Raw genomic sequence first — 57671 nt, 5'->3', positions numbered from 1 at the left:
GATGACATCGCTGGCGTTTACCTTGGGTGTTGTACCGCTGATGCTGGCCACAGGGGCCAGCGCGACAACGCAAAAGGCGATTGGAACGGGCGTGTTTGGTGGCATGATCAGCGGCACGTTACTGGCCATCTTCTTTGTTCCGCTGTTCTATTTCTCGGTCATGAAGGTCGTGGAGAAACTGACGCGCAAGCGGTCTTAACAGTGTGCAGGGCCGCGTGGGCAAAAGGCCGCCTCTTAGCGTGAAAAGCACAGTGGAGAAGACCAACGCCTTCTGCATTGTCGTCGGGAGGCGGACAGAGCGTAAATAACGGACGTGCCTGTTTCGTTCGTGGATCTGGATTGTGAACGGGCCGCCCCACCAAAGATGCTGTCCGGTCAGTGCCGTGAGCGCCACTTGTGAAACCGCAGAGCGATAAAAGCCGCACCATAAAAAAAGCCAGCGCAGAAAGCGCTGGCTTGATACGCGTACACCGGAATCAGAACTGGTAAGTCAGACCCACGGCCAGGATATTGTCGGTTGAAATACCGGCTGCCTGAGTAAAGTCGGTTTCATCAAGCAGGTTGATCTTGTAATCGATGATGGCTGACATGTTTTTATTGAAGTAATAAGCCGCGCCCACGTCGATGTATTTCACTAAATCCCGATCGCCATAGCTTTCAAGATCTTTCCCTTTTGACTGCAGATACGCGATGCTGGGGCGCAGACCGAAGTCAAACTGGTATTGTGCAACGAGTTCAACGTTCTGGGCTTTATTGGCGTAGCCTGGATTGCCATTACCAATGCGGGTAGCATTGTATGTCTGTGTATATTGGGCTGCCAGGTAAATAGCATTGGCATCGTATTTCAGGGCGCCTGAATACGTTTCAGCATTATCGCCTTCGCCCAATGCCAGGCCGTTCTGGTCCAGCGTACGCTTAGAATGCGAATAGGCGACACCGAAATTCACACCTTCTGGCAGAGCATACGTTACAGCCGCGCCATAGCCATCGCCATTCTGTTTCACTGCATTTCGGTTGTTATTGGTGAGACTGCCGCCTTCAGCGTTGGAGCCCCCATTTCTGCCCTGGTACTGCAAGGCAAAATTAAGGCCGGAGACCAGGCCGAAGAAATCGGTGTTACGATAGGTTGCCAGGCCATTGGCACGTTGCTGCATAAAGTTATCCGAGCCGTAGCTGTCACCGCCGAACTCTGGCAGGACGTCGGTCCAGGAGGTGACATCGTAAACGACGCCGTAGTTGCGGCCATAGTTGACCGAACCATACTCACCGAATTTGAGCCCGGCGAAGCCTAAACGTGTCCAGGACTGGTTTTCAGACCTTTCATCACGGTTCGCCTGCATATTGTATTCCCACTGACCAAATCCAGTCAGTTGGTTAGTAATCTGTGTTTCACCTTTTACTCCGAGACGGGCATAGGAGTTATCCCCACGTCCGTCGTTATCACTGGTGAAATAGTGCAGCCCCTGCATTTTACCGTAAAGATCAATTTTATTACCGTCTTTGTTATAAACTTCCGCAGCATTTGTTACGCCTGCGGCGAATAAGGTGGTAACGGCCACTGCAACTAAGTTAAGTTTCATTAAGAAATCCTTTTAATTATGTTTTATCTCGACCAGAGCAATTGAAAAGTATGGTGCGCTTAAATAGCGCGTTATTTTTAAAATAGAATGCAGTGTGAATTCAATAATAAGTTTCCGTAAGATCTTGTTTGTTTTTGTTTATATGATCCCGATCCAGTAATCAGTGATTATTTGTTATCACTTTATTATGCTGTTTGATTTTATTGTGATATTTATTTTGAATGTTTTTGTATATATTTTTACCTTGGCGGTGTTTGTTGTTACTGCTTCTTATTTTTACTTTTTGTTTGAATTTTTATGGGTGTCGCTGTGATGGTTTATGTCATTTTTTGTATCGATCAGAATTCGTAACTAGCATGTTAATTACAGAGGCATATCTTAAGTAATAGTTAAAGCTGTATCGAATTATATTATTAAAATTTGAGTGAAAGGCAGCGTGAATAGTGTCAAGAGAGAGGTATTTTGCAGATGACACTAACGCTGTAATAAAGATTCCTTAAAAATGCCCATCAAGCCTCCTGACGCTGTTGCAGCATCGGTTAAAACATCGGGCCTGATCGTTTTCTGTATTAGCCTGCCAGCACAAAAATGGAGCAGGTTGCTAAGCGTATTCATTTTTTTAGGTGACGCCTTAGAAAGGCACGCGTAATTAAAGCGCGTTTTTATCATACCTGTACGGATTGCAGTAATAATAAGTCTGCGTCGATGCATCAGATGTTCATAGATGATGCGGTGTTGATGTTTAATTCGCTGTTAACGCATTCACATCTCGCATTTCAAAATGAACTCACTATCCGAAATGGGTTTTCTTTTTGAAATTCTCATTTTTTATTTCGTGACGCATTTCACTTTTACCCCTTCACCTTCTTTTACGGCAAAATAAATTAAATCCTTTCTTCTCAGGCGATTGCATTATTTCTTCTGTTTTTTTATCGGGTCTGGCACGGCGTCTGCAAACAATAACGTTGTCGCGTATAACACTGGAGATAATGGCATGGCTTATAAAATTTTACTCCCACAGGAAATTATGGCGGAAGGGAGAGCGTATCTGGAGAGTCGGGGCTATGAATTAATTACGGGCTCTGGCATGGAAGAGGACGACATTATTCGTGATATTCCCGACTGTGATGGCATCATCGTCCGGCTTTCAAAAATGTCTGAACGTGTATTCAACGCCGCGAAAAAACTCAAAGTCGTCGCACGACACGGCGCGGGCTACGATACTGTCGATCTTGAGGCCGCGAAACGTCACGGTGTTGTGGTACTGAATGCGCCGGTAGCGAACAGCATGTCCGTGGCCGAACTGGCTATTTTCTACATGCTGCACTGTTCCCGCAATTTCAGGTTGGTTGAAGAGAAAATGCTTGAGGATTACTACTGGGCAAAATTGCGCACGCCCAAAGTGGAACTGGATGGCAAAACGCTGGGATTAATTGGTGTAGGCAATATTGGCTCGCGCGTCGCTGTTAAAGCCTTACGGGGTTTTAATATGAAAGTGATTGCATACGATCCCTATAAGACGCAGGAACAAATGCCAGACGGCGTTGAACGTACAGATGATATTGACCGCATTTTCAGCGAAAGCGACGTTGTCTCTTTGCATTGCCCGACAACGGCAGAGACCCAGAATTTCGTCGGAGAAAAGCAATTTGCCATGATGAAACCGACGTCTTACTTCATTAATACTGCGCGCGGCAAACTCGTCGATGAAAAAGCGCTGTATCACGCCCTCAGTCACCACCTTATTGCCGGCGCAGGTCTGGACGTTTTAAAGAAAGAGCCCTTCGACGCCAGCGATCCGATTTTTTCACTCAGCAATGTTGTTATTGGCCCTCATATCGGCGCCGCAACGAAAGAAGCCACCGACAGAGCCTCACTTCATACCGCCATAGGGATTGATGAGGTGCTGTCGGGTAAAAAACCAACCTGGCCCGTTCCTGGCTTTGGAGAATAATAAAATGACTATTGGAAATCGTATTTATTTAAAACGTCCTGCAGGTAAGCCTGATTTACTCAAGGAATACGCGCAACTTCCCGCTGCGAATATCGCCGATACCATGAATCGTATTGCGGTGTTGGGCAACGGTATCAGGCGGATTTCTTCCCCTCAAAAACCGGTTATGGCGGGATATGCCATTACGGTGAAAGCGCGCGCGGGCGACAACCTGATGTTGCATGCCGCACTGGATATGGCGACGGAGAATGACGTTATTGTCGTATCTAATGAAGGTGACCGTTCGCGAGCCCTGATGGGCGAAATCATGGTGGCTTACGCGCATCACTGCAAGAAGATCGCTGGCATCGTGCTGGATGGTCCCATCCGCGATATTGATGCTTTGTCACAGTTGGATTTTCCCCTTTTTGCCACAGGGGCAAATCCGGCCGGTCCGTTTAAAGAAGGTCCTGGCGAAGTGAATACACCTGTTGCGGTGGGTGGCGTAGCCGTGTGCCCTGGCGATCTCATTATTGGTGATGCGGATGGCGTAATTGTTGTTCCTTTGCATGATGCAGAACCCTTACTCGAAAAAGCTAAAGCGTATGCAGCATTCGATGCGAGCAAAGTTGAAGCCGCAAAAAACGGCACGGCAAATCGTGAATGGGTCACCAAATCACTGGAAGAAAAGGGCGTTGAATTTATTAACGACGTATTTCGTTAGTCGACCAATATAATATCCATTCGCTCAAACCACGGGAGTCATGCTCTCGTGGTGATAAGCAAAGGTAAAAATATATGTTCTCTTTAAAAATCTTATTGATCGTGTTTTTCCCGGTTTTATTCTGGATCTTGCCTAACCCTGACGAGATTTCCGCCACGACCTGGCATATGGTCGGTATTTATCTGGCGATGTTATGCGGGCTGGTATTTCGGCCTTTTACGGATGCGATTATTATGCTCATTATCCTCGGCATCGCATCTGTTTTTATCGATCCCCATATTCTGTTTGCAGGTTATGGCACGGCCATGGTCTGGTTTATTATCAGCGCCTTTATTATTTGTAAGGCATTCGTTATTACCGGACTGGGTAAACGTATCGCCTACATCTTACTGAAACGCTACGGCAGAAATACTCTGACACTGGGTTATCTGATGATGGTTACGGACACCGTGCTGGCTCCGGCCACCGGCTCGAATATGTCGCGCTCTGGCGGTATCGTCTATCCCATTTTCCGCAACATTGCTGAAGCGTTGGGCTCTAAACCTGACGAAGGTAGCCGCCGGATTGGTTCCTACCTGACGATTCTGATGTATGTCGTATCAATGGGAACATCCAGCTTGTTTTTAACCGGTATGGCCACCAACGCTATCACCGTGTCACTGGCTAACGAAATTATGAAGGTCGATCTGGACTGGATGACCTGGTTTAAGGCGGCCATTATTCCGGCCGGATTAGTTCTGCTGCTGTGTCCCTGGATACTTTATAAAGTTTATGCGCCTGAACTGAAAAAAATTGATAACGTCAATGAGATCGCTGAACAGGGACTGCGTGAACTCGGGCCGGTGAAGCGCGAAGAGAAACTGCTGATCGTGTTTTTTATTCTGGGCGTTTTGGGATGGATGACCGGCTCAGTAACGGGTATTCCTTTTATTCCGGTTGGCTTTGCATTCCTTGCCTGCTTGTTGTTATTTAAAGTGCTGAGCTGGGAACATGTAGTCAGTGAAAAAGCGGCCTGGCAAACGTTTGTCTGGTACGGCGCGTTCTATGGATGTGCTGTCGCGCTGTCAAAAGGCGGGTTCTACGTTTTCCTGGTGGGGGTGATTAAAAACTACCTGGATCTTTCTCATCTCAATGAATTTAGCGCAATTGGTGTGCTGATTTTTATCAGTCTTGCCGTACGTTATTTCTTTGTCTCAAACAGTGCGTTTGTCGTCTCTTTTTATCCCGTGTTGTTTACCCTCGGCATGACGACGCAGGCCAATCCAATGTACGTTGCATTGTCGTTGGCGTTTTCAGCAGGCTACGGTGCTCTCCTCACGCATTACGGTAACGGAGCGGGGGTTTTTACCTTCTCCAGTGGCTATGTGCCGCAAAAAACCTTCTGGCTGTTGGGCACAATGATGGTGCTGTTTAACGTCATTGTTTATTTCCTGCTCGGCATTCCTTACTGGAAATTCATCGGTATCTGATCGGAGGATAAACATGAAACTGGATCTTCGTATCAAAAATGGCCTGACGATAGACGGCCAGGGCCAGAATTATATTCAGCGGGATGTGGGCATTATGGGGGATGTTATCGTTGATCTTACCCAGGTTGACGGCATTGAAGCTGAAACTGAAATTGATGCCGCAGGCTGTATTGTCCTTCCTGGTTTAATTGACTTTCATACTCATGTTTTTCATGGCGGAACGGCTATCAGCGTGAATCCAGACATCATTTGTTTGCCCAATGGCGTAACCAGCGTGGTTGACGCTGGCAGTAGCGGTTGGGTCAATTATGGATTGTTCCGTAACAGTGTGATCAACACGGCTACGGTAAGGATAAAAAGTTACTTAAATGTAGTAAATGTAGGCCTGTCTACGCTGGGTGGTGGGCCGACGGGATATCTGGAAAACACGAATCCGGCCAATTTTAATCGGGAAAAAATAAAGCAGGTTGTCAGCAAAAATGCAGACAATATTCTGGGCCTGAAGCTGCGCTACAGTCAGGATATTGCGAAAGGCAAACCCTACAGCAGCGATCCTTTTCTGACCACCGTTGCGCTGGCACGTGAGCTGAATACCTCGTTATGCGTGCACGTCACGGATTCCCAACGCCAGGCGGACGAACTCATCCCGCATTTCAACCCGGGTGATATATACGCGCACTGCTTTCACGGAACGGGTCACACCATCCTTAATGAGCAGGGCGAAGTGTACCCGTCGATTCAGGCAGCCCAGCGGAAAGGCGTCATCTTTGACTGTTCAAATGGCGTGGCGCATTTTGATTTTAATATTGCCCGTCATGCGATGGCGCAGGGATTTTATCCCGATATTATCAGCACGGACTTAACGCAGCGTAACAGCCTGCGTACGAATAAGGTCTACAGTCTGCTTCATGTCATGTCAAAATACCTGAATATGGGTATGTCACTGTTTGATATCGTAAAAGCGGTCACCAGCACCCCTGCCAGGCTAATGAAAATGCAGGGCCAGATCGGAACGCTCACACCGGGGGCATTTGCCGACATCGCCGTGGTTAAAATACGTCAGGAAAAAACCATTTTCGAAGACACGAGGGGCAATCAGTTACAAGGCGATCGCTATATTGATAACTGCTTAACCATCAGTCGTGGGCAGATCTGCTATCGCCGTCTGCATGTTTAATCACGCCTTATCCGTTCGCTCAGTTTTGGAATATTAACGCCAGGTGGCTTTTACGTGCCTGCACATGACGTCTGTCAATATAGGGGCAGACGTTATCTTTATACTTGTTCAGCGCGTTATCGATATAATCGGACTGTTAATGAAGTTCAATGAAATTGTCATTTTCTCTGTTTCAAAAACCATTACTCAGCGTATCTCTAATGTGCTGTTTGAAAAACAGCTAGAATTACCCGTCTACGAAATAGGTTATTCAGATGTGCTGGATAAAGCGAATGAAATGATTCGCGCCGGCACCAGAATCATCATCAGTCGTGGCGGTACCGCTGCCTTACTGCGCAGCAGCCTGGCCATCCCGGTGGTCGAAATTGCACATGATTTTCAAGGCGTGAACCGTATTCTGCAGGAAGCAAAAATCAAGTCACAGAAGATTGCTGCGGTGGGCTTTCCCCAGTTTTGCCACGCGCTTAAGCATTATCAACATATGACTCATGATAATTTCAAGATCTGTCAGGTCTATAATCATTACGATATCGATAATGTCGTCAAAAGCCTTGCGGAAAATAATTATCAGGTCGTGATTGGCGGTCTGACCGTTGCTGAAATGGCCAAAAAATATGGTCTGAAGGTTGTAATGGGGGATACCGATAATATCTCTATTGAACAGGCCATCAACGAGGCCTTCAGCCTGTTAAAATATATTAACCAGGAAAATCTGAAGCTGGAGATAAGTCAGTCCGCGATAAATCAGTCACGGGAAGGCATTATGTGTCTCGACCCGATGGGGACTGTCGTCACAATAAACAGCAAAGGAAAAGCGCTTTTTCAGTGCCGCGTCGGGGAGAAAATATACAAAAAAGAAGGATTCAAAGACGTATACAACGCCATTATTGACGAGTCTGACGTCAGCGATATGACCCTTGAACTTGACGGTGAACGCATTTCTGTCGCGATAAAGCATTACTGTAAGCGGCAGGAGAGCTATTCAATCGTGACCGGCTGTCTGCAATCGCAAGCTCCGTGGCGAAACATGGTCAGTAAAAAGCGAAAACAGCGTGCTTTTTATACCCGTTACACCTTTGATGACATTGTTGGTGAGTCAGCCAGTATTAAGTCAGCGATCGAAAAAGCAAAGCGTTGTGCCAGCCATGATGCACCTGTCCATATTTTAGGTGATACCGGTACGGGTAAAGAATTGTTCGCTCAAAGCATTCACCAGCACAGCACCCGAAGCCACAGCCCGTTCATTGCGATTAACTGCGCGGCGATTCCTGAAAGTCTGCTTGAAAGTGAACTGTTTGGTTATGCTGACGGGGCATTTACCCAGGCCCGGAAAGGGGGCAAGCCCGGTATCTTTGAGATGGCGATGAAGGGCACCGTATTTATTGATGAAATCAGCGAGGCCCCACTCAACGTACAGGTCAAATTACTGCGTGTGCTACAGGAAAAACAGTTTGTTCGCGTGGGCGGTGATGGGCTGATTGCGGCGGATTTTCGACTCATAACAGCAAGTAATAAAGATTTGAAGGCGCAGATAACCATGGGCGCTTTTCGTCAGGATCTTTATTACCGTATCAATATCCTCACACTCCGGCTTCCCGCGCTGACTGAGCGTAAAGGTGACGTTGAACCTCTTATCCGGCATTTACTTCATCAGCAGGGAAAAGACAGGGTCTTTTCGCCGGATGCGCTGGCGTATTTAAACCGTTATCACTGGCCGGGTAATATACGAGAACTGCAATCGGTCGTTTGCAGACTGGCGGTATTTCATCAGGGCGGTACGGTCGATAAATCGACCGTGATCTCGTTGCTTGAGGATGAGCAGGTACTCAATAACGTGGTGTATGAATCATCCTCTTTGGCGTGCATAGACGCTGAAACCGATCTTCTGAAAAAACAGGAGCGCCGGCTAATTATTGACGTGATGGCAAAATGCCAGGGTGATAAAACCCAGGCGGCGGCAATGCTGGGGATCAGTGCGACCACCCTGTGGCGTAAGCTAAAAGCGTATGAGATCAGCGGCTGAATGTCGACAACGGTGCCGCTTTGATATAGTCAATAAACGTCCGCAATGCCGAAGACATATACTGGCGATTAGGGTAATAAAACTGCAGGCTGGGCCGTTCCGGTAACCAGTCCTCCAGTACCGAGATCAGACTGCCGTTTGCCAGATGATCTTTCACCTGCTCGTAATAGAGATAGCCGAGCCCCGCACCCTGCAGTACGGCATCCAACTGTGAATCCATGTCGTCAAGGATAATATTTCCGCCGGGAAGAAGCGCAAACTGGCCGTCCGGTCCGTTGAATTCCCACTGATAAATCCGGCCACTGCGATGACGAAACATGACGCACGGGTGCACGTCGATTTCGCGTGGATGCGTGGGACGAGGATGACGGGCAAAATAATCGGGACTGGCCGCGACCACCAGTTTGACTTTTGGCCCTACCGGCAGGGCAATCATGTCTTTTTCCAGCGTACTGCTCAGGCGAATGCCCGCATCAAAACCCTCTTTCACAATATCGACCAGCCTGTCTTCTGTCGTGATTTCCACACGAATATCCGGATAGCGCTGGCTAAACCCGGTGACCAGCGGAATCAGCACCAGACGTGAGGCAAGGCGCGAGGCATTGATTTTCAGCACGCCCATCGGCGTCTGGCGATAGCAGTTGGCTTCATCCAGCACCATGTTGATTTCATCGAAAGCGGGGCGTAAACGTTCAAACATACGAGCGCCGGCTTCGGTGAGTGACACGCTGCGCGTGGTACGGTTAAACAGGCGAATTTTCAGCCGCTGCTCCAGTTGCTTAATCGCGTGGCTGACTGCCGATGGCGACAGTCCGAGTTCATCTCCCGCGGCGCGAAAACTGTTGTGCCGGGCAACGGCAATAAAAGTCGCGAAGTCATAGACGTTCAGTTTCATTGATGAAAATCCCTCATTAACCCGTCTCAAATCATACGATTCCCACAGCAATGTCGCGAGCGTAAGGTGCTTTCGTCAGCACAAAAATGAGGTGAACGATGAAACAACATGTCTATATCGTCTGGTCGCATCCGCGCAGGAATTCGTTAACCGCGCAGATGGTCCACAGCCTGCGCCAGCGCGCAGAGGCGCGCGGCGCCCATGTTACTGAACTGGATTTGTATCGCAGCGATTTTGATCCGGTGTTACGTGTCGAGGATGAACCGGAGTGGGGCAACCCGGATAAGCGCTATTCGCCAGAGGTCCACCGCCTGTTTGCTGAACTGGACAATCAGGACATTATCTTCTTTGTCTTCCCGGTGTGGTGGTACAGCTTTCCGGCCATGTTGAAAGGCTATCTTGAGCGCGTATGGAATTATGGCCTGGCCTATGGTGAGCAAAACCGGTTAACGGCAAAAACGGTGCGCTGGCTGGCGCTGGCGGGCGGCTCCCATCGGTCATTTATTAAATATGGCTGGGAGAAAAACATCACCGATCATCTTTTGGGCGTTTCGGCTTATCTGGCGATCCGCGATGTGGACGTCCATTTCCTCTACAACACGTTAGGGGTTGAGGAGGCCATTGAGGATGACGTCAGCCACTATGCACAACTCTTTGAGCAGATGTATGCGGTGGTAGACAGCACGGTTTAACGCGAGGCAGGGCGCCAACAGGCGCCCTTTAACATGCTCACCCGTACAATGAACGACGCGCGGGGTGCTCTGCTTCGCAGTACCCGTTTTGCAAGGCGCGAGCATGCCCTTTACGGCCGTTTAGCGGGAAACGGAGGCGCGCGTTGACAGAGCTGCGACGTTAACCACGGTGATGATGGTCACGCCTTTAGCCCGGTCACCGTACCATCGCGCAGGCCTGAGCGTATTCTGTTTGCCGCGATCCGCTTCCTGATGACGACATTTTACAAAATCTCCCTGTGGACTATGTTAAGCAACATGTCTTAAGAAAACACATCAGGCAACGGAGAACGTAATGAAAGCAATGACCCTGAAAGCCCCTGGCGGACTGCAGAACATCCACCTGTCAGACCGAGCCGATCCGGGACAGCCGGGAAAAGGCGAAATCCGGGTCGCCATCAAGGCCAGCTCACTGAATTTCCATGACCTGGTCGTCGCGACCGGGCAATTTCCCACCGAAGATGGCCGCATACTGCTGTCCGACGGCGCGGGCGTGGTGGAAGCCGTGGGCGAGGGCGTGACCGATTTTCGCGCAGGTGATCACGTCGTGTCGACATTCTTCCCCGTCTGGCTGTCCGGCAGACCCACCGCGGACGTCGGCGGCTTTGCCCACACGCCGGGCGACGGCATTGATGGCATGGCCAGTGAATACGTTGTGCGGGCGCAGAGCGCCTTTACCCATGCGCCAAAAGGCTGGACGCACGCTGAGTCAGCCACCATTACGACAGCTGGCCTGACCGCCTGGCGAGCACTGGTGACCGAAGGCAATCTTCAGGCTAATGATACTGTGCTGGTGCAGGGCACCGGCGGTGTATCTATCGCTGCCTTACAAATCGCTAAGGCCATGGGCGCGAAAGTGATTGCCACCTCCTCTTCGGATGAGAAACTGGCGCGCGCCCGACAGCTGGGCGCAGACGAAACCATTAACTATCGCACGACGCCAGAGTGGGGGAAGAAGGTGCTGGAACTGACCGGCGGCGTGGGCGTGGATCAGGTGGTGGAAGTGGGCGGACCTGCCACGCTGGGTGAGTCGCTGAAAGCGATCAAAGTGGGCGGCCACATTACCCAAATCGGCATCATTTCCGGCGATGAAGCCCGGCTGTCCATTTTGTCTGTCCTGGCGAAGCAGGTCACCATCAAAGGGGTGATCGTTGCCAGCCGACAGGATCAGATCGATTACGTGAACGCGCTGGAAGGGATGAATCAGAAGCCCGTCGTTGATCGCCTCTTCCGTTATCAGGACCTCGCCGAGGCCTTTGCCTGGCAGCAGAGCGGTTCGCATTTCGGCAAGATCTGTGTGGAATGGTGAGTCACGCGCAGTAAGGCTGGTGTGTCCGTAGAAACGGTGCCTGATGAGGGCTGAAACCAGAACCTTCATCAGGCATCGCGGCCTGCGCAGGATTAATTATTGTCGTGAATATAATAGGCCGCGTCAGCGGGCATAAAATGGCTGAGCCCGCCTGTCGCAATGCCGACAGCCAGTGCGTGTTGATTATCCAGCAGCATATGGTTGTCTTCGCTGTAGGTAATTTTGTCGATTTGATCATCCGTCAGGTTGGTACAGGTGTGATAAATATTTTTAATAATATTGCGGAATCGGCTGCTAAATTCATTTTTTTCAACCAGCATATTTTCTGAAAAATTTCTGTCCTGAGCATCATGAATCGTGGGCGCATGTAATAAAAAAATCGAATCGTCCATGGTTAGCCGTTTCTTTGCGCCACAATAAATTAAGGTTGCTGAGGATTCGACGGAGGACATATTCACGGTGGTCACCGGAATGGGTGAGTCCTTCACTATCTGATAGCCCATTTTCCCGGCATCAACATCACCGCCGGGGCTGGTGAGATAAAGCTGTATCTCCGTAGCGGCTTTGTAGTTTTGCGCAATCTCGTCAATGGCGGCGGACAGGGCCATAATTTTGTTCTGCGTTATCGCGCCAGTGAAAGCAATTTTTACCGTTTTAACGGTGTTGGGTGGGCGCTTCTCGTCAACGACTTTGTTCATCGCCGCCTGTGAGGTAAAACTGGTCAGGACAAAAACGGCAGCCGCACAGAAAATATATTTCATATTAACTCCATCCTTTTTGCCCTTTAATTATCAGTGCGACATTATATCTGCAATATCTATTATCATTTTGCACGCGTTTGTTACCGCTAAAAATATATTTCAGTATTATGGCTTTTAAATGACTTTTTCAAAATAACCTGCGGCGACGCTAATTTTGTCGAAGAGGGGAACAACGAAGCCGCATCACATATGCAGTCCGGTAAACGGCATACTGCTTTTCAGTATTGTCAGCACCGCAGGGCACCGTGCTGCTTTTATCGCACGGCTCCGCTTTTCCTGGCGTTTGTACCTACAGGATTTCTGCGATTCTGCTCAATGCGCCATGTCCCGGGGACGCGGGGGAAGCGGGAAAAGCTCCGGCTGCGTCACATATCCCACGGCAAACTGATCCCTTTTTGTGACAAGTCACACAACCTCATAACATTTGCCAGCACAGGAAAAAGTTTCGCCAGATAATGAGTGTACTTTGTACACCATAGTTTTACAGAGTAAAACATGAAGTTTACCCAGATGTAAAACCATGAACCTTCTGTGAGGAACACCATGTCTGAAAAGAGACCCAATGTGGCCATAACCTCCGATATAGAGCAGCAGACGGTAAAGCGTGTTATATGGCGCATTCTGCCGTTTCTGATTGTCTGTTATCTGATCGCTATCATTGACCGGGGCAATATCGGAATGGCGGCCCTGCAGATGAATGAAGATCTCGGGCTGACCAAAGCGGTGTTCGGCCTGGCGAGCAGCCTGTTTTTTGTGGGGTATTTTCTGTTTGAAGTGCCCAGCAATCTGGCGATGCAAAAGATCGGGGCGAAGATCTGGATATCGCGCATTATGGTGACGTGGGGCATCGTGTCGGTCTGCACGGCCTTTGTCTCCAGTGCCGGGATGCTTTATTTCCTGCGCTTTTTACTGGGCGCGGCGGAGGCGGGCTTTTTCCCTGGCGTGATCCTCTACCTGACCTACTGGATCCCCGGTAAATACCGCGCCCGCGTCATTGCGACCTTTATGGTGGCTATCCCGGCAGCAAACTTTATCGGCTCACCGATCTCCGGGGCCATCCTGTCACTGGATGGCTGGTTTGGCTTACGTGGCTGGCACTGGCTGTTTATTTTAGAAGGCTTCCCGGCCATCCTTTTAGGAATAGCCGCCTTTTTCCTGTTAAGCAACCGCCCGGAAAACGCGACCTGGCTGACGGAAGCACAGCGCAACTGGCTTAGCACAACGTTGGCGGACGAGAATGCGAAACGTAAGGTGATCGGTCATATCTCGCTGTGGCAGTTACTGCGACACAAGCACATCTGGGTGATGGCCTTAATTTATGCCGGTGCCTCGGCGGCAGGTTCCACGCTCAGCGTCTGGTCGCCACAATTACTCAAGTCGTTCGGACTCGACAACTTCACGACCGGTCTGGTGAACGCCATTCCTTACGGCCTGGCGTCCGTGTTGATGATCGTCTGGGGCCGCAGTTCCGACCGTACGGGCGAACGTCGCTGGCACACGGCGCTGACGCTGTTCCTTATTGCGGGTGGGCTACTGTCGGCTTTCCTGACGCAGTCGCTGGCGGGCAGCGTGGTCATTTTGTCGCTGGTGCTGATTGGCGCGTACTCCATGAAAGGGCCGTTCTGGGCACTGGCTTCCGGCTGGCTGTCGTCCAGCACGGCAGCGGCGGGCCTGGCGGCTATCGGTGCCATGGCGAACCTGATTGGCGGCGGGCTGATGGTTAACGTGTACGGGATCATCAACGAGCAGACGGGCAGTCATGCGCTGGCCATGGTTCCGCTGGCCGTGCTCTGCGGGGCGGGCGGTATCGCAGTGCTGATCATGGGCCGCAAAAGCGCGACCAGAATCGAAGCGGATCACAGCCTGTCGACCGTCAGCAAATAAGTCGCATCGCTGACATCACTGAAGCGCCTCCGGGCGCTTTTTTTATACCGGAGAAAAGTGAAGGTGAGGCGAACCGCAGGAATGCCGGGAAGGACCGGTGCCGTGTTCGGTTCCGCCATCCTTATCGGGCAGGCCGAGCGCTCTGATGTTGCAAGAACGCCTGTATACCGTTTCAGCCCGCTCTGCTCCATGTGCTCGCCTGCCATCGTGATGGGATACTTCCCGGAAACCGGTATCGGTTATCGGAAATACCGGGCCGCGATCAGCAGACGAACGCGAACGTTGTTGCGGTGGGAAAGACAACGGCGTGGAAAAACAGTCTGCATGCGCAGGAACGGCGGCAGGAAGGAGGATAATGGAGAAATGAAGCCGTGGGGGATAAAACCACGCCGCCTCTGATATTGGCGTGGCTTTGTGTCCATTCAGATCGTGCGTCGGGGTTAGTTAACTGAGGCCATAATCCGAGGGGACATCACGCCACCCTGAATGTCGGCGGCGTGGTCGTTTTGTCCGGTCAGGTGTGACGGTAAGGATCCTTGACGGACGCTACGCAGAAGGCTCCCAGCAGCAGCACCGCCGACACCGCCAGCAGTGCCCACATAAAGCCACCGCTGGTCTGGCGCACATAGCCAATAAGCGAAGGGCCCACGAAGCCGCCCAGATTACCAATCGAGACAATCATCGCCAGTCCGCCCGCCGCCGCGCTCCCTGTCAAAAAACCGGAAGGCAGCGCCCAGAATGATGCCTGAAATGCCAGGATGCCGCTCACAGTGAAACACAGCGCAAGCATTTTGAGGACGGGTTCATCAATGAGGGCGCTGCAGCCTAACGCCACGGCGGCGATCACCAGCGCCGCGCTGATCCAGCGAATACGGTGGCGGGAAGCATTCGCGCGCTGTGCCCAAAACAGCATGCTGAAGGCGCCACAGATATAGGGCAACGCGGTCAGAAAACCCGTCGCGGTGTGGCTGACGCCAAGCTGTTTGATAATCTGCGGCATCCACAAACCTACGCCAATTGAGCCGACAATGCCGCAAAAGTTAATAAAAGCCAGAAGGTAGAGCAGGGGATTACGCATTGCATCCCGCAGGCTGGAACCGTGTGCCTGTTCGATCTTTTTCTGTTCATTCGCCAGCCGCCTGCTCAGCAATGCTTTTTCCGCCTCGCTTAGCCAGCCCGCTTTGGCCGGACGGTCATGTAAAAAGAACAGGCACATGACACCAAGTATTACCGCCGGAAAGCCTTCCAGCAGCAACAGCCACTGCCAGTTGCGGATAGTGTCGTGTCCGGTAATTTGCATCAACATGCCGGATAACGGCGCACCGATAATATTCGCCACGGGAATGCCGACCAGAAAGGCGGCCGTGATTTTGGCGCGCCAGCTGCCGGGGAACCAGTAGGTAAAAAACAGGTAAATGCCCGGGGTGAAGCCCGCTTCCGCCACGCCCAGGCAGAAACGGGCAAAGGCAAAGCTGACGGGACCGGTGACGAAGGCGGTGGCCATGGAGATCAACCCCCACGAAATCATAATGCGGGCGATCCAGATGCGGGCACCTACTTTTTGCATGATCAGATTACTGGGCACTTCGAAAAGGAAATACCCGATAAAGAACATGCCCGCGCCAAAGCCAAACTGCTCTGCTGTAATCCCTAAATCCGCGTTCATGCCCAGCGCGGCAAAGCTGACATTCGTGCGATCCAGATAACTGACCACGTAGCAGATAAAAATAAAAGGCAGGATACGGCGAAAGGCTTTGCCTGCCGCGACTTCACTTTGTTCAAAATCCGTTTGAGTCATGCCGTCATGGGACACGGGCACGTCATCCTGCTCCGTCATTGAGCGGGAAGGCGTTGAGTGCAGATTCATGGTTGTCTCCGCTGCGTTGCGTCAACGCAGAGTTATTCTCAGAGAAAAGCAGTGGAAAGAAAGGGCAGCGGGTGGCCTGGCGTTTGCATTGAGCAGGTAAGAATGCTGCCGCTGACAGATTCGGTGATAAATAACTGCCGGCGCTGATCGCCGCCAAAACAGAGGTTGGTGGTGGATCGTCCGACCGGGCTGGTCAGAATCTCAATCGGCTCTGCCAGATCGTTTAACAGCCAGACGCGGCCCAGCCCCGGGTTAGCAATCAGCAGTTCGCCCTGCGCGTTGACGGCGATACCATCAGGACCGCTTGGCCCGTGCGAGGTAAAGAACTGGCCGACTTTGCTGACCGATCCGTCACGCTGAAGCGGTACGCGCCAGATCGCATTGCCGCGCGTCATGGCGACATACAGCACCTTCTCGTCGGGTGACAGCACCAGGCCGTTTGGGCTCGGGCAGTTATCCAGCAGAACGGACAGTTGCCCGTCCTGGCTGAGCCGGTAAACGCGTCCGGACGGATCGTGCAGCCCCGTTTGCCCCTGATCGGTGAAATAAAGATTGCCCCGGCTGTCAGGGGTAAGATCGTTCACGCCGCGAAAACTTTCGCTGTTACGGCGCGAGAGCCACGGCGCGATCGTGTTCTCCTTGAGGCACAGCTTCATCAGGCCGTGACGGTAATCCGTGATCAGAAGCGTATCGGGATCGGTCAGTTTCATGCCGTTGGGTTCGCCGTCGTACTGCACGACGAGCTCCCAGTTGCCCGCCATATCGACACGGAATATGCGGCCATACGGAATATCGGTCAGGTACAGGCAACCCGAGGGATGCCAGACCGGCCCTTCCAGAAACGAATCGGTCAGTTGGCCGCCGCGATTAGCGGCCGCCCAGGCATTGTGGCTGTCAGGTTGGCGGAAACGATCGGGCAGCCGGGTAAATACCGTGGTCTGCCTGATCTCCGGTGTAGTCAGGCACATCATACCGTCGCTTCCTTCTGCGCTAAGATCTTCAGCAGATTGGTCACGGAAGCCGTCCCCATTTTCACGTAAGAGTTATCGCTCACGCCGCCGATGTGCGGGGTAATAATGACGTTTTCTACCGTCTGCCAGAGGTTGGGCGCGGTCAGCGGCTCCACAGTAAAGCTGTCCAGCGCCGCCCAACTGAGCCTGCCGCTCCTGAGCGCGCGTTCCAGAGCATCGTCATCAATCAGTCCACCGCGTGCGGTATTCACCAGCACGGCGCCGGGTTTGAACTGTGCCAGCGCCTGGTCATTAATCATCTGGCTGTTTTGCGCGGTCAGCGGACAGTGCAGCGACACTATATCCGCGCGCGCATACAGCGTGGCTAAGTCGTCCACCTGCTCACAGCCCGCGGGCAGCGTTTTCGCCCAGGGATCGTAAGCAATAACCTGCATACCAAACACGCGGCCAATATCGGCCACCCGGCCGCCAATCGCGCCGAGGCCCACGAGCCCGAGCGTCCGGCCTTCCAGTTCAAGGGACTTGTGGCTGGATTTGTCCCAGTGCCCTTCACGCATCCGGCGATTCAGCGGAATCAGGGATTTGGTGCAGGCCAGAATCATTGCCCAGGTATGTTCAGCCACCGCCGCCGCGTTGGCACCCGGCGCAGACTGAACGCTGATGTTTCGTTCGGCCGCCGCGGCTTGATCAATAACGTCAATGCCGCTGCCATGTTTGGAGATCACGCGCAGCGCAGGCGCGGCGTCCATGATGCGGGCGTTAATTTTTCCATAGCGCACCACGATTCCGACGGGATTATACTGCTGGCACAGCGCGACCAGATCGTCTTCGGTTGGCCTGGTGCCCGCAAACACCACTTCATAATCGTTCAGCATCGCAAGCGCGGCGGGGGCGATGTCAGCGCCGGTAATAATGACAGTATCCTGTTTGCGCATCAGAGTTCCTCCCCTTCCGCTAACATGCCTGCTGCACGCAGGGCACCGTTCAGCCAGGTCGGTCTTTTGTCCCCGGCTTTGATTGCCGCAATACGGCGGGTTTCCATATCCAGCTTTTTCGCCGCGAGTTCCAGCACCAATTCGACCTCGTCACGTGGGACGACCACCACACCATCGATATCACCGACCACCAGATCGCCCGCGTTGATCGTCGCACCGGCCACAGAAACCGGGTAATTCACACGACCGGGAATCAGCTTGGTCGGGCCACATGGATTCAGGCCAGCGGCGAAAATCGGATAGGTGTGGTTGCTCAGCGCATCCGCATCCCTGACCGCGCCATCGATGATAATGCCGGCAATGCCGGACGCTTCTGCCTGGGTCGCCATGATTTCGCCTAGCAGCGCACAACTGATATCGCCTTTACCGTCTACCACGATGACATCGCCGGGTTTGGCCACCGCCAGCGCAGCATGGATCGCCAGGTTATCACCTGAACGCACTTCCACCGTTACCGCCGGTCCGGCCACTTTCATATGCGCACCCAGTGGCTTAACGCGGCCATGGAGCGTGCCTCGTCTGCCCGCGACATCCGCAATAATCGCGGCCTGAAATTCAGCGGCACGTCTGACATAATCATGACTGACTCGCGTAACGTCGCGGTTGATCATCGGTTTTTCGTTCGCGGACATGGGTCACCTCACAGGTTTGATGTTTTACAGAGTAAAACTGTGTTGTACATAATGAAATTACTATATCGGTGACACTGACGCTCGCGCCAGTGTTGCGAGCTTGTTTGTGATGTAAATAAGATGTGACTCACAGTTTCAGGTACACTCAGTGCCAGCAAAAATCAGGAGAAGCGAAATGGGAAACGAAGGAGTTAATGCGGTAGAGAAGGCGCTGGCATTGCTGGATTGTTTTAAGCCAGGCGAAGAAAGCCTGTCCCTGACGGCGCTGTCGCAGCTCTCGGGCTACCACAAAACCACCGTTTATCGCCTGATGAATTCGCTGGAACGCATGAGTTATGTAGTCAGACGGGATAACGGGATTTATATCCTGGGACCAAGACTGCTGTATCTGGGCAAGCTCTACGAACAGTCGTTTCATCTGGCCAGCGTGGTCCAGCCCGAGCTACAGGCGCTGGCTTCGGCCACCCATGAAAGCGCCAGCTGGTATGTGATTGATAACGGTCAGCGTCTTTGCGTCTTCCGTGCGGAATCGTCGGATGGCCTGCGCCATACGCGACTGCCGGGCTCGCTTTATCCTCTGGATAACTCGGCGATTAGCCAGGTGCTGCGTTACTGGGGAATGGGCGAACCCCTGTTTGCTGAGACACCGGACTTACCGCTCTATACGTCGGGGGCGCGCGATCCGCACACTGCCGCCTTTGCCATCCCGGTGTTTGGCGAAGGGGATAAATTAACGGCCGCCCTGGCGCTGACCGGTCCGTCATCACGCTTAACCCTGGACCGCAAAGCGGCAGGGCTGGGTGACCTGATGCGGGAAAGTGCCGCCAGATTGTCGGCTCAGTTAGGGGCCAGAAAGCCGTTTTGCGATGGGGTTTACTGGGGTAAATAGCGGGCAGTGCCGCGCGGTTGGGTCAAGAACCGTTCGGCGGCTGAGCAGGGCAGGCATGTGCTGCCGTCCTCCGCCCCGTGGGCAGGCAGAACTCCGACATATATTCTACTGCTGAGCCGGGCGCATCCGCGTTTCTCCGCTTGCCTGCAATCGGCCAGTGATAAAGCGGACCGCGCGGCGACTTCCACGGCTCCGCTTCCGCGCCACGAAAGCGTGAGTCAGGTTAGCGGTAATAGATCGCTATCCGCTGTTCCGCCACCGTTTCAATCGCCACCGGAATCTCAAACAGCCGCGTCAGCACGTCCGGCTGCATGATGTCGGCTGGCGTACCGCGCATAAAAACGGCGCCGTTTTTCATGGCAATGATGTAGTCGGAATAGGCGGAGGCGAAATTGATATCATGAATGACCAGAATGATGGATTTGCGCAGTTCATCCGCCGCTCGTCGCAATTGCTGCATCATGGTCACGCTGTGTTTCATATCCAGATTATTTAGCGGTTCATCTAACAGAACGTACTGCGTATCCTGGCACAGCACCATCGCCACAAAGGCCCGCTGCCGCTGCCCGCCGGACAACTCATCCAGATAACGCTGTGCCAGCGGCAACAAATCCAGAAAATACAGCGCCTGCTCAATATGGTGCCTGTCCGCTTCCGTTATCCGTCCTTTTGACCAGGGATAGCGGCCAAAACTGACCAGATCGTACACCGTCAGCCGATGGGTAAAATGATTCTCCTGCCGCAGCACCGACAGCACTTTCGCCAGCTGTTCAGTGTGCGCCTCGTTCACCATCAGCGAATCGATTCTGATTTCACCGCTGTCCGGCGTCAGCAGTCGGCTCATCACCGACAGCAGAGAGGATTTTCCGGCACCGTTAGGACCAATGATGGCAGTGATGCCCGACGCGGGCAGGGTTTCATTGATATTGTTGAGAACAGAAAGCGTGCCGTAGCGCTTATTCACATTCACCACTTCAATCACGTTGCCACCTTTTCAAGCACCAGATAAAGAAAGAGTCCACCGCCAACACATTCAATGATGACGGACAGCGTGCCTGCCCTGTCCAGCAGTCGCTCCAGAATGAGCTGTCCGCCGGTCAGCGTAATCATGCCGATGAGTACCACGGCAGGCAGCATCTCGCGATGACGCCATGAGCCCATGGCGGGCCAGGCCAGATTCACGATCAACAAGCCCAGAAACGTCATTGGCCCCACCAGCGCGGTTGAGATCGCTACCAGCAGGGAGATGAGCAGCAACAGACCGGTAACGTAGCGCTGAACGGGCACGCCGAGTGCGGTAGCGGTATCGCTGCCCAGCGCCAGCACGTCAAGGCGATGGCGCATGCGCCAGATGATTACCGTCACAACAGCAATGACGCTGCCTGACAACAGCAGGACGTCGCTGTCGGCGCGGGTAAAGGTGGCAAACATCCGGCTCTGTAAAACGGCAAATTCTCCCGGTGATAGCAGGCGCTGCATCAGTCCGGACAGACTGCGGAACAGCGTGCCGAACACCAGGCCTGCCAGTAAGACGCGCTGGAGTTCCAGCCCGCTGCGGATAAATAACCAGCGGTAAAGCAGCGTGGCAAACAGCATCAGAAGCGCCGTTTCGCCCAGAAACTGCACCACAGGGTAGGTCTGGCTCAACGGCGACAGGTGAATAAAAAAGACCATCAGCGTCTGAAGTAAAATAAACAGCGACTCCAGCCCCATGATCGACGGCGTAAGAATGCGGTTTTGCGTGATGGTCTGGAAAAGCAGCGTGCTGATGCCCGAGGCAAACGCAACCAGCACCATAGTCAGTAAAATCTGCCCGCGGTGTTTCAGGAGATAGCCGATATTGCCCTGCAGGTTAAGGGTCAGAAACAGCGTGCAGAGCGCAATCGCGATGACGGTCAGCAAACACAGCCGTCCGGCAGGGGAGCGCATCCTGTTCAGCACGCGAGACGGCAGCGAACACTCAACGGCCATGGCGTTTCCCCTTCATAATCAGCAGCAGAAACACCGCCGCGCCCAGTACGCCGAGCAACGTACTGACCGGGATCTCGAACGGCTGCACGATAAGCCGCCCCAGGATATCGCAGCTTACTACCAGCATAGCCCCCGTCAGCGCGACCCAGTGCACGGTGCGTCGCAGGTTATCGCCAGACAGCAGGCTGACAATATTCGGCACGATTAACCCCAGGAACGGCAGGACCCCGACGACCACGATAACCACGCCGCTGATGAGCGCAATCATCGCTATGCCCGTGAGCTGAACACGACGGTAGTTCAGCCCGACGTTTACGGAAAAGTCATGCCCTAAACCGGCGACCGTGAAGCGGTCGGCAAGCAGGCCAGCGAGCAGGGCGATCATCCCTACTAGCCACAGCAGTTCATAGCGCCCCTGCATCACGCTGGAAAAATCCCCCGATTCCCAACTGCCCAGCGCCTGCAGCAGGTCAAACTGCATCGCCAGAAAGGTGGTGACCGAACTGAAAACGGCCCCCAACATGATGCCGGTCAGCGGCACAATAAGGGCGCTTTTCTGACGAACAGGGGCGATTAACAGCATAAACAGCAGGGTACCGGCCAGGGCGAACAGGGCGGCAATGCCCATTTTGACTATGACGGGCGCGGCGGGATAAAACAGCATGACCAGCAGTAAGCCCAGACCGGCGGACTGTGTCGTGCCCACGACAGAGGGCTCGACAAAACGGTTTTGCGTCAGCATTTGCATGATTTGCCCTGCAACGCTCATGGCGCTGCCAGCCAGCACCAGCGCGACCGTGCGCGGCACGCGACTCAACCACATAATCTCCCGCATGTCGGCATCGCGCCACACGTCCATCAGTGACAGCTGCGTGACGCCCGTCATCACACTGAGCATCATCAGCGCCCCCAGCAGGATCAGGCTAAAGCTAAAGGCCACGGACTTCATTCTGGGCGGACGCCGGCTGTGCTGAGTGCCTGCCTGATCTGCTCCATCATCAGGCTGTAACTCTGGATCCCGCCAGCGAGGTACAACGAGGCCGAATCCAGCCAGATTATCTGCTGTTTTTTCCATGCCGTGGTGCGGCGCACCAGCGGATTATCCAGTACCTGCCGGGCAGAAACGCCCGCCTTGCTGCCGATGGCGCTGTCGCGATCCAGAACGAACAGCCAGTCCGGATTGGCCTGCATGATGAGTTCGGGCGAAATGGCGTTTCCGTGTTTACTGGCGGTCGGCAGGGCGATGGCCGGTCTGAACTGCAGGACATCAAAAATAAAACCAAAGCGGGAATGCGGTGTGTAAGCACTGAGTTTGCCGCCGTTGACCATCAGCATCATGGCCGTGCCTGCCTGAGCCGCCTGGCGGCGAAGGTCAGCAACCTGCGCATCAAATCTGGCCAGAACGGTGCTCGCCTGCGCCTGTTTACCCATGATTTCGCCCAGTTGCGTGGTTCGCTGACGCAGGCTGTTTAAAACATCATTGGGATCGATATCCAGCGATACGGTCGGCGCAATGTCGCTGAGTTTGTTATAGGCCGCCAGGGCTCTGCCGCCGGCCAGAATCAGATCCGGCCTGGCGCGGCTCAGGGCCTCATAGTCAGGCTCAAATAACGTGCCCGCATTGAGGTACTCATCACTGTTGTAGCGCGCCAGATGGGCCGGATAGCTTATCGCGGTCCGGGGCACGCCCAGCGGATGAATTCCTAACGCATCGGCACTGTCCAGCGTTACCGGGTTTAAGATCACCACACGTTGGGGATGCAGAGGAATGGCCGTTGTGCCCTGAAAATGCGACAGCTGGACGGTGGGGGCGTCGCTGGCCGACGCTAACGGCGCGCTCAGTAAGCAGGCGAGCGCCAGTAAACCTGCCAGACGGGAAAAACGCATACCTTCTCCTTGTACGTTGTCATTGTCCGTAAAAGTGTGCCCGGTTGTCGGGCTGACCATCCGCTTTCCGCCCTGGGTACGTGGTATGTTCAGCAGGGCGAGCGGACCCTCAGTGTTATCAGAACGAAGCCGTCACGGAGGCGTACAGTGTTCGTCCGGGAACGTAATAGTTATTGCCGCTGGTGGTACTGGCAGAGGGTTGCGCGGACACCGGATTTTTATCGAAAAGGTTATCGACGCCCATGTTGAATTTCAGATGCCTGGTCGCCCGGTACTGCCCGGACAGGCCATAAATCATATAGGCCTGGCGGATACGTGCAGTTGCGGTATTGCCGCGTGCGGCCTGATCCGCGCGGTTATTCAGCCCCAGCATTTTTCCGTAGTATTTGGCGGTCATCGACAGACTGATCGCCTCATTGACCTGCCAGTCCAGCGAGGACCAGGTGGCGAGTTTTGGTGTGGTCACCAACATGACGCCCAGTGTGTCTTCCGCTTTAATCATGCGCGTGAAAGTGTTATTCAGGGTCAGGCTTTTCAGCCAGGGGCCTTTCTCTTCCGTAATCAGAGGCACCGTCAGGCTGCCTTCCACGCCCTGCGTGCGGGCGGTATCCAGATTGACGCGCTTCAGCCAGTAGCTACCGGACGCATCGCCCGGAATATAGCCCACCGGCGCGGAAGCAATTTTGTCCTGAAAGCGGCTGTCAAAGAAGGTTAAGCCCACGCCCCATCCCGCATAATCGTACAGGGCGCCCACTTCCCAGTTCTGCGACAATTCAGGCTTCAGCGCGTCATTCCCCAGGGTATAGCAGCTCCCGCCCTGGTAATCGGCATAGCCGTTACAGCCGGCACCGCGGGAGGTTTCGATAAAGCCTTTGCTGGCCTGACGAACGCTGGGCGCCTTAAAGCCTTCGGAATAGCCGCCTTTCAACGTCAGAGCATCCGTGGCTTGCCAGACAAGATAGGCGCGTGGCGTGGTCCGGTTGCCGTAATCGGTATTATCCCGGCGCAGGCCCAGCGTCAGGGCCAGATCGTCCCGCAGGTCAATGTGGTTTTCGATGAAGATGCCGGTGCTTTTCGCTTCGCCAGTATGTTTACCAAAGGTATCGGCCGCGTCGGCTGTCACGCCCAGCGAGCGTGGGTTATGCAGCTCTTCTTTTTTCCATTGCGCGCCCACGGTCAGGTTTTGGGGCAAACCGAGTTCGAAGGGCAGGTTGAGATCGCCTTCAATAATGGATTCTTTATTCCACAACGTGCTGTCCTCGCTGCCCGTCACCGCGCCGTTGGCGATAACCGGTACGTCCGACACCCAGTTTTTAAATTTATTCTGATAAGCGCTTAGCTTCGCCGTGCCAAATGCAAAAATGCCGCGGTAATCCAGCGCATAGTTTTCACGCTCAAGCTTACTGGCCCCGCGCAGATTAATTTCACTGCCGTTACTGGCGACGCCGGGAAGACCTTCTTCGGTTCCCTGCTGCGTAGAGATCGTCAGCCGATGCTGGCGGGTAATATCCCAGCCCAGTTCGGCACCGTAATTTTCATTCTTGCGTCCCTCCTGACCGCTTCCCCAGCGCAGTGCGCCGGTGTCGCTTTTATCCGCCTGGCGCTTATTCCATGAACCATTCAGACGCAGGTCAAACCCTTTCCCCAGTGGGCCGCCAACGCTACCTGTCCAGGTCTGGGTACTTCCCCGCTTATCGTCCTGCGGCTGGCGCGTGCCTGCGGTTAAGGTACCGTGCCAGACATCACTGTTTTTCTTCGTGATGATATTCACCACGCCGCCCATCGCATCCGAGCCATAGAGCGCGGACATCGGTCCCCGCACCACTTCGATGCGTTCAATGGCATCAACGGGGATCCAGTTGATATCGTCGAAATAGTTTTGTTGCGTGCTTTTGATGCCGTTGCTGGAGCTCATGCGTTTGCCATCAACCAGCAACAGCGTATACGCCGCTGGCATACCGCGCAGTTGAATACCGGAGCCCACATCTGTTCCGATGGCTTTGGATACGCCCGCGACACGTTCCAGCACATCCGCAAGATCCGTGGCCGATTTACCAACGTCCTGTGCCAGTTGCTGTGCGGTAATCACGGAAATTGATGCCGGAGCATCTTTCAGACGCTGTTCGACAGCCGAAGCCGTCACCACCATCACCTCTTCATCGGGATCGGTGATCTCCGGCTCAGCAAACGCAGGTGAAGCTATGCCAAAAACGGGAATGAACAGACTGGTTTTGATACGACGGGCGAGAGGGGTTAACGACGTCATAACGGTTAATCCTTTAACGGTTGTTTGTCCTGAAGATATTTACGGGCTGATAAACAGCATAAGGCGATATATAAATGGGAATCAAATCAATAATCATTATCAGTTGGCGGTGAAATAAATGCGCAGGGTAATTGCGTGAGAATTTTAATGGTTCAGGATCGGCCGGAATGGTCTGGAAGCTGGAAAGGGTAATTGCTTTTTATGAAAGACAGGTCTTTGATATATAAAGATTTAAGACGAAGAATTTCTTCTTTTACTGACTGGATTGCTGAATGATTCCCTGCCTGTAAGTTTCTTTTTAATATTATCTTTTTTTACGTTTGGGATGATATTTACGAAAGGTAAAAGATGTTCTTGTTAATTTATATAATTGTTAAGAGGTTGCGAAAAATGACTTGGATCAATAATAAGTCTGATTATGTGAAATATTTGATTCTGTTTTGTGAAATAAGCTGGCTTAGCATAATAGCGTTATTTAAATGAATAATGGTTTTCCCGTAATGCATTGAGGTCTACCATGACGAATGGACCATTAAGTCAGTCAATATCGGATACCTGCAATAAATGATCATGCTTCTCTGGAACCGGTAAGTTTTAATGCGGGTTTCAAAGGCACAGGAGGGGACAAAAAAGCCCGCAGGGCTGGCGGAATCTGAATGTGTTTTCTATCTTTTTGAATTTAAATACAAATTACTAATTGTAAATTTATTGGTATACCTAAGCGTATACCAATTGCTTTTGTTAAATGTTTTTTTACGTAGGGGAAGGTGATGGCTTTGCATCTATCGTCAGATACGCTTTTAGACCTGAAGAGCGTTTTACGCCACGCGGATCCGAAAAGAAAGAGACACGGAGCTTTGGAGAGTCGTTCAATTTAATTGTCCAGACAGACCCGCCAATGAAATTGAACTCAATGGTTTTGTGATTGACAGACAGCGCCTCGAAAGAACCTGACGAATACTCATTGCCAACCTGCAAACTTTCAATAATCCCCTGACTCAGGCTGATGAGAGTAACAGTAAGAAACTCCTCAAAGATCACATCATCCGTTGTAAAAAGAATATACCTGTCATTGTCGACTTTAACTGAGGCTTCGAGTATCTGCCCTTTTATAGTGATACCCGTCGGTATGTTATCGATCACTACTCCAGAAACGGCCTGCTGAAAATCAGTCGCTTTACTTTTCTCAACAAGCTTTACCGAGAGAGTTTGTTCCATGACTATCCCCAAAACGCCCCATTTCAAAGGCGGCAAGTGCACCACCAACAAATCCACCAATCAAAACACAAACGGGTGCTCCGGGGCCGCATACCACACCTGCTAAAGCACCTCCCGCTATTCCTGCACCGTTAATCGCTATTTGTTTACCGGTTTCAGCAACTTTGTTTTCAGCGGTATAAATTTCATATACCGAGATGGCTAAAGAGAGGACGATAAGCCCTTTTCCTGCTCGTGAGAGCTGCAACATCTTCAGGTTAACGCTGGGATTAGATTTACCTGCAGATTCCACAATGCTGGCATACACCTGATTTTTTTGCACTTCAGAAAGGCTGGCAAAGTTTGTTTTAGGCCCAAAAAGTGAGGTCGCTTTCTTTGCGACTAACTCATTAAGCGTCTTACCCGATGACTTCATTCTTTCCGCCATTGCGCGCCCAAGTGGCGTACTGCGAGTCCTGATCATTTCCAAGATGAGATTTCGCGTTTCCTGAGCTTCTTTCGCAGCTTACTCCCATGTCAGCAATCCAGCATTAACTCGGGATCGTAAATCGTCAGCCATCTCTTTGATACGCATCGAATACTCAAGACGCAAGCGGGGATCTATGGATAGTCGAGCGCCAGCAGCAGCAACATCCCCCTGCAAGGCATAAATAGCTGCGTCAAACTGTTCACGATTTTTAGTGTCCAGTGCATTAAAAAAGAGGTGTCCATTTATTGCTCCTTTTTTAGGCGTTCAAATGTTATAAAACAGTTGCGCGGCCAGAAAGCGAGATCCTACAAAAAAAGATTTTATAAATAATCCTTCACACTGTTCACCTTTTTGTTTTATCTAATTATATCATGTGGTTAACGGGTGAAGGATGGGTGAAGGGTGACGCATATCCTTCATCACGGGTGTATGATGGGTATAAAAACCGGCTTTCGCCGGTTCAGGTTGCCATGCTGCGTTCGAATCGTCGCACTTAGGCAGCCAGTCGGCGCTGCTTTCGTCCGTCAGCCCCAGTTTGGTCTGCATCCCGAGCTATAATCGCTGCATCAGAAGATAGCTCTTATTTTGCTCACAGCAAAATGCGAGCACTTCGTGAATTATTGGGGTTAATTTCAGTCCGCTATGAGCGAGAAGCGGACGGTGAGTCATAATCGTCTGGAATCAAAAGTTTCAGACACAGTGTACTTACTCTCCTGAAAATAAACTCAGCAAAAGGAGCAAGGATGGGCGTCTTTAATAATAACGATATTCCTTTGCCAAAATGCACTGAAATCCAGCCTGCATTCTCGCGTGTACTCGAATGTGTCGTGACGAAGTTGCCCCTTTGCTTTCCTGACCTAATACACAGACTTTAAGTCTATGGCAGCGTGGCTGAAGGCAGAGCTGAGGCAGGTAAGTCTGATTTGGATATGACAATCATTTTCAGGCATAAACTCAATCAAACTACGACATAACAACTTACCGCTATTCAGGCTGAGCTTGAAAAAAATAACTCCATTATCAGTAAAATTGATTTTGATTGTGGTCTGCTGGAACAGGTTCTCGACCAGGAGAACATACTCAGCTGGGGATACTGGCTTAAACATCATTGTCGTTGCGTTTATGGAGAGGATCTGAGCCATTGACCTGCTCCCCGTTGATTAATACACCGCGATGTTAGTTACGTCTTCATCAGTCACATGAGGACATCCCCATGAAGAAGCGAATTTCCGACGAACAGATCATCAGTATTCTCCGCGAGGCCGAAGCCGGGTTTTCAGCCCTGGAACTCTGCCGCAAGCATGCCAATGCATACGCCAACTCATATTTATCTTTAGCAATACTGAAGGCTGTCTCAGTTATCCGGGTTGATAACGTGAACCGTCGAGCCGCAGAAGTCGATAAAGGGTTTTTCGCCGGCGCGGCGCTCTTGGCGCATGGAGAGACGGCGTGTCTTTTTATATTCCCGAAGAAGCGGCAGAAGTGGGAGTAACCCATTGCACACTCGTCGGCCTGAGCCTTTTAATCCATCCACAGCAGCTGCCGTATCAAGCCGGGCTTCCGCATCTCGGTATCGCAGTGAAGCAGAGCCGGCATGATGAGGTCTTAATGCGGCCGTACTTTTGCCGGGAATATGCGCTATTCCAGCGCATTATGAAATGATTCGGGCAGGGGCGATGCCAGGCCGGCGGCTCTGAAGTGTGCCAGGACCTCAACAACGGGGGGGGCGCTATTTTTCAGCGACAGTGCGATACAACATTTGGTCAGCTTCTGGTCGAATTTAAACTGAAGGATCTTAAAACAGGTTTACATAGCACTCATAGCTTTTCTCTATGGACAGCGATGGCCTCGTAGACATAAAAATCAGCAACGGGGACCGTGTAAGAAAGCGTTAATTCCCGGAGTGATCGGACGCATGCCAAACCATTGTCGATTGTGATGCCAAACCTTGAACGATACAGGCGTCATTTTGAAGTCAATGTGGCAACTGTCGAAAAAGGTTAGCCACTTTATGGAAACGGCCAATCCATTCCCCGGAGGTAAACATGCGCTGGCAAAAGTGTAGCGGTACTAGGCGCAGCTATTTAGCTGCTGGAGTTTATCGATTATCTGCTGAAGCAAGAGGATCAGCGGAACTTAGTGCTGAAGCGATAACTGCTTAGCCCTATGCGTTGCGCGCGCATAATATCTACCGGCGGCTGGTGAATAACCAGTTTTCACCATAAGAGTGGTAAAAAGAGGCTATAGCCTAACTGTGTTTGTAAACTCGGCGTCCTCACCTTCGGTTGTCCTCCATTAGAGTACACGTAGACTCGTCATACCCTCTAACTGACCAGTTAATTTGGTCATGTAGAATCCTGTACTTTAAAAAAATTGTTCATATCAACAAAAAATCTAATGTAACTAAACATACATATATTAACTTATAATTTCTAATCTTTACATTATTTTACAATAAGTGGAATAATTGCCATGGTTAAATGAATTTAGTTTATGTATAAATTTTATGCTAAACCAAAACAGCGCTGATTTTGCAAGTGTTGTGCGGTAGCCATGGGTCTATCCATGAAATAAAAATCAAGTATTTTACATGAAACAAAAAAGGGTTGATATGAACGCTTTTGATGTGAATGTAAATAACTCACGGAGATACATTATGATTTTGAATGATGAATTAGAGCTAATTGAAACTAACGAAGCTGTTGAACTAACTCAGGAAGAGATGATGGCCATCGCAGGCGGTATGAAAGCCTGATAGTACACACGCAGGGGAGGTGACTCCCCTGTATCTAATAGGGTGTTCATTTAAGATATGTCGACAGAACTGACCACGCGTCTAAATAATAAATTCATCAGTAGAACTTTTATCCTGATAACAGGAATGTGCGTTGCTGCCAGTCTGAGTATTCTTGCCATATTGTTAACGCAGTTTGAAGTTATAAGCAGAAAAGAATATGATTTAAAAGCTTCGCTGATAGCAAACAAGGTTGTCAGCGGTAAAGTTCTAAGCATGTATCAACTTACCACTCAGCTTCCGCGAGAAATGACTGAATCAGAGTGCCGGGACGCCGTGCAGTCTAAATTAAGGGTTGAAAATCCCTATAAAGAAAGCAATGGTCAGTATACTTTCCATTATCAACCAGCATATAAGAAGAATAAATCACACTGTGGTGTAACAATAGAATTTTCCACAAACTCATTCCAACTGACACCTCGTAACAGCATATCTGTAATTTATATTGGTATCGAAACCAAACAGAACCTAATTCACTCTTTACTCGAGAAATAGTCAGATTACGATGAGAAGAAAAATAAAAATTATTTTACAGAGTGAGCAAGCCGATTGCGGACATGCATGCCTTTGCATGATATCCGCTTACTGGGGCAAGGAGCTGACACTTGAAGAATTAAAGTTCACGTATTCAACGAGTGTACGCGGCACAAACCTTCTAACTCTCAGAAACATCGCTACAGAAATAGGATTTAGCAGTACTGCTATTAAATGTTCGACAGAAAAACTAATTATACAGAAGCAGCCAATTATATTGCATTGGAATAATAACCACTATGTTGTATTTGAGGCATATCGAAAGGGAAACTTCTATATTATAGACCCAGTTAGTGGCAGAATGAAAATACCACAGCAGGAGTTCGAAAAACAGTTTAATGGTATTTGCCTAATTATGACGCCTAAAACTGATCTTGTTAAGAGAAAAAAAAAGAATGAAGATCATGTAAAAAGAATAATTTTCCCAATCTTTATGTCCACCATACCGTACATACTGGGAATTACATTGCTTCTTGAGATAATCAATATTGCAATTCCATTCTCCTATGGATGGCTCATCGACAAAGTCATTAAAGAGACCTCTTCAAATGTTATCTCTGGATATGTGATGCTATCCACAATATTGATAATATTAACTATTATAGTCTCAGTAATAAAAAACAAAATATTACTCATTAAGGGTAGTGAGTTTTATTTAACCATGCAGGAAGAACTTCAGAGTAAGATATTCAATCTTCCTATGAGTTTTTATGAAAAAAAGAATTCCGGAGAAATAGCTGCGCGATTAAATAGCATAAACTATATAAGAAGAACATTTAGTACAGAATCATCTAACATTATTAGTAACGCCCTGCTTTCAGTTATATCGCTTACAGCTCTATTTTTTATAAATCATCTCCTCCCACTAGTAACAGTAACGGTTCTTGCAGTATTTGTATTGGTTAGAATGATATTTTACAAAAATCAGATGTATGCAAGAAACAGTGAATATTCCAAAGCTCCTATTCTGTACTCGATTGTGCAAGAGTCCATTACTGCAATGGCCAGCATAAAAATGGCGCAGAGTGAAAAAAATCGATACAGACGCTGGCTTGATAAATCATTTGATGCTGAGTGTGATAAGCACACTTATGATAAGTATGCATTGTTGTTAATTGATTTAAAAACAAGCCTGAACAATGCAGACCAATTCATTACCGTATTCATAATATTTGCATTCCTGTGGGGTGGCGGACTGACGATAGGTAGTGTATTTACTTATCTTTTTATCAGAAGTTTCTTCTTCACGCGCACTGTGGATTTTATTTTAAAGACAACTGAAATTAAACTAATGTCAGTTTATAGCGACAGGATAAACGAAATACTGCGTATGAGTGATGAGAGAAAAGGGAATGTTACAATTAAGAGAAAAGAGACAGGATTTCATCTTGTGATTAGTAAGTTAAGCTTTAAATATAGTCAGCATGAAAATCCGATTTTTGAAGATCTTGACCTAGAAATAAAGGCCGGTGAGTCTGTTGCTATTACCGGTGATTCTGGCACAGGAAAATCTACGCTGGCAAAACTTTTAGCTGGATTTTATGACAGTTATATAGGCGGTATATACATTGAAAATATTGAACTAAAAGATATTGATATAAAATCATATAGAAAAAATGTAGCTACCGTATTTCAAAATGATCGGTTGCTCTCAGGAACTCTGATCGAAAATATTTCAAGCTTTGAGAAGCATCCTGACATAAAGCGTGTTATTGAATGTTGTATCATGGCAAATATTGATAAAAAAATAGACAGGTTAGCCATGAAATATGATACTTGGTACCACTCAGGATCGGATGCTTTTTCTGGGGGCGAATTACAGAGATTACTTATTGCCCGTGCCTTATATAAAAAACCTAATTTGCTCATTATGGATGAGTCAACAAGCCATCTTGATATAAGAAATGAAAGCATTATAAGTGAAAATATAAAAGCATTAAAGATGACTAGGGTAATTATTGCTCATCGTAATGAAACTATTCTTTCTGCTGACAGAATAATTCGCCTTGGCGAATAACTTACATAATGGGGGGGGGGATGAATCTACCAGACTATCTATTGATGAATATCTATCGCCACCGGGAAAAAAAATTCCTGATAGAAAATGAAAGAGTTATCACCTATCAAGAACTCCTGGAATCTATACTCATCTACACCAAGGAAATTCGAAACAACACCAGTACAATAGAAAAGGTCTTGTTAAGAGAAACCACTGCATTCTCTACGGTAGTAAGGTTGCTGGCATTGCTAAATAATAATATCAGCGTAGCCTTAGTTCACCGGGGATGGGAAGGAACGACAAAAGAAGAAAATTATTGGCAGTTAATAGAGGACTATAAGCATCAGGCATCTGGTTTGGAACTTCAGAAGATGCTTACTGAAGAAATAATGAACCGTAAAGTAAGTAGTTCTACCCTCTCGTTTCACTCTTCCGGAACAACATCTGATAAGCCTACAGAAATGACTGTGTCTCAGGATAATATTTTTTTCTCAATGACCAGCATCTCTGCAACACTTAAATATGATAATGAAACAAAAATTGGCGTTACCACGCCCCTGTCCTTTGATTATAGTCTCTATCAGTTTCTGATGGCTATCGCAAGTGGGGGTACTGTTATATACAGTGATTTCAGACTCAAAGCGCACCGCTCTTTTGATATATTTTCTCGTTATGGTTGTAACTATCTGGCGCTAATTCCAGGTTTGTTGAAGCAGTATCTCACCCTGCGTAAGCTTGATGCGTCTGGAAAAACGCCTCGCTACATCACATTGACGGGTGAATTTTTGGAACAAGAGACGTTAAGGCAGTGTCATCAGTTAATACCGGAAACTCAAATCATTACGATGTACGGCATTACGGAATGTAAGCGGGTGAGCATTACACCTCCTGAAATCTGCGTGATAGAAAGCAACTGCGTGGGGTTAGCGATACCGGGCACCAGCGTACTAATCAAAGATAAGGATGAACGTATTCTCAGAAGTGGCACGGGAGAATGCATTACACGGGGAGCTCATGTGATCAATGGTTATGCATCTGAGGGCCCCTGTCAGTTTACGGAGCACAAGGGGAAACGCCAGCTTAACACTAGCGACATCATTCATGTCGACAATAATGGCTTCATCTCCTTTTTGAGACGATCGAATGAAATTATAAAAATTAATGGAAAGAGAATCGATAGCAGGTCGGTTAAGCATTACATTCAACAGATTTACCCCGAGATTAATAATATATCCTGTAAAGATAATAAAATTATTATCACATCCCGAAAAGACCTACTTGATGAAAGGATTAAAGAGACTGTAAAAAAATACTTTTATGAACATCACTCGATTGTTTTAAAAGAAGTCATTCTCATAAAAAAAGAAAACATAAACCTTAAGGGGATGTAATGGTGCTGCCTGTAGACTGTAGAATGCAATCCGTTATAAGCGTACTTGAGAACTCCGTATATCAAAAAGTAGTTGAGCACTGCGCCTATAATAATATATACCTGAAGTATATGGATACTAGGAAGAATTTTGCTATTGAATATGGGCACCCAATAATAAATCTCGAACGCTATGGGTTCATCATCATAGAGAAGCGCTATCTGCACAATGAAAAAAAAGAATTCATTCAGGATCTCAAGTTATCACAGGGGGCGGTTATTCAGCATTCGTATAGCAGCCTTCTACTCAGAATGAGACTAATAAAGACAGGGTTGCCCATTGATATTCCACACATGATCTATACGAAAGAGGTAAATATTAAAAATGAACAGCTAGTTATGAAAACCAGCGATGAAAAATTTAAGCTAATGTCCTGGAATCATTTGTTTTCTCGTGAGGACGAGAAAGTTGCTGTTTTCTTCGTGATGCAAAAGCCAGAAAAACATTTAAACACTGATGAGATATTGGCAGAGTTCAGTAAGAGCTGTGAATTGTACCTCCAATATAACACACCTGACATTCACAATATAATAAAAAGAGATATAACTGAAGATATGATTATTAATAAAACATCTTCAGCAATACCTCTTTGGAATCGTAACCTTTGGAAAATGCACATCACGCGCAGTTGGTTTTCTTCGTTTGCCTGTAAAGTTCTTAAAAATAATTCTATGCAAAATAAGATGTTAGTACTGAGCCAAAGTTACCATGACCTATCTGTATCTATAAATCAGATGGCTATTAAAGAGAGAAACTTCAATCTTACGCCTCACATTTCTCAGTTGATGGAAAACCTTTATGAAGAATATAGAATTATCAGTAAATTATGAACATCAAGATAATCTAATTGATTTTATTATTCATTCTAAAACTGTTGACGAATTATCCTATCGTCTATCTAAGAGTCATTTCAATGAGCATTATTTAAAAAATGAATTGGGACATAAAGATGTCCGGTTCATAATTGAGCAACTTACAGCTGTATCACTATCTCTTGCCGTAACCTTTAGCCAGCACATGCAGGCTGTAAATGTGCTAAAATTTTCCTCCATCAGTAGTCTGAAACACACAGGATTAATTGCATCAGCAACGACCTCAGTAAATGGGGCGAGCCTGAATAGCAGAGTAAACCTTGAAAATAATGCTGAACTACTGACTAGAAAATGCCCATGTGTAAGTTATTTTGCTGAAGCCACTCACCTCATCTTCACTGGACTAATTGGCATTAAAAATTCAATCGTGTTTTGTGATAAGAAAGATCTTCATATCGAAAATGAGGTGACGATTGACACATGGGGTATGAAGGGAAATAGAATTGAGAGCGTCGAATTCAGCGTACAGAAGAAATTTTGCTATATCATAGACGATCATAATCTGAATTTATCGAATAATGTGCTAGCCTTTTATGCTCATCTGTATTGGGGAATATCTTGGGCAGCTATGTTCAATCGTGCATTACACTTTGTAAAGCATATCGTAAAAGAATATAAATTTTACCATTATGAAAAAATGCAACAGGTCATAAATATGGATCTCATCAATTCATGCATGATCGAACGTCTTGAACAGCACCCACCTTCTTTAGATAAAGAAAAGATCACTGATGTGCTTGAGCAGCATATTCAAAATAACTCAGCGAAAATAATAATTTCTGAGAACGTTTGTAACGGAATGAAGATCATGCTCGACATACTTGGATTTAAAGAAGGATATCAGAATAAGAAGGAAAATAGATGGTTTCAAGAGGCCTATACCGATTTATTATCTGCTCCACTCATGTTTAACAATGCCGATTTGAATAAGATTAACATTGAAACATTACAAATTTTGAAGAAATTCAAGCGAGGTTAAAATGATTGATATAATTAATGATTTTGTGAAGCGTAATACTGGGCATCAGTTTAATAATGATTTATTAAGGATGAATGTATATGATGCGGGCCTTGATTCTTTATTACTGGTAGGGCTAATCGTAGAGCTTGAAGCTAAAAGCGGGAAGCTCTTACCGGAAGATAAACTAGAGAAGATGATTTCTGAAGATTTTACCTTTGGGGAGATTATAAATGCCTTTAGTGAATAATATAAGAGATGCCTATATTGAGTATAAAACTGAAATGATAAAAAAAAATGTAAACAATCTTAGGAAGATGTTACCTTATAATAGTCAAATTCTCTACTCATTGAAAGCAAATAATAATATAGAATTAATAAAATTCCTAAGTCACGAAGTAGACGGCTTTGATATAGCATCAAAAGAAGAGTTGGCATTAATAAGTAGTCATGTAGGCAAGAAAAGAACTCTCTGCCTTACAGGTAATGATAAACTTTCTATACCTCAGTCAGCGCTGCGTGATGCTGCAACAAAACATAACCTAATTTATTCTATTGAATCACCGAATGATTTCCTTTTATTCTGCCAACTTTTAGAGCATGGTGTAGATGTTCTGGGCCTTTTTCGACTTTCATACTTTCCATCTGTTCGCTACGGAATTTTTAATGGTCTTCCGGATAGCCCTTTTGGCATGACCTCAGAAACTATTAACATGTTATTATCGAAAGCTCAGCATAGAGAAAAAAAAGCGGTAGTAGGGTTTCATCTATATATAGGTTCACAAATTTCCGACATGAACCAACTTAGTGAATCCCTACGCTGTGCAGTCGCAGAAATTGAGAGAGTTGAACCAGATTTTGTTGCACAGATTAACATGCTTAACGTTGGTGGTGGATTTCCTGCTCCATACGGCCAGAAAATGAATAATCAGGTGTTAACTTCAGCTCATAAGCTCCCGGAAGAGCTGGAAAAAGTTATCGCAGGAAGCCGCCTTCCACCAGTATCTCTGGTTTTTGAAAGTGGTAGAGCTTTGACCTGCAATGCAGGCAGGCTGAGCTGCAGTGTGCTCGACTATAATTTGAACTCTGCCAACCCATATGTAGTGATTAACAGTGGCATTGCGCAAATAGCTGGCCTTTATCTGCTGCGGAGAATAAAAGAGCCCGATCTCGAATTTTATCATGATGCACCTAATGCGAGTAACACGGCGACTGTCCGCTGTCGGGTATATGGCCCCAGTTGTACTGCACTCGATATGCTGGGCTATGCAACACTTTATAAGGACACAATCAGCGTAGGCACCTTATTACACTGTGACAATCTAGGTGCTTACTGTAGTAACGCGTCACTGAACGGATTTCATGGCAAGGAAAAAATTAACGAAGTTATAAGTCGTAAGTAGTCAATTGGATGATATGCAAAACGAAGGAAATTAACGTTTTTAGTGAGTTACATAGTATTTACTGATATAAGGAGTAGTTTAAAAACGGGGGATCTAGTGTTGATAACCGAGCATACCAAAATTATGCCAAATAGTTTCGAGTAATTATTCTCAACTGTGGGCTGGCCTTTTCGACGGAAAGCACATTACATCAATACTTTATTAAAAATTTAATTGGTTAAAAAACACCCACGACTTTTTCATAACTGAAACCTAATAATGGATAAAATATGAGACAATCTGAACGTTTTAATTTTTATCGAAACTTATATCATTCTTACTCTCAAGATACTCCAATGGTTTTAGCTACGGAGTTAGATGTGGTTTTCTTTAATAGACATAAGCTATTACCCATAATTAACCATGTCGTTAAAGAACAAATGCTACAAAAAAAAATAGGATTAAAAACATTTGAACTCATAAACGCATATTGCCTATACAATAGTAATAAAAGATCGATTCTGATAAATGAAATGAAAAAGATTGTGAGTGCTTTCAACGACGAAGGCATTAGATACGCGATAAGGAAAGGCGTTTCACTGTCTAAAATTTATAAAGAAGATCACCATCGTAGTTTTAATGATATTGACTTCTTGGTTGAGAGAGAAAATTCCGAAAGGGTATCAAATGTATTAAAAGAACTCGGATTTAAATGCGGCTTTTACTTACATCAAGAAAGAACAATCAAAGAACACAAACCAGAAACTATATTGAAATATAAAATAAGCCCTGACCATTTACCTCATTTCACGAAAGTAGTTGATGAAATACCTGTCGTGGTAGATATTGCATTCTTGTTGGGTTGGACTTCAGACTCCCAGGGAGATGAAGTAACTAAGAGAAACTTATGTGATTCCATAGAAAATGATGGATACTCATTTCTTTCTGAGGAAGATAATTATAAACATACCCTGTTACATTTATTTAGGGAGAGTTTTTTTAAATCATCACTCATTGTCAGGCCACCTTATTTATCATCTTTTTTCGATGTGCTTCTTTTAAATGGGAAAGAGTATAAATTCGATATAAATGATTCTCATTTTCAGTATATAGGAAAAGTAAACTACATAGCAAATCTATTGGTTGATAACCATACTAGTTACCCTGATTTATTAAAGCACTGCAATGAAATAATGCATAGAGGTTTATTAACCCCAGCGAAAGCAAGCTTATTCGAAATTATTTTTTGTGATGGTTTTGAGTATAAAAACCTAATTAATGCAAAGTGAATCAATTTCAACTCCCTTTTTAGGTTAAAAAATGAATACATGGGTAATATCCTCAGGAGACACGTTTGTAAAAGGTTATAATATCAATATGTCTGACCAGTTATATGCAGATCTAATTAGCAGAATTCCTGGGGGGGTGATTAGTAAAAATATTATAGAATTTGAAGATAAAACAAAATATCTAATCAGTGACTATAAAGTTTATTATTTCAATAATATAGTCGACGAAACTGAGATTAGACGGAGAGTTCTCGCTTTGCTATCTCTCCAGGCTATAAGACTTGGGCGATTAATGTTACACTCATGTTGTATCAAAAATAATAACAAAACAATTGCTTTGATAGGAGACTATGGTACAGGTAAAACAACTTTCGCTCTTCATATGTCGAAGCTTGGATGGGAAATATTGTCTGGAGATACAAGTTACATTAGTTCACAAGGTAAATTTATAGCGGGATCGAGAATAGTATTAAGCAGAGAGCCTGTAATGCCTGATGCTGTTCAGACAACGTTGAACTTTCCAATTAGCAACGATCGATGGGAAGCTGGCTACTGCCATGGAGGACCCTACGATGACATAAATTTAGATTTGATAGTTTTATTTGATGAAACTGTAATTAATAGAGATACGGATGATGTTAAATGCGATGATATCTATCAATCGTGCTTGCGGGTTTTCAAAGTACATAATTCAAATTGGTGCAGAGATTTAATTACGAACGATATAAAGAGTGAAATAATGAGCCATTGCTTGGAACTTTCAAAAAAAATCAAAACAATTGCTATAAATAAAACCGACATATACTCAATTGAACGGCTGATAAATGATGCTTAATATTTATTAATAAATTGTTTTTTGGGGGTTCATTATGGGTTTAGAAATATACAATGATAAAAACATAACAATCAGCGTATTTGGCCTCGCTATATTTAATTTGAATGTGGTTGCCAGCTCAGGTTGCATCAGCAAAATTGTAGAGCAGATTCCATCTCCTTTTATCATAAAAAAAGGATATAATATAAATGGTAAAACGATAAACATTGAACATTTAGATGTGGCAAGTATTTGGCCAGATGATTCTAATTTTGTTGGAGTTTATCGTTCTGGATTACACGATCCTTTCCCATGGTATGTAGAACACAGGGACGCATGTTCATTTAAGGCTTGGCTACATGATGAATCTACCAATGAGAGAGCATTATTAGAAATAAATAACAACCTGAATACCATTAAGTTAAGCACTAAACAAGGGGAGTGCAAATGGCCCATAAGGATTATTAAAAATATCTTTAGCGCGAAGTTACTTTCAGAAGGATGGGTCCCAATCCATGCCAGTGCTTTTATTCATGACGGTAATATAATTGTCTGCAATGGATCGAGAGGAAGCGGTAAATCAACCCTCTCGTTTTTAATGTCACTATATAAGAAAGCTAAATTTATTTCTGATGACATGATTTTCATTAGACAATCACAAGAAAAGAACGATTGGATTATTCTAGGGTGGCCAAGAAGAATTGGCATTAGGTCTAAAACTTTAGAATTATGCTTTGGGTCAAAAAAAACTCAGGAAATAAAAAGTAAACTTCGAAGAAATGTTTTACCTAGTAATGGACATCCGCGTGGAGAGAGATTTGCTTTTGATATTGACGAACTGAACAATATTCTCGATATTACTACATTAGGTTACCATGTTGGTCCCTTGTATATAGCCAACATTAGAGTTGGCGATAGATTAAAAATTAATAAAAAATGGTGTTCAGAGAATAATATCTCTAACATTAAAGCTAAGGGAGAAGACATCAGATTCTTGATTGATTTTTTCGATATTTATCAAAATCACAACATAAAAAATGATATTGAAAAAAAGTTCGATATCTCATATCAACATTCAGATATTACCTTACCATATGACATTTTAACTTCTTTAGATGATATTACTGAGAGTTTGAGCTTATGAGAAGACAACGAAATGGTATAAGATGTATAGTTTTCGATTTTGGCGGAACTCTTGCTGAGCAAGCATATTCACCTAGTGTAACGGATATAATTTTTTTACTTAAGGTGTTTTACAAGACAGATTTCAGTTCTACTTTCATAGCTAATTTGCATTGCTCGCACATTATGGCCGAACAGGAGTATAAAGAAACAGGAACCCCTACTTCATGGGCGAGTAAGATTTATCGAGCATGTCACGATTCGAATATAATGCTTTCACATTTAATAGAGTTCGAGAGCTATTTATGGAACCATTACCCTGATGGTGATATTTCGAACTCAACCAGAGAACTTCTTCAACGACTTTATAACTCAGGTTTTATAATTTTTTTAGCATGCAATACCCGGAGGCCTGCGATTCAGAGAAGGAAAACGCTGATGGACGCAGGAGTTTATAATTATTTTCAATCAGATGTAATTTCCACTGATATTGGTAAAGGAAAACCACATGATGATTTTTATTCTGCTGTTATTTCTAAAATTCATGATGCTGAATTCAAATGCTCAGAAACTATCTTTGTTGGCAATTCTTATGAAAGAGATGTTATAGGACCTAAGAAGTTTGGAATGAATGCAGTTCTTGTTGACCAGAATAATAATCCTTTCTGTGACACTATAGATAACATTGCTGAGCTTGATAAATACTTAGTAGGATATTCTTATGAAGAAATATGAAGGGTTAATAAAATTTTCGAAAGGCTCTGTTTTTGTTTCTATTAATGGGCCTTGCGCGACTAAATCTTTACAACCTGTGGCAAGTATAGTTAGCATAGGTACTGAACTCAGACAACTGAGAATGAGTAAAACATGCAGTGATATTTTTGCCGGATACATGAATATCGTGTCTACTGATACTAAGCATTTTTTTCTTGTACCTTCACCACACGGCTCTAGTAACGAGGAGGCCATAAACGATGCAAGGGTATTAAAGTTCCCAAAAGACATTCCTCTGTACTATATTGCGGCAGCAAGATTTCAGCTCATCACTGCAGTAAATATAAAAAATATGAAAATGACTTTTGAAAGAAATACTAACCTTCTTATATTAGGTTCAGGACCTGTATCAGTAGGTGCATTTTTTGAAGCAGTACGTTTAGAAATAAATAATATCTTTGTTCAACCTGAGCTCTACAAAACTTTGTATTCCTTTTTTCCCCAGTGCCAAAAGCTAAACGATCAAGTTTTTAACTCTTTTGATGTAGTATTCGATTGTAAAGGCCAACCTGATGAATCAGTAAAATATGTTAAGGATGAGGGGGTAATAGCTATAATTGGCACTCCTTGCAAAGGTATGTATGTGGATGCATTGAGTATACATCGGCGGGGTATAAAAATGTATGGTTTCCATGAGCTTATCCCTCCACCATCATTATATTTAAGAATATTCAGATTTATAGTTAAGTGGATTACTAATTCTGTTGACAGTGAACTATTAAAGAGTTTAACCATATATATGCCTGGATATGAAGCAAGAGAGGTTTATCACAATCTTTGTCGTTACCCTCGAAAATATCCATTTATTATTTTTAAGTGGTAATTGACATGGATAAATATATCCCTATAAATATGGGTTTTTACAGTATTGGATTAGGTCTTACTCCGATATCAGAGCTTATAGATAAAATAAAGATTGAAGGCATCCCATTTTTACATCTTCGCGGCGGTGCAAAAGGTTATAATTTATTATCGTTATCTAAGGCTGATCTTTCTTTATTCATAGATATTTGTAAGAGAGGCCCTAAAGTCACGATGCTGACTTCAGATTTTAGTTTGTCTGATTTTTTTGACGTAAACATTAGTTTTCATGCTATAAATAGTGAGTTAAATTCTTATCTAGAAATAGCTCATCTTCTAAGTGCTTCATCTCTTCGATTTCTTGCAACCGAAATCATTGATGCACCTCCCATTAATGTTAAAATTCCATTAATGAGTAGTCGTATTAAATTCACTATTGAATTACATAATCCTTATTGGTTCACACCACAAAGTGCAGAAATTATTAATAAGATATGTAATGAAAACAATGTGTATATATTATTAGATAGTGGGCAAGTTCATGAGGCATGTAAAATTCATGGCTATTTGAAAGTAAAAGAGAGTATATTGATTTTTATAGATAAAGTGAACATTATTCATATTTCAGATAATGGTTTTGGTGTTGATGATACCGGCCATCATTTGGTTTTCACCCTCATTAATGCTTTTTTCAAATTTAAATCCGAGGTCGAGATTGCTTTTGAATGGACAGGCATGGATCGTTCGTCGAGATCTGCTTTTCTTGCATATCATAAAGCAATGAACTCTCTCATCAATTATTTCTGATTTTAAGGAGGAAAAAGTGTATTCCCAAAACGGTGATTTTAAAATTATAGTCGAAGTAATCAAAAAAAATTATCGAATAGATGATGTCTTTTCTTGGTATAGATTAAATCTTGGTCAAGGAACCTTTAATTATAATATTAAAACTAATAAAGGTGATTTTTTTGTTAAGCAATATTCTAGCCATGCTGATTTAAAAAAAGAAGAAAGCGCTATTGAACTTTCTTCATTAGCCGGAACGTATAAAATACCAGTGTCTTTATGCATTCATAACATTCATAATGAGTTAATTGATTCTTCTTCATCATATCCCTTCTCTCTATGGAGTTGGGTTGAAGGAAACGTATTAGATAATAATGCGAGTTTTACACAATATCGGATTGTAGGTGCAACCTTAGGTAAAATGCATAATCATTTTAGTAAGCACCCGCTTTCTTCTAATCCGTCCTATAAAGCTGAAAAATGGCTGTCGATTAGAAAAGACTCCGTCACAAATGAAATTGATAATTTGATAAGAATAATTGGGAAGAAAATAAAAAATGGTAATGGAGAACTCTTTGATGAGCAAAGTCTCTTTAGTCTTAATGAAAGGAAAATTCAATTAGATGAATTATATAATCTTATAACTCAACTACCTAAATTAACCACGCAGGTTATTCATGGTGACTATACTTTTGTTAATATGCTTTTTGAAGATGATCACCTTAAAGCAATTCTCGATTTCCGAAATCCTGAGCCATTCTTTATTGCTTATGAATTAGGACGAATCGCCTTTCATCCTTCTGTAATATTCAACCGGAGTGATTGGATTGACATTGCCGAAGTGATAGTTAGAAGTTATAAAGCTAATAACCCCAATTTATTAAGTGATGATTATATATATTGTGGACATGTTGCTCTAATACAATTGCTTAAAAGTTTGTATGGTGTGAAGCAACATTACTTAAATCCAGGATTAATACAGTCCGACCTAGATGATTTTTGGGTTCTTAGGCATTTCTCAGTTCGCAAACTCTTATCTAATATTGATAATATTGAAACCATGCTTAGAAGCATCTAGTTTATACGACTCCTTTTCTGTTCACTCATTTTCATACAAAGGGTTTTACAATGTCTCATGAATTAGTTATTGCTAAAAATATAGAATCTAAAAATAACTGGTGCGTTTTGGGTGGTCCAGTTAATGAAGATTCTCTAATATCAAAATTAGAATCACTTGCCGTTGAATTTAATCTTTCATTAACTAACCGCAGTGAACGACTTGTTAGTTTATATCGTGGGGATAATAAATCTGATTGTTTATTCATACATTGGAGTAAAGGTAACCCTCAACCTTCTAGTTCGCAAAGTTTTTTAACTGAACCACAATCATATCTGGAAATATTAATTACTCACAATTCCGGGTTAAATGAAATCCCTGACAGTTACTTTGAATTCATCAACGAATTGAATATATTTTTAAACCAGCATTCAAATGCTGAGTTAAAAAGAATAAATGAATCCATGCCAATTCTTAATAAACTTTCTTCTGAACTTCATCCTCAATCAGCAAACTGGGCAGTAATTTTTCGAGACCACTTCCTGGAACATTCATTAGGTTTTATCCTATCTCTTCTTCGTATTGGCATTGATCCAAAGTGGATTTACGCCTTTGACAAAGGAGATAAAACTATCAATAGGCATAGAATAACTTCTACATTTAAATCATTAGGCATAAAGACTGCTCTATTTGATAATACTACTATTGATGCTCCACATACACATTATGAACTGTTAAATAATGCTAGAGATGAAATTGATAGTTTCATTAGTGCTGCCCACTCTAATTCACTTAAAGTCCTAGTTATAGATGATGGAGGTATAATCGCCTGTGGTTATGGGGGAGAGGACTGCGAGTTGAAACCCGATGCCGTTTTGGAGTTAACTATTTCTGGATTGAAAAGAATATCTTCCGTTAAAAACCTTGATATTCCAGTATTTAATTTGGCAAAATCAGAATTGAAGCAAAGTTTAGGATATCCTGAAATTGCTGATTCCTGCTTAAGACGTATACGTTCTATTCTTCCTGGTTATAAAATAATTGGTAAACATCTAATCGTATTAGGATTTGGGGCATTAGGAGAAAAGCTTTCACATGCATTAAGATCATTAGGATGTCAAGTCCACATAGTTGAAACGGATATAGTCCGACTAATTCAAGCCGCTGAGTTAGGTTTCTCAACATTTAGATGTCTTGAAGATGCCTTGTCTCAAGTTAAACCGTTTATGATAGCAGGAACAACAGGTGATATAGCACTCAAACCCACAGATTTACCATTACTGCCAAACGATGTTTTCCTTGCACCTTTTGCAACTAAAGATTTTAGTATGTTAACTACTCATCATTTCTCATTCGAAGTAGATATAATACCTTCAATCGGTAAACGTTTTCATATTTCTCCACAGCGAAGCGTAACTGTTCTTGGAGACGGGCGCTCTATGAATATATTTAATGAGGATAGTATTCCAAATGAAGGTTATGATGCTTATCGCGCTGGTGCTTTGGAAGTGGTTAAATATATATTCTCTAATGACACTACTTTAGTTAAAGGACTGCAATTATCTATTGTGGATAATATTATTAGAGAATCTGAACTATATGATTTGTATTATGAGCGTTATTTGGTTAATGCTGCGGTAAAACCTCGGCAGCATAGATTCAGCGCTGTAATAATTGGCTATGGTATTCAAGGTAGATTGCATGCGAGACTTTTAGCAGATGAAGGTGCAAAAATAAACATTATTGATAATAAATATCAAGATCTTCCTGGTACATTGCAGCTTACTAAAATAGAACAACTGCCGATTGATGTCATTAACTCTACAAATGTTTGGTCTATTTGTACACCAACAGCTGATCATCTAAGTTCTGTACAAAAAATTCTAAAATTAAGACCGGATGCATCAATTATTTTAGAAAAACCAGCTTGTCAAGCAAACGAGATATCTGATTTTGAAGTTCTTTTATCAGAATATCCACATGCCAATATACAAATTGTAGATCAATATAAACATACCAATGTAATCAACTACTTTATTGATTGCATTCGGTGTTACAATAAAGAGTTAAGTTTTGAAAAGATAGAGATAGTTTTTGACAAGGATCGAAGTAAAGATATTGATAAGGGACGTTTCATTGACCGTTCTTATGGTGTTTTAGGATATGAATGGTTACATATGTTATCAGTTCTTAGTGAAATATTAAAAGATGATTTTGATGAATACCTTAATGCTGACATTTCACCCAATAATTACACTGTAATTTATAATGAATCTCTTTTCATATCCTCTTTATCTGAAAAAATCTCATTGAAATATGCTGGTAATTCATGCGATATACATCTTTCATCAGACGTTTTAAGAACTTTCAACTCAGAAAATTATGATAGTAAGCTAACACCGTCATCTCCTTTATGGCACAAGTTTAGGAGGGACAGTGATGATCGAGAAAGGAAAGTCATTTTAAGCATGGGTGATTTAAAGGGTATTCTATATTTCGACCCAGTCCCCTCTGTATCATCAATGCAACTTCCTCGTAATCATCATCATATCATCATTCAAAGAGGCAACGAGGTGTTACATGATGAGGTTTTGTCTGACTCCCCAATGCATAATGCTTTACGTCACTCTTTATCACTTATTATTAACAAAAAGACATCTGCTATTCCTGAGATGAAATCATTAAAACGTATCGCCAACATTGCAAATTTGTTAAGAATTAAATGCTGACACTTTTGGTAACTCATGATAGTTGTAATAATGTCATGAGTTACCCATTATCTAAGCCTATATCATGGATTTTTTAAAATGTTATTTTTTAATCGATATCACTTCGTTAATTTATTTTTTTTGAGCTTATCTCTTCTTTTCTCCTCCTTTGCAATGCCTTGTTCTTCAATTGCTAATATTTCAACTTTTAAGCTTGAAAATAAAATTAATGAACGTTTCCCTTATCCTGTAAACGTTGGTTTCGATGTGGATGATACTCTACTCTTTTCTACCCCTTCATTTATCCTTGGTAAAGCTATTTTTTCTGTAAATAATGATAATTGGAAAAAAGAACCAAAATTTTGGAATGCTGTAAATAACTTGCTAGCAAATAGCTCACGTAAGAAGATTTCTATGCAATCAGTTATTGATTATCATCTAAGGCGAAATGATAAGCTTTTTTTTATAACTAACCGCCCAGAAACAGAGTATGAAATATTGAGTGAGTTAATATCCAGTTATTTCAAAATCCCTTTTTATGAAAGAAGTTTTGTTTTATTTAAAACCCATTTAAATGGAAAGAAAATAGACAAGAAATCATATATAGAGAATTTTAATATAAATGTTTTTTATGGTGATTCTGATGAGGATGTTGGTGGTATTTTATTTCAACATATTTTAGCCGTTAGAGTTATGAGAAGCCCTAGTTCTCAGAACACAACTAATTATCACCCAGGAAGATTTTGCGAGCCTATTTTATTAAAAAGTGATATTTAACCCTTATCAATGTGCCATAATTTGAATTTAAACCAATTTCATTTGATTTTAAAATAACGTTTGAATTGGCGTTGTTGAATAATACTTAATCATGCTGTTTTGACACAGCTGTTTTGGACGAAGATGCTTACCACTAAGTCAGGCGTTACCTGACTCTGACTGTAACCTACCGATTTTATATCTTTAGAGTTCTGTGGTTTGGCGGGCTTGCAGCATAATATCTATTTATTCAACAAAGCCGGTTATATCCTAAAGAATGAGTGTGACCAGCATAAAGTATCCTGCCAAGGAATGAATCGCCACGGGTTTAACAGACACCTCAGAGTCATTTATGGAGTGACCCCGCGCCCTTAGACAAATCTGCCCTATAGTTTGAGTGGTCGACAAAATTTTGTCACGCCAGAGAAATTTCTAAAACCGCTAAAAGTCCGCTCCTGGCACTAAGCGGACTGTTTGCAATCCTATGTTCGCTACGAGCTGTGAGTTCAACGGGTCGATGTAACGCTATCCTTAATCAAGGTGGGCGCTGCCATGAAACGAAGAACTCAGATTAACTACACACCAGAGCAGAAGGTGATTATCTGGGACAGATATAAGCAAGGTGATTCCCTGCATGATATTGCCAGAATGTTCGACAGATATCATTCTTCTATTATGCCCACTATCTACCAGACTGGTGCATACCGCCCCCCTGTCCGAAAGCGGCATCCGTTAGCACTTTCACTTGATGAAAGAGAGGAAATATCCAGAGCGCTGGAAGCAAAAATCAGCATCAGGGCGATCGCAAACAAACTATCGAGAGCCCCCTTAAAGATTAGCCGGGAGATCAGGAGGCACGGTGGTGCCAAACAATACCGTGCATCAAAAGCGGATACTGCTGCGTCGAAAAATGCTCTGAGACCAAAATCCTGCAAGCTAATTGAAAGACCCACACTGTGTAAAATCATCGCAGAGAAGATGCATCAGGACTGGTCGCCGGAACAAATCGCCGGTTGGCTGAAACGCTGTTATCCGGATAGTCAGGAAATGCATGTGTCACACGAAACGATATATAAAACGCTTTTTATACAAACCCGGGGTGCATTAAAAAAAGAACTGCAGCAATGCCTCAGAAGCGGAAGAGTCGTGCGTAGATCCAGAACATCATCGCTTAAAGGGAAAGGATTAGGGGCAATCCGGGATACGATCTCTATCAGCGAAAGACCACCTGAAGCCGCTGACAGAGCCATACCCGGTCACTGGGAAGGTGACGTGATCCAGGGCTCTAAAAACTCCTGTATCGTCACCCTCGTAGAACGTCATTCCCGTTTTGTTATGCTGGCCAAGATCAGGGACAACAAAACCATAACGGTTATATCTGCACTCATCAAACAAGCCCGGGAATTACCTGCTGAGCTTTATAAAACATTAACATGGGACCGGGGCGCTGAAATGACCAACCACACCCGGTTTACTGTAGCCACAGATATCCAAGTTTACTTCTGCGATCCTCAATCCCCTGGTAACGCAGGTCCAATGAAAATACAAACAGATTACTTAGGCAGTATTTTCCAAAAGGAACTGACTTATCGGTTCACAGCCAGCAAAGACTAGACAGTGTTGCCAGGCAGCTCAACTAGAGGCCAAGAAAAACGCTAAACTATGAATCACCCGCAGAGAGTTTTAACCAATGTGTTGCATCTATCAGTTGAACTCACAGCACATAGCAGACTAACATTTTTATCAGTCGTTTACCTCATGGTGAACAGAGAGTGTCTTAGCACATCGTTCACCACAGATGACAGGCGGACGTAAAAAAAACCGGCTTTTGCCGGCTCAGGTTTTCATGCTGCGTTCACGTCGTCGCACTTCGGCAGCCAGTCAGCGCTGCTTTCGTCCGTCAGGCCGAGATTGGTCTGCACGCCTGTTTTCGTGCGCCGCTTCAGGTAGCTCCTGCCGTACTCGCGCAGGATGCTCTCCAGCGCCTGGCTGAAGGTCTTCATGCTGAGCGGGTTGCGGTAGCCGTTGGCCTCCATGTACGCCAGATAGGCGTGATAGAGGTAGCGTTTCGGCTGCAGGGGCCGGATGCCGGCGTTACCCATGTGCAGGCCGTTCGGCTCGGCGGTGGCAAAGAGGTAGCCGCAGAAGTCCACCATCGGGTCGGCGTCGCGCTTGATGCGCATGGCCTCGCCGGAGTTCTGCTGCTGCTGAAGCAGCGCCCGGGCGTCCTGCGGGTTGCTGAAGCGCTGCATCAGCTGGCGCACGATGACGGCCAGCTCCGCCTGTATCTTCTCTTTCAGCTGCGGGTCGCGCTCGTCTGCCGGGATGATTTCCGCGAAGTGCAGGATAACCCGGCGGCGCGACACGCCCCCGCTGCGGTCGGTGAAGCGCATGGGGTTGTTGTTCACGGCCAGTATCACCGCCGGGATGTGCGTGGAGTAGGCGTCACGGTACTTCGGGTCAACGGACACCGCATCGCCGCCGGTAATCGCCTTGATGCCCGCGCCGTCGCCGCTCCACTTCTCCTGGTCGGGCAGGCGGATGAGCGAAAAGCCGATGACCGAGGCGCGCTCGCGCGACGACTCCAGCGTCTCGATGGTGGCCGACACGGCGTTATCCGTTCCTGCCAGCATGGTGGCGATTTCCGCCATGATGCTCTTGCCGCTGCCGCCGGGGCCGGTGACCTCCAGAAACAGCTGCCAGTCGTAGCGGTTCGCCAGCACCATGAACAGCGCGGCCAGAATCACGTCCCGCTTCTCTGCACTGCGCCCGGCGGCGCGGTCGAGCCACTGCCAGAAGTGCGGCGCGTGGCGCTCCAGCGTTTCGCCCGCCACCGGGCGGGTGTAGTCCACGTCGCTGACCGTGCGCAGCCAGTTCTCACGCCGGTGCGGGCTGAAGGTGCCGCTGCGGGTGTCGAGCACCCCGTTGCGGAAGCCAATGAGCTGTCGCTGCGGCGCGGCCTGCTGGGGCAGCATCAGCTTCAGCGTGTCCACCACGCCCGCCACCTTGCCCGCCGAGAACGGGGCGCGCAGGCGCTGGAAAAGCTTCGCCACGTCGCGCCCGAACTGATTGCCGGAAATCACCTTCCACGCCCCGGCCTCATAGCGGCAGAGGATTTCGCCGCTGGCGTCCACGGCCAGATTGCGCCCGTAGTGCTCCGCGACGCGCTCCGCCTTCTCGCTGGCGCTCATGGCCGTAAACTCGGCCTCGCTCATGGTGCCGAACGGGCTGGCGGCGGGCGGTGCGGAGGCTTCCCGCAGCGCCTGCCGGGTGGCGTCCTCACCGTGCGCGGTAAAGGCGTCGTTCCAGTCGCCGAACACCGGCGGCAGGGCCACCGTTGCGTTGCAGGCTGCGGCGGCGTGCCGGGCCTTACGCTGGCCGTCGCCGTTCAGGTCGCGGTCGGCGGCAATCACCAGCGGCAGCGACGGGTGCTGTTCACGGACGAGGCCGGCCAGGGAAAGGAGGTTAACGGACGACAGCGCAATCCACACCGCGTCACCGGTCAGCGCGTGCACGGTCAGCCCGGTGGCGTAGCCCTCGGTGAGCCAGATGCGTTTCGGGGTGCCCTTACCGCTCAGAACGTGGCAGGCGCCTTTCACCTGGCCGCCTTTAAGCGTGCGCTTGTCACCGGCGGCGTTAATCAGCTGGACGTTAACCAGCGCGCCGTCCGCGTCGTGCAGCGGTACCACCAGGTCGCCGGGGCGGTAATTGGCGAGCGCCACCTTATGCGGCTTCGTGAGCGTCAGGCAGGAATGTTCGGGCAGCCCCTTGCGTGACAGGTAGGCGTTGCCGGTGACCGCTTTCGCGCTGCTCACCAGCTGCTGCGCCAGCGCGGCGGCGGCCGTGCGGGCGGCCTCGTCGTCCGGCTCAGCCGGTGCGGCTTCAGTCACCGGCGGCAGGCTGCCGGTGAGGTCGTTCACGCGTGCGGCGGCCCCGGTCAGGCTGACGCCCAGCGCCTTCTGCACCAGGTCCATGCCGTCACCGGCCCCGCACTGGTTACAGAACCACGTGCCGCGCCCCTCTTTATCGTCAAAGCGAAAGCGGTCTTTGCCGCCGCACACCGGGCACGCCGTGTGCCGGTTCTTCACCACCTTCACGCCCAGCGCGGGCAGGATGCGGGGCCACTGGCCCCGCGCGGCGCTGGCCGCGTCTGATACGGTCATTTTCATTGTGTTTTCCCTCAGTGCAGCGGCGGCGCGTCGTGGATGCGCCCGCAGAGTTCGTCCATCACCACCTGCCCTAAAAAGCTCAGGCACGGGGCGGCCTTCAGCGGCCCGGCGGTCAGCAGGTCGTCGAGCAGCGCGCAGGCAATCTCCAGCCCGCGCGCCCGGCCGTGCTGGCGCAGGTAGAAGCCCTCCAGTTCGGTCTCAATGGCGCGCTCCAGGCGGGCCAGCGTCAGGCCGGAATGTCGCTTTTGCTCACGGCACAGGGTAAGCCAGGCGCAGGCCACCGCGCGGCGTGACAGCGCGGCGCGCAGCTCAGGGGGCAGGGTGCGTGCGTTCATGCGCTCACCTCCCCGTTCATCCAGCCGTCGCGGCAGCGGGTCACCACATCATCCAGCTGGCCGGTGATGAGAAACAGCAGCGAGGCCAGCTGTTCGCTGTCGGCAGGCTCCGGCGGGGTGCAGCAGTCGCGCAGGGCCGCCGCGTCGCAGGCCAGACGTCCGGCGTTGCGCAGGTGCTCCAGGCGGGCGAGGTCGTCAAGGGTAATGGTGGCGTGGTTCACGGGCGCACCTCCGCAACCGGCAGGCGGGCGGCAAAGACCAGAACACAGCCGCGGGCCAGCAGCTGGCGGGCGGCACGTCCGGTGGCGGCGGTGGTACGAAGCATCTGCACGCGGGCGTGACGCTCACAGCGGCGCACGGCGGCAAACACAAAGACAAATTCTGAATGCGGGGAATTAAGGACGGTAGCCATAAGGGCAGTCTCCAATGTTAGTAGCATACAGCTACCACCGGAAACGCCAATTTCACTGGTGGTAGCCCAGACGGGGTTGGCGTAACCGGCAACATTGGAAACCGGCGCTTCGTGAGAAGCCCCCGCCTGAGCCACCATTACACGGACGGCACAACGGATACAGGACCGTCGCCCGAAAAATGGGTGCATCAGAGCACAGACACAAAAAAAGACGCAAGGCGCGTCTGGTGTCGCCAACGTTGTATTCAGGACGCCAATCCCGGCTGTCGATTTTGCGACAGCAGAAACACTGTACCAGGGAAGGCCCCCGGCGCGCAAGCCGGGGAAAGCGAAGAAATGCAGCATGACGGACGGTCTCAGCGGTGGGTGAAGGTCATGCCGCACTCCCCTGACCGCGGGCGGCGATGCGTTCGTTCATCCAGGCGTTCACCTCGCTGGCCGCCCATGCGACGTTCTTGCCGCCGAGCGAAATCTGCGCGGGAAAGGCGTCGCGGCTGATGAGGTCGTAAATCGTCGAGCGGGACAGGCCGCAGACGTGAATGACCTCCGGCAGGCGCATGAAACGCTCCTGAACCGGCGGCGCGTAAGGGGCTGACGGAGCCGCCGGGGCGGAGGGGGGTGCGGTTAAAGCAGTGTGCATGGGCTACCTCTCGTTGATTCCATACAGAGCCGGGCGGATACGTCCGGCATCGGGCAGCTCTGTATTCTGAGCATATTTCTGTCGGAATCAACAGGGCGGGATTGTGTCACCACCCTTACAAAATGGTCATTTACTGCTCATGTAAAACGAATAGGAACGAATAAAAACATATAAAGACGAGGTAAAACCAGGGCTTAGTTTCTGGCTATTGAAAGTGAAAGATTAAAAGGAAATAAGGCTGATAAATGTCCGTCGGGCTTTTTAAGACGGTGAACGATGGTGAACGGTGGGTGAAGGATGCTTTTTAAACTGTTCACCCTCTAATTTACTGTATTACTTATTTTTTTCTCTCTGGTGAAGAATGGTGAAGGATTTATATAAAACTAAAAGTGGAATGTGGGTTTCGTGAGACCTTTCCCTGGCTGGCCAGAAGAAGGGCTTTTTGTCTGAGTCGTCACACAATGTCATCCGGTGGCACCGCCTGTGCCAGCTCCGGCACAATTGACTGACCGAAAAACGACCAGACAGGAAAACGAAATGGCCCTGAAATGTCCCGAATGCGGTCAGGTGGCTCATACCCGGACCAGTTCTTATGAAGCACCGTCCGTAAAGCGCACCTGGTACCAGTGCCGGAACCTTGACTGCTCCTGCACGTTCACCGCGCTGGAGAGCGTTGAGAGAATCATCATGAAGCCCGGCAGGCCTGTTGCCACAGAGGCAGAGGTGAAGAACGGCACGGTACGTCAGCCGCAGACGCTTGGCCGGTACGGCTCAGCCTGTTCCCGCAGGGACCGGCACGCACAACCCTGAAAGAAAAAATACGGCCAGAAACACTTAATGCCCGTCATATGCCGGGTTTTTTTATGTCTGTTGCTTGAGTGCATGACTATGCTGCATGAAATCGCATGAGTTTACGGCACCTGAAAACGGCAGCAAAGGCCAGCAGCGGTGCGGCCCGGAACGATTCATGCAGGTGCATGAAAACCGCTATATGAAGCGCGCAGGCGTGGCGGGGCTACGAGAGCGCGCAGCGGGGTTAAATGGTGTCAATCGTGCAATTCTCGTGGAGCCAGTAAAATTCGGAAGGGAGAAATCCCGCCGCTTTGGGGAGCTTTAAGAACGCAGAGTTTCAGAACAAAGAGCAGTGGGGAAGTGCAGAACAACGCGGCAGAGAGCATTACAGAGGGGGTTAGGTTGAGGTCGGCATAAGAGGGGCCAATTAAACAGCCGAGATCATCAGTTGGGGCGGGAGTGGAAAGTATTAAGAGGAAGGTAAAAGTATAACGCTCACGCGATGATAATTGTAAAAGCCATTCGCAAGAAAAATGGTTCTGCATGCGTTTTAACGATATTAAATCCCCCGCCAGCATAAGTACTGGTGTGCCTTGACGCCGTCCGTGTACTTGCATTAAACCCACTCATAAAGCGGGTAGACGTGATGGGGAGAGCATTGCGCGTCAAGCAAGATATAATTAATGAAGCAGATTCATTGTTGATATCAAATAAAATAGATTGGGAAACATGATACTATTGCGCTGTAGCCATAATTACAGCGCAAATATCTTTAATTCTTTACTTTATCTCCCCACCAATCCATAAGCTCAACTCTTTGTATTAAGTACGTTGAGCGATTATAAGCTTTTCGAACTTCATTTCTGTCTGAATGTGCTAAAGCAGCTTCAATAACATCAGGATTAAATCCGGCCTCATTGAGTGCAGTACTTGCGATGGATCGTAATCCGTGAGCAACTAATTTCCCACCATAACCAATGCGTTTAAGCGCGGCATTAGCAGTCTGGCTATTCATCGGTTGCTTTGGGTCATTCCTGTTCGGAAAAACATGCTTCCGGTGAGCACTAATTGGTTTCATCACTTCCAGAATCTCTAATGCCTGAAGGGATAGAGGTACAACGTGCTCACGCTTAGACTTCATCCGTTCGGCTGGAATACTCCAGAGCTTTGCATCGAGATCTATCTCTGCCCAACGAGCACCTGAGGCTTCAGAAGGGCGCACAAGCGTCAGGAGTTGCCATTCAATTAAACATCGAGTCGAAACAGAGAGATTCGACATCACCAAAGAACGCATGAGTTTTGGTAATTCTTCTGGCCGAAGCGTCGGCATATTTTGTTTTTTGGGTTTCTCGAAGGCCATCCCAACACCAGACGCTGGATTGGCATCAAGCAGACCAGTGTTTACAGCATAAATCATTATCTCGTTAATTCGCTGCACTAGTCGACGTAAAGTCTCGAGCGCTCCACGAGCCTTAATGGGGTCAAGGGTTTCAACCAGTTTTCGTGCTTTGATTTGCTGAACGGGTATCTCACCGATGGCAGGGAAAACATCTTTCTCAAGTGAACGCCAAATATCTTTAGCGTAATCAGGGGTAACGCTTTTACTTTTGAGCTGAAACCAGTTGGCAGCGACCGTTGAAAAAATACTGTCCAGAGCGATTTGTTCCTGTTCCTCTGCAACTTGAGATTGAATTTGTGGGTCAATTCCATTGGCTAATAAAGCAAGATAATCCGCTCTTAATCCTCGGGCATCAGCAAGCGAAAGGGCAGGGAAGGCACCGAGTCCAATCATAGTCCGCTGCTTTGTTGTCGGACGTTGATAACGGAAACGCCAAAGCTTTTTCCCGTTAGTTTTTACTATCAGGAAAAGCCCATCGCCATCATGCAGCGTTAGCTCCTTCTCTGACGCTTTAGCGCGAAGAATTTCGGTGTTAGTCAGTGGGCGTGTTGTCCGTGCCACTATGGCCACTCCTTCATGAATTGGTATACGCTTTTAGGTATACATCCTACCGTATACCTAAACGTATACCAATAATCACTGGATTTAGCCGGATTTACTCGGACGAATACAGACACAAAAAAGCCCGCAGGGCTTGTGCCGTGCGGGCTTTCAGGATTTCACCGGACGTATCCGGATCATTGTGTGGTGGAGCTGGCGGGAGTTGAACCCGCGTCCGAAATTACTACACCGTCGGCACTACATGCTTAGTCCAGTCTTTACATTCGCCGGTCAGCTGCGGACGGACACGCCACTGACAGACTAGCCTGATTAAGTTTAACGCTTCAACCCCAGGCAGGGCATCCACGCGATCTCTTTTGGGTTTGACCTCTCTTGATCCCCGTCCTAAGAGCGGAGGCTAGGGAGAGAGGGCTCTCAGCAGGTTATTAAGCTGCTAAAGCGTAGTTTTCGTCGTTTGCGACTATTTTTTTGCGGCTTTTTACGAGGCCAACCGCCCCTCGGCATGCTCCTAAGGCTTCACAATCCCGTCGAATCCAGAATCAGCCCCAGAACTTCAAATACTAGCAAAAAAGCGTATCGAATTCCAGTATTTAACGATTGGCATTCTTCATAATACGCGCTTTGTCCATTTGCCATTCACGATCTTTGATGTCGTTACGCTTGTCGTGCTCTTTCTTACCGCGAGCCACGCCGATTTTTAACTTACACCAGGCGTTTTTCCAGTAGAGCGACAGCGCGACAACGGTATAGCCCTCGCGATTAACGCGGCCATACAGTGAATCCAGCTCACGCTTTTTCAACAGCAGTTTACGGCTGCGTGTAGGATCGCAGACTACGTGCGTTGAAGCCACGGCGAGCGGCTGGAAGGTTGAGCCGAACAGATAGGCTTCGCCATCGCGCAGCAAAATGTAGCTGTCGCTGATGTTCGCTTTACCTGCACGGAGTGATTTAACTTCCCATCCCTGTAGCGACAAACCGGCTTCGAACTCTTCTTCAATGAAGTATTCGTGGCGGGCGCGCTTGTTCATGGCAATGGTGGCAGAACCGGGTTTGTGTGCTTTTTTCTTTGTCATAATGCCGCGTATTTTACATCACTTGGTCGGTTATCGCATCCCCAGTCCAGCGGGGCAGCAGGAAACAGGGTATTCTAGCACACCATGACAATGAGGAATTTTTGTTTAATCGCTGAAAATGCTATTATTTAGCGGTTTTGTGACGAACAGGAACCATTATGGCTCAGATTAGTCGTTCGGCGCTGGTCCCCTTTAGCGCCGGACAAATGTACCAACTCGTAAACGATGTCGATGCCTATCCGCAGTTTCTGCCGGGCTGCACCGGTAGCCGCGTGCTGGATGCCTCTGAAAATCAGATGACGGCGTCAGTCGACGTGTCTAAAGCGGGCATCAGTAAAACCTTTACTACCCGTAATACGCTGACCGACAACCAGAGCATTCATATGCAACTGGTCGACGGCCCGTTCCGCAAGCTGACCGGCGGATGGCGCTTTATCGATCTCGGCGATGATGCCTGTAAGGTCGAACTAAGCCTGGAGTTTGAGTTCACCAATATGCTGGTTGAAATGGCATTCGGTCGCATCTTCAAAGAACTGGCCAACAGCATGGTGCAGGCGTTCACG

At 47.2% G+C, this 57671-nt stretch carries 52 protein-coding genes, 1 other RNA gene and 4 pseudogenes (2 of these 57 running past the window's edge); 33 read left to right on the top strand and 24 right to left on the bottom strand.

Translation table 11 applies throughout. The features are described from left to right. A protein-coding gene (locus tag RAC60_RS10660; protein WP_058702306.1) for a multidrug efflux RND transporter permease subunit crosses the window boundary here: on the top strand, window positions 1–199 show its 3' end. It extends 2903 nt beyond the left edge of the window; 199 of the gene's 3102 nt are visible here — the last part of the coding sequence; its start codon lies off the left edge, out of view; its stop codon occupies window positions 197–199. Between the two features lie 277 nt (window positions 200–476). On the opposite strand, the gene ompC is transcribed toward RAC60_RS10660, so the two are convergent. Further along, the gene (gene ompC, locus RAC60_RS10655; RefSeq protein ID WP_033739413.1) at window positions 477–1580 is read right to left on the bottom strand and encodes a porin OmpC; all 1104 of its coding nucleotides are present in this window, start codon (window positions 1578–1580) and stop codon (window positions 477–479) included. A gap of 994 nt (window positions 1581–2574) precedes the next feature. Between ompC and RAC60_RS10650 the strand changes: the two genes are divergently transcribed. The 5 genes from RAC60_RS10650 to RAC60_RS10630 all read left to right on the top strand — a co-directional run bounded on the left by RAC60_RS10650 (window position 2575) and on the right by RAC60_RS10630 (window position 8906). Continuing rightward, the gene (locus RAC60_RS10650) at window positions 2575–3534 is read left to right on the top strand and encodes a hydroxyacid dehydrogenase (protein WP_058702307.1); all 960 of its coding nucleotides are present in this window, start codon (window positions 2575–2577) and stop codon (window positions 3532–3534) included. Window positions 3535–3538: 4 nt separating this feature from the next. Next, a complete protein-coding gene (locus tag RAC60_RS10645) occupies window positions 3539–4237 on the top strand; it encodes an RraA family protein (RefSeq protein WP_033739409.1) in 699 nt (232 codons plus the stop codon). Window positions 4238–4311: 74 nt separating this feature from the next. After that, window positions 4312–5706 carry a DASS family sodium-coupled anion symporter gene (locus RAC60_RS10640; protein WP_033739407.1) on the top strand — a complete coding sequence of 465 codons (1395 nt, stop codon included), beginning with the start codon at window positions 4312–4314 and terminating at the stop codon, window positions 5704–5706. 13 nt (window positions 5707–5719) lie between these two features. Further along, the gene (locus tag RAC60_RS10635; RefSeq protein ID WP_205956906.1) at window positions 5720–6883 is read left to right on the top strand and encodes a metallo-dependent hydrolase; all 1164 of its coding nucleotides are present in this window, start codon (window positions 5720–5722) and stop codon (window positions 6881–6883) included. 139 nt (window positions 6884–7022) lie between these two features. Continuing rightward, window positions 7023–8906: a sigma 54-interacting transcriptional regulator gene (locus tag RAC60_RS10630; RefSeq protein WP_375093616.1), complete on the top strand. Its 1884-nt coding sequence runs from the start codon at window positions 7023–7025 to the stop codon at window positions 8904–8906. Here the strand turns inward: RAC60_RS10630 and RAC60_RS10625 are convergent. Beyond that, entirely contained in the window at window positions 8896–9801 is a 906-nt protein-coding gene (locus tag RAC60_RS10625) for a LysR family transcriptional regulator (RefSeq protein ID WP_033739403.1), read from the bottom strand. The genes RAC60_RS10630 and RAC60_RS10625 overlap by 11 nt on opposite strands. Window positions 9802–9899: 98 nt before the next feature. On the opposite strand from RAC60_RS10625, the gene RAC60_RS10620 reads away from it, so the two are divergent. Both RAC60_RS10620 and RAC60_RS10615 read left to right on the top strand, forming a co-directional pair. Then, window positions 9900–10493, top strand: a complete 594-nt coding sequence (locus RAC60_RS10620) for an NAD(P)H oxidoreductase (protein WP_058702309.1) — start codon at window positions 9900–9902, stop codon at window positions 10491–10493. A 334-nt stretch (window positions 10494–10827) separates the two neighbouring features. After that, window positions 10828–11841 (top strand): NAD(P)-dependent alcohol dehydrogenase, encoded by a 1014-nt coding sequence (locus RAC60_RS10615; RefSeq protein ID WP_058702310.1) that lies wholly within the window; start codon window positions 10828–10830, stop codon window positions 11839–11841. Window positions 11842–11933: 92 nt separating this feature from the next. Here the strand turns inward: RAC60_RS10615 and RAC60_RS10610 are convergent, their stop codons facing one another. Further along, window positions 11934–12602 (bottom strand): ATP-dependent Clp protease proteolytic subunit, encoded by a 669-nt coding sequence (locus RAC60_RS10610; RefSeq protein ID WP_054687222.1) that lies wholly within the window; start codon window positions 12600–12602, stop codon window positions 11934–11936. Between the two features lie 543 nt (window positions 12603–13145). On the opposite strand from RAC60_RS10610, the gene RAC60_RS10605 reads away from it, so the two are divergent. Continuing rightward, window positions 13146–14486 carry an MFS transporter gene (locus RAC60_RS10605; RefSeq protein WP_033739396.1) on the top strand — a complete coding sequence of 447 codons (1341 nt, stop codon included), beginning with the start codon at window positions 13146–13148 and terminating at the stop codon, window positions 14484–14486. A 514-nt stretch (window positions 14487–15000) separates the two neighbouring features. Here the strand turns inward: RAC60_RS10605 and RAC60_RS10600 are convergent. Genes RAC60_RS10600 through RAC60_RS10585 form a run of 4 tightly spaced genes read right to left on the bottom strand, consistent with a single transcriptional unit; the run spans window position 15001 to window position 18951 of the window. Continuing rightward, a complete protein-coding gene (locus RAC60_RS10600) occupies window positions 15001–16353 on the bottom strand; it encodes an MFS transporter (RefSeq protein WP_033739395.1) in 1353 nt (450 codons plus the stop codon). 38 nt (window positions 16354–16391) lie between these two features. Continuing rightward, a complete protein-coding gene (locus RAC60_RS10595) occupies window positions 16392–17324 on the bottom strand; it encodes an SMP-30/gluconolactonase/LRE family protein (RefSeq protein WP_058702312.1) in 933 nt (310 codons plus the stop codon). After that, a complete protein-coding gene (locus tag RAC60_RS10590; protein ID WP_058702313.1) occupies window positions 17321–18259 on the bottom strand; it encodes a hydroxyacid dehydrogenase in 939 nt (312 codons plus the stop codon). Before RAC60_RS10590 ends, RAC60_RS10595 begins: the two co-directional genes overlap by 4 nt. Further along, window positions 18259–18951 carry a diguanylate cyclase gene (locus RAC60_RS10585; protein ID WP_054633280.1) on the bottom strand — a complete coding sequence of 231 codons (693 nt, stop codon included), beginning with the start codon at window positions 18949–18951 and terminating at the stop codon, window positions 18259–18261. Before RAC60_RS10585 ends, RAC60_RS10590 begins: the two co-directional genes overlap by 1 nt. 175 nt (window positions 18952–19126) lie before the next feature. Here RAC60_RS10585 and RAC60_RS10580 point away from each other — a divergent pair, with 175 nt between their 5' ends. After that, window positions 19127–19840, top strand: coding sequence for an IclR family transcriptional regulator (locus RAC60_RS10580; protein ID WP_058702315.1), 714 nt, complete (start codon window positions 19127–19129; stop codon window positions 19838–19840). 223 nt (window positions 19841–20063) lie between these two features. Here the strand turns inward: RAC60_RS10580 and RAC60_RS10575 are convergent, their stop codons facing one another. The 8 genes from RAC60_RS10575 to RAC60_RS10540 form a co-directional block, all read right to left on the bottom strand. Beyond that, window positions 20064–20822 carry an ABC transporter ATP-binding protein gene (locus tag RAC60_RS10575; protein ID WP_058702316.1) on the bottom strand — a complete coding sequence of 253 codons (759 nt, stop codon included), beginning with the start codon at window positions 20820–20822 and terminating at the stop codon, window positions 20064–20066. Beyond that, window positions 20819–21811 carry an iron chelate uptake ABC transporter family permease subunit gene (locus tag RAC60_RS10570; RefSeq protein ID WP_375093612.1) on the bottom strand — a complete coding sequence of 331 codons (993 nt, stop codon included), beginning with the start codon at window positions 21809–21811 and terminating at the stop codon, window positions 20819–20821. The genes RAC60_RS10575 and RAC60_RS10570 overlap by 4 nt, the downstream gene beginning before the upstream one ends. Continuing rightward, window positions 21801–22760 (bottom strand): ABC transporter permease, encoded by a 960-nt coding sequence (locus RAC60_RS10565; protein ID WP_058702318.1) that lies wholly within the window; start codon window positions 22758–22760, stop codon window positions 21801–21803. Before RAC60_RS10565 ends, RAC60_RS10570 begins: the two co-directional genes overlap by 11 nt. Then, window positions 22757–23698, bottom strand: coding sequence for a siderophore ABC transporter substrate-binding protein (locus RAC60_RS10560; protein ID WP_058702319.1), 942 nt, complete (start codon window positions 23696–23698; stop codon window positions 22757–22759). The genes RAC60_RS10565 and RAC60_RS10560 overlap by 4 nt, the downstream gene beginning before the upstream one ends. Before the next feature lie 118 nt (window positions 23699–23816). Next, window positions 23817–25964 (bottom strand): TonB-dependent receptor domain-containing protein, encoded by a 2148-nt coding sequence (locus RAC60_RS10555; RefSeq protein ID WP_058702320.1) that lies wholly within the window; start codon window positions 25962–25964, stop codon window positions 23817–23819. Between the two features lie 753 nt (window positions 25965–26717). After that, the gene (locus RAC60_RS10550) at window positions 26718–27182 is read right to left on the bottom strand and encodes a hypothetical protein (RefSeq protein WP_375093610.1); all 465 of its coding nucleotides are present in this window, start codon (window positions 27180–27182) and stop codon (window positions 26718–26720) included. After that, entirely contained in the window at window positions 27151–27597 is a 447-nt protein-coding gene (locus tag RAC60_RS10545) for a hypothetical protein (protein WP_375093608.1), read from the bottom strand. Before RAC60_RS10545 ends, RAC60_RS10550 begins: the two co-directional genes overlap by 32 nt. Before the next feature lie 423 nt (window positions 27598–28020). Beyond that, window positions 28021–28197, bottom strand: coding sequence for a hypothetical protein (locus RAC60_RS10540; RefSeq protein ID WP_375093606.1), 177 nt, complete (start codon window positions 28195–28197; stop codon window positions 28021–28023). Between the two features lie 667 nt (window positions 28198–28864). On the opposite strand from RAC60_RS10540, the pseudogene RAC60_RS10535 reads away from it, so the two are divergent. Beyond that, window positions 28865–28978 (top strand): annotated as a pseudogene (locus RAC60_RS10535) (transposase); the annotation flags it as partial. Window positions 28979–29011: 33 nt separating this feature from the next. Here RAC60_RS10535 and RAC60_RS10530 read toward each other — a convergent pair. Beyond that, window positions 29012–29445 (bottom strand): annotated as a pseudogene (locus RAC60_RS10530) (IS21 family transposase); the annotation flags it as partial. A 178-nt stretch (window positions 29446–29623) separates the two neighbouring features. Between RAC60_RS10530 and RAC60_RS10525 the strand changes: the two are divergent. The 19 genes and pseudogenes from RAC60_RS10525 to RAC60_RS10435 all read left to right on the top strand — a co-directional run. Then, window positions 29624–29716: pseudogene (locus tag RAC60_RS10525) on the top strand (hypothetical protein); the annotation flags it as partial. Window positions 29717–30262: 546 nt separating this feature from the next. Then, entirely contained in the window at window positions 30263–30406 is a 144-nt protein-coding gene (locus RAC60_RS10520) for a hypothetical protein (RefSeq protein ID WP_375093605.1), read from the top strand. Between the two features lie 57 nt (window positions 30407–30463). Next, on the top strand, window positions 30464–30940 hold the full coding sequence (locus tag RAC60_RS10515) for a hypothetical protein (RefSeq protein ID WP_375093603.1): 477 nt from the start codon (window positions 30464–30466) through the stop codon (window positions 30938–30940). 10 nt (window positions 30941–30950) lie between these two features. Continuing rightward, window positions 30951–32996: a peptidase domain-containing ABC transporter gene (locus tag RAC60_RS10510; RefSeq protein ID WP_375093601.1), complete on the top strand. Its 2046-nt coding sequence runs from the start codon at window positions 30951–30953 to the stop codon at window positions 32994–32996. A 44-nt stretch (window positions 32997–33040) separates the two neighbouring features. Then, entirely contained in the window at window positions 33041–34369 is a 1329-nt protein-coding gene (locus RAC60_RS10505) for an AMP-binding protein (RefSeq protein WP_375093599.1), read from the top strand. Continuing rightward, window positions 34369–35238 carry a hypothetical protein gene (locus RAC60_RS10500; RefSeq protein ID WP_375093597.1) on the top strand — a complete coding sequence of 290 codons (870 nt, stop codon included), beginning with the start codon at window positions 34369–34371 and terminating at the stop codon, window positions 35236–35238. The genes RAC60_RS10505 and RAC60_RS10500 overlap by 1 nt, the downstream gene beginning before the upstream one ends. Beyond that, window positions 35207–36259: a hypothetical protein gene (locus tag RAC60_RS10495; protein WP_375093595.1), complete on the top strand. Its 1053-nt coding sequence runs from the start codon at window positions 35207–35209 to the stop codon at window positions 36257–36259. Before RAC60_RS10500 ends, RAC60_RS10495 begins: the two co-directional genes overlap by 32 nt. A 1-nt stretch (window position 36260) precedes the next feature. Continuing rightward, window positions 36261–36488: a hypothetical protein gene (locus tag RAC60_RS10490; RefSeq protein ID WP_375093594.1), complete on the top strand. Its 228-nt coding sequence runs from the start codon at window positions 36261–36263 to the stop codon at window positions 36486–36488. Further along, window positions 36472–37641 carry a hypothetical protein gene (locus tag RAC60_RS10485; RefSeq protein WP_375093593.1) on the top strand — a complete coding sequence of 390 codons (1170 nt, stop codon included), beginning with the start codon at window positions 36472–36474 and terminating at the stop codon, window positions 37639–37641. Before RAC60_RS10490 ends, RAC60_RS10485 begins: the two co-directional genes overlap by 17 nt. A 269-nt stretch (window positions 37642–37910) precedes the next feature. After that, window positions 37911–38909 carry a nucleotidyltransferase family protein gene (locus tag RAC60_RS10480; RefSeq protein ID WP_375093591.1) on the top strand — a complete coding sequence of 333 codons (999 nt, stop codon included), beginning with the start codon at window positions 37911–37913 and terminating at the stop codon, window positions 38907–38909. Window positions 38910–38940: 31 nt separating this feature from the next. Next, on the top strand, window positions 38941–39744 hold the full coding sequence (locus RAC60_RS10475; RefSeq protein WP_375093589.1) for a hypothetical protein: 804 nt from the start codon (window positions 38941–38943) through the stop codon (window positions 39742–39744). A gap of 34 nt (window positions 39745–39778) precedes the next feature. Further along, the gene (locus tag RAC60_RS10470; protein WP_375093588.1) at window positions 39779–40867 is read left to right on the top strand and encodes a hypothetical protein; all 1089 of its coding nucleotides are present in this window, start codon (window positions 39779–39781) and stop codon (window positions 40865–40867) included. Beyond that, on the top strand, window positions 40864–41580 hold the full coding sequence (locus tag RAC60_RS10465; protein WP_375093586.1) for an HAD family hydrolase: 717 nt from the start codon (window positions 40864–40866) through the stop codon (window positions 41578–41580). The genes RAC60_RS10470 and RAC60_RS10465 overlap by 4 nt, the downstream gene beginning before the upstream one ends. Next, a complete protein-coding gene (locus RAC60_RS10460; protein ID WP_375093585.1) occupies window positions 41567–42442 on the top strand; it encodes a hypothetical protein in 876 nt (291 codons plus the stop codon). The genes RAC60_RS10465 and RAC60_RS10460 overlap by 14 nt, the downstream gene beginning before the upstream one ends. A 5-nt stretch (window positions 42443–42447) precedes the next feature. Then, entirely contained in the window at window positions 42448–43227 is a 780-nt protein-coding gene (locus RAC60_RS10455) for a hypothetical protein (RefSeq protein WP_375093583.1), read from the top strand. A 16-nt stretch (window positions 43228–43243) separates the two neighbouring features. Continuing rightward, on the top strand, window positions 43244–44284 hold the full coding sequence (locus RAC60_RS10450) for a phosphotransferase (RefSeq protein WP_375093581.1): 1041 nt from the start codon (window positions 43244–43246) through the stop codon (window positions 44282–44284). Window positions 44285–44334: 50 nt separating this feature from the next. Further along, window positions 44335–46992: a hypothetical protein gene (locus RAC60_RS10445; protein WP_375093579.1), complete on the top strand. Its 2658-nt coding sequence runs from the start codon at window positions 44335–44337 to the stop codon at window positions 46990–46992. Between the two features lie 78 nt (window positions 46993–47070). After that, the gene (locus RAC60_RS10440) at window positions 47071–47748 is read left to right on the top strand and encodes an HAD family acid phosphatase (protein WP_375093577.1); all 678 of its coding nucleotides are present in this window, start codon (window positions 47071–47073) and stop codon (window positions 47746–47748) included. 531 nt (window positions 47749–48279) lie between these two features. Further along, window positions 48280–49439, top strand: a pseudogene (locus tag RAC60_RS10435) (IS30 family transposase). Between the two features lie 132 nt (window positions 49440–49571). On the opposite strand, the gene RAC60_RS10430 reads toward RAC60_RS10435, so the two are convergent. Genes RAC60_RS10430 through RAC60_RS10410 form a run of 5 tightly spaced genes read right to left on the bottom strand, consistent with a single transcriptional unit; the run spans window position 49572 to window position 53283 of the window. Then, window positions 49572–51896 carry a phage/plasmid primase, P4 family gene (locus tag RAC60_RS10430; protein ID WP_375093575.1) on the bottom strand — a complete coding sequence of 775 codons (2325 nt, stop codon included), beginning with the start codon at window positions 51894–51896 and terminating at the stop codon, window positions 49572–49574. An 11-nt stretch (window positions 51897–51907) separates the two neighbouring features. Further along, window positions 51908–52231 carry a DUF5375 domain-containing protein gene (locus RAC60_RS10425; protein WP_375093573.1) on the bottom strand — a complete coding sequence of 108 codons (324 nt, stop codon included), beginning with the start codon at window positions 52229–52231 and terminating at the stop codon, window positions 51908–51910. After that, a complete protein-coding gene (locus RAC60_RS10420; RefSeq protein WP_028723020.1) occupies window positions 52228–52452 on the bottom strand; it encodes a hypothetical protein in 225 nt (74 codons plus the stop codon). The genes RAC60_RS10425 and RAC60_RS10420 overlap by 4 nt, the downstream gene beginning before the upstream one ends. After that, window positions 52449–52988, bottom strand: a complete 540-nt coding sequence (locus RAC60_RS10415) for a host cell division inhibitor Icd-like protein (protein WP_375093571.1) — start codon at window positions 52986–52988, stop codon at window positions 52449–52451. The genes RAC60_RS10420 and RAC60_RS10415 overlap by 4 nt, the downstream gene beginning before the upstream one ends. Window positions 52989–53016: 28 nt before the next feature. Then, on the bottom strand, window positions 53017–53283 hold the full coding sequence (locus RAC60_RS10410; protein WP_375093570.1) for a helix-turn-helix transcriptional regulator: 267 nt from the start codon (window positions 53281–53283) through the stop codon (window positions 53017–53019). A 537-nt stretch (window positions 53284–53820) separates the two neighbouring features. Here RAC60_RS10410 and RAC60_RS10405 point away from each other — a divergent pair. Both RAC60_RS10405 and RAC60_RS10400 read left to right on the top strand, forming a co-directional pair. Continuing rightward, window positions 53821–54093 carry an ogr/Delta-like zinc finger family protein gene (locus RAC60_RS10405; protein WP_072404116.1) on the top strand — a complete coding sequence of 91 codons (273 nt, stop codon included), beginning with the start codon at window positions 53821–53823 and terminating at the stop codon, window positions 54091–54093. A gap of 85 nt (window positions 54094–54178) precedes the next feature. Beyond that, window positions 54179–54400: a hypothetical protein gene (locus tag RAC60_RS10400; protein ID WP_375093568.1), complete on the top strand. Its 222-nt coding sequence runs from the start codon at window positions 54179–54181 to the stop codon at window positions 54398–54400. Window positions 54401–54847: 447 nt separating this feature from the next. Here RAC60_RS10400 and RAC60_RS10395 read toward each other — a convergent pair whose 3' ends face one another. The 3 genes from RAC60_RS10395 to smpB form a co-directional block, all read right to left on the bottom strand. Beyond that, on the bottom strand, window positions 54848–56035 hold the full coding sequence (locus RAC60_RS10395) for an integrase domain-containing protein (protein WP_375093566.1): 1188 nt from the start codon (window positions 56033–56035) through the stop codon (window positions 54848–54850). 184 nt (window positions 56036–56219) lie between these two features. Continuing rightward, window positions 56220–56582: a transfer-messenger RNA gene (gene ssrA / locus RAC60_RS10390) on the bottom strand. 43 nt (window positions 56583–56625) lie between these two features. Then, a complete protein-coding gene (smpB, locus tag RAC60_RS10385; RefSeq protein ID WP_033740943.1) occupies window positions 56626–57108 on the bottom strand; it encodes an SsrA-binding protein SmpB in 483 nt (160 codons plus the stop codon). Between the two features lie 158 nt (window positions 57109–57266). Here smpB and RAC60_RS10380 point away from each other — a divergent pair, with 158 nt between their 5' ends. Further along, window positions 57267–57671, top strand: the 5' portion of a protein-coding gene (locus RAC60_RS10380; protein ID WP_006120491.1) for a type II toxin-antitoxin system RatA family toxin. The gene runs 30 nt beyond the window's last position; 405 of the gene's 435 nt are visible here — the first part of the coding sequence; its start codon is at window positions 57267–57269; its stop codon lies beyond the right edge, outside the window.

The organism is Pantoea sp. BR_17, from assembly GCF_041955125.1.
Lineage (GTDB): Bacteria > Pseudomonadota > Gammaproteobacteria > Enterobacterales > Enterobacteriaceae > Pantoea > Pantoea stewartii.
Note: the sequence above shows the minus strand (reverse complement) of the source record. Positions and strands in the feature narration are given on the sequence as shown.

Bases quoted from the DNA above. Each gene is read 5' to 3' on its own strand.
- ompC (WP_033739413.1), bottom strand. From the start codon at position 1,580: ATGAAACTTAACTTAGTTGCAGTGGCCGTTACCACCTTATTCGCCGCA.
- RAC60_RS10650 (WP_058702307.1), top strand. From the start codon at position 2,575: ATGGCTTATAAAATTTTACTCCCACAGGAAATTATGGCGGAAGGGAGA.
- RAC60_RS10645 (WP_033739409.1), top strand. From the start codon at position 3,539: ATGACTATTGGAAATCGTATTTATTTAAAACGTCCTGCAGGTAAGCCT.
- RAC60_RS10640 (WP_033739407.1), top strand. From the start codon at position 4,312: ATGTTCTCTTTAAAAATCTTATTGATCGTGTTTTTCCCGGTTTTATTC.
- RAC60_RS10635 (WP_205956906.1), top strand. From the start codon at position 5,720: ATGAAACTGGATCTTCGTATCAAAAATGGCCTGACGATAGACGGCCAG.
- RAC60_RS10630 (WP_375093616.1), top strand. From the start codon at position 7,023: ATGAAGTTCAATGAAATTGTCATTTTCTCTGTTTCAAAAACCATTACT.
- RAC60_RS10625 (WP_033739403.1), bottom strand. From the start codon at position 9,801: ATGAAACTGAACGTCTATGACTTCGCGACTTTTATTGCCGTTGCCCGG.
- RAC60_RS10620 (WP_058702309.1), top strand. From the start codon at position 9,900: ATGAAACAACATGTCTATATCGTCTGGTCGCATCCGCGCAGGAATTCG.
- RAC60_RS10615 (WP_058702310.1), top strand. From the start codon at position 10,828: ATGAAAGCAATGACCCTGAAAGCCCCTGGCGGACTGCAGAACATCCAC.
- RAC60_RS10610 (WP_054687222.1), bottom strand. From the start codon at position 12,602: ATGAAATATATTTTCTGTGCGGCTGCCGTTTTTGTCCTGACCAGTTTT.
- RAC60_RS10605 (WP_033739396.1), top strand. From the start codon at position 13,146: ATGTCTGAAAAGAGACCCAATGTGGCCATAACCTCCGATATAGAGCAG.
- RAC60_RS10600 (WP_033739395.1), bottom strand. From the start codon at position 16,353: ATGAATCTGCACTCAACGCCTTCCCGCTCAATGACGGAGCAGGATGAC.
- RAC60_RS10595 (WP_058702312.1), bottom strand. From the start codon at position 17,324: ATGATGTGCCTGACTACACCGGAGATCAGGCAGACCACGGTATTTACC.
- RAC60_RS10590 (WP_058702313.1), bottom strand. From the start codon at position 18,259: ATGCGCAAACAGGATACTGTCATTATTACCGGCGCTGACATCGCCCCC.
- RAC60_RS10585 (WP_054633280.1), bottom strand. From the start codon at position 18,951: ATGTCCGCGAACGAAAAACCGATGATCAACCGCGACGTTACGCGAGTC.
- RAC60_RS10580 (WP_058702315.1), top strand. From the start codon at position 19,127: ATGGGAAACGAAGGAGTTAATGCGGTAGAGAAGGCGCTGGCATTGCTG.
- RAC60_RS10570 (WP_375093612.1), bottom strand. From the start codon at position 21,811: ATGGCCGTTGAGTGTTCGCTGCCGTCTCGCGTGCTGAACAGGATGCGC.
- RAC60_RS10565 (WP_058702318.1), bottom strand. From the start codon at position 22,760: ATGAAGTCCGTGGCCTTTAGCTTTAGCCTGATCCTGCTGGGGGCGCTG.
- RAC60_RS10560 (WP_058702319.1), bottom strand. From the start codon at position 23,698: ATGCGTTTTTCCCGTCTGGCAGGTTTACTGGCGCTCGCCTGCTTACTG.
- RAC60_RS10555 (WP_058702320.1), bottom strand. From the start codon at position 25,964: ATGACGTCGTTAACCCCTCTCGCCCGTCGTATCAAAACCAGTCTGTTC.
- RAC60_RS10550 (WP_375093610.1), bottom strand. From the start codon at position 27,182: ATGGAACAAACTCTCTCGGTAAAGCTTGTTGAGAAAAGTAAAGCGACT.
- RAC60_RS10545 (WP_375093608.1), bottom strand. From the start codon at position 27,597: ATGAAGTCATCGGGTAAGACGCTTAATGAGTTAGTCGCAAAGAAAGCG.
- RAC60_RS10540 (WP_375093606.1), bottom strand. From the start codon at position 28,197: ATGCAGACCAAACTGGGGCTGACGGACGAAAGCAGCGCCGACTGGCTG.
- RAC60_RS10520 (WP_375093605.1), top strand. From the start codon at position 30,263: ATGAACGCTTTTGATGTGAATGTAAATAACTCACGGAGATACATTATG.
- RAC60_RS10515 (WP_375093603.1), top strand. From the start codon at position 30,464: ATGTCGACAGAACTGACCACGCGTCTAAATAATAAATTCATCAGTAGA.
- RAC60_RS10510 (WP_375093601.1), top strand. From the start codon at position 30,951: ATGAGAAGAAAAATAAAAATTATTTTACAGAGTGAGCAAGCCGATTGC.
- RAC60_RS10505 (WP_375093599.1), top strand. From the start codon at position 33,041: ATGAATATCTATCGCCACCGGGAAAAAAAATTCCTGATAGAAAATGAA.
- RAC60_RS10500 (WP_375093597.1), top strand. From the start codon at position 34,369: ATGGTGCTGCCTGTAGACTGTAGAATGCAATCCGTTATAAGCGTACTT.
- RAC60_RS10495 (WP_375093595.1), top strand. From the start codon at position 35,207: ATGAAGAATATAGAATTATCAGTAAATTATGAACATCAAGATAATCTA.
- RAC60_RS10490 (WP_375093594.1), top strand. From the start codon at position 36,261: ATGATTGATATAATTAATGATTTTGTGAAGCGTAATACTGGGCATCAG.
- RAC60_RS10485 (WP_375093593.1), top strand. From the start codon at position 36,472: ATGCCTTTAGTGAATAATATAAGAGATGCCTATATTGAGTATAAAACT.
- RAC60_RS10480 (WP_375093591.1), top strand. From the start codon at position 37,911: ATGAGACAATCTGAACGTTTTAATTTTTATCGAAACTTATATCATTCT.
- RAC60_RS10475 (WP_375093589.1), top strand. From the start codon at position 38,941: ATGAATACATGGGTAATATCCTCAGGAGACACGTTTGTAAAAGGTTAT.
- RAC60_RS10470 (WP_375093588.1), top strand. From the start codon at position 39,779: ATGGGTTTAGAAATATACAATGATAAAAACATAACAATCAGCGTATTT.
- RAC60_RS10465 (WP_375093586.1), top strand. From the start codon at position 40,864: ATGAGAAGACAACGAAATGGTATAAGATGTATAGTTTTCGATTTTGGC.
- RAC60_RS10460 (WP_375093585.1), top strand. From the start codon at position 41,567: ATGAAGAAATATGAAGGGTTAATAAAATTTTCGAAAGGCTCTGTTTTT.
- RAC60_RS10455 (WP_375093583.1), top strand. From the start codon at position 42,448: ATGGATAAATATATCCCTATAAATATGGGTTTTTACAGTATTGGATTA.
- RAC60_RS10445 (WP_375093579.1), top strand. From the start codon at position 44,335: ATGTCTCATGAATTAGTTATTGCTAAAAATATAGAATCTAAAAATAAC.
- RAC60_RS10440 (WP_375093577.1), top strand. From the start codon at position 47,071: ATGTTATTTTTTAATCGATATCACTTCGTTAATTTATTTTTTTTGAGC.
- RAC60_RS10430 (WP_375093575.1), bottom strand. From the start codon at position 51,896: ATGAAAATGACCGTATCAGACGCGGCCAGCGCCGCGCGGGGCCAGTGG.
- RAC60_RS10425 (WP_375093573.1), bottom strand. From the start codon at position 52,231: ATGAACGCACGCACCCTGCCCCCTGAGCTGCGCGCCGCGCTGTCACGC.
- RAC60_RS10415 (WP_375093571.1), bottom strand. From the start codon at position 52,988: ATGCTGCATTTCTTCGCTTTCCCCGGCTTGCGCGCCGGGGGCCTTCCC.
- RAC60_RS10410 (WP_375093570.1), bottom strand. From the start codon at position 53,283: ATGCACACTGCTTTAACCGCACCCCCCTCCGCCCCGGCGGCTCCGTCA.
- RAC60_RS10405 (WP_072404116.1), top strand. From the start codon at position 53,821: ATGGCCCTGAAATGTCCCGAATGCGGTCAGGTGGCTCATACCCGGACC.
- RAC60_RS10400 (WP_375093568.1), top strand. From the start codon at position 54,179: ATGAAATCGCATGAGTTTACGGCACCTGAAAACGGCAGCAAAGGCCAG.
- smpB (WP_033740943.1), bottom strand. From the start codon at position 57,108: ATGACAAAGAAAAAAGCACACAAACCCGGTTCTGCCACCATTGCCATG.